The following is a 42,787-nucleotide window of genomic DNA, read 5'->3' as shown; positions in this document are numbered from 1 at the left end:
CAATGTGCCCCAGATTTCATCAAAAATAGTTCGCTTGCCAATGCGGCTGGATGGGTTGACGTTAATCACGAAACACTTTGTCATAACAAATATGATAATATATTTAGTTTGGGGGATATTGCATCCACCCCCAATGCAAAAACGGCAGCAGCTGTACGTAAACAAGCCCCCATAGTTGCAGAAAATATTATATGTGCCATGAATAATAAACCTCTCCATGCTTTATATGATGGGTACGGGGCCTGTCCTCTTACGGTTGAATATGGTAAAATCATTTTGGCTGAATTTGGGTATAATGGAAAATTATTGCCAACTTTTCCGCTTGATGGGACAAAACCACGCAGGCTTGCTTGGATGCTTAAAACAAAAATTCTTCCTAAAGTTTATTGGGATTATATGTTACGTGGAAAAGAATATTTGGCTAAACCTTTCATTCACACAAATATTCCAGAACTAGATCAACACCAGTTAAAGTAAAGTATTCCTAATGGATTTTGTTACATATGTAACAACGTTTTTTTCAGGAAGCTTGGTTGGGTTTTCTCTAGGCTTAGTTGGGGGTGGGGGATCTATTTTAGCAACCCCTTTATTACTTTATTTTGTTGGAATTAAAAATCCTCATTTCGCTATTGGAACCAGTGCCCTTGTAGTTGCCGCAGGTGCTGCTAACAATTTAATTGGATATATTAAACATAATCATATTTATTGGCGGCCTGCCCTTATCTTTGCTTTATTTGGAATAGTTGGTACGTTTTTTGGATCAACTATTGGAAAAAAAATTCCAGGGGATTATCTTTTATTTTATTTTGCTTTATTTATGATAGGTGTTTCATTTTATATGTTTTATAAATCTCAGCCTATTGAAAATAAAGAAAAAGCAATTTGTTATCCTTTACTTATGGGTCTTGCTTTTATTGTTGGGGGGGTCTCTGGCTTTTTTGGTATTGGGGGTGGATTTTTGATTGTCCCTAGTCTTATTTTCGTAACAGGTATGCCTATTATTTCTGCGATTGGGTCGTCCTTGGTTTCAGTCACATCATTTGGCTTAACAACAGCTATAAATTATGCTTATTCTGACCTGATAATTTGGGATGTAGCTTTTATATTTATTTTGGGTAGTTTTGTAGGTGGTTATGGGGGAAGGCGGTTAGCCCGGCATCTTGCACTTAATAAAAATATACTTCACAAAGTGTTTGCTTTTATTCTTCTTCTGGTAGCTATTTATATGTTAATAAGGCAAATCAATTTTTCTTTTTTATAAAGAAAATTATTTATTTTTGTTTATTCATCATCAATTCTTGATAGATAATGCATTAGACAAGTTTTTACATAATTCCATATATATATTTAATGTAAATATATACAAATAATTAATATTATTAAGTAAATAAACATATGATTTTTAGTTTGATAAATTTAATAATCTATCAACTAAAAAATATGAAGAATTTATAGATAAAAATACAGAGAGAAATTATGGTACAAGAAACAATATTTGAAAAACCCTCTTTTGTTTCACGTTTGTGGAAAAATGCTACATCACGTATACCAAATTTAAAAAATAAAAATGATGAAATAAAATTTCAAACAAATGGCGTGTTAACTTTGGGAGTTGAAATCGAATTACAGCTTATTGATAAAGTAACCTTTAACCTTGCATCCCGTGCAGAAGAATTATTAAAAGCTACCCAACATTTAAAAAAGATTAAGCCCGAATTTTATTTAAGTACAATTGAAATCAATACCGATAAATGTACAACGGTTCAAGAAATTGACCAAGATTTACGAACAACACTTACGGCTCTCAACCCCATTGCCGATAATCTTGGGATTACTTTTTCAACGACAGGATCCCATCCTTTTGCTAAATATTCGGATTGCATTATTTCCCCATCGGAACGTTATCTTGATCTTATAGATCGTAATCAATGGCTCACCCGTCGTATGACAGTTTATGGATTACATGTCCATTTAGGTATGGCAAATGGTGATGATTGCATAAGATATAATAATTTTTTGATGTATTTTTTACCCCATTTATTGGCCCTATCATCAAGTTCTCCTTTTTGGCAAGGTGTGGATACAGGTCTTTCTTCTTATCGACCCACAACGTATGAAGCATTGCCAACGGCAGGGCAACCTTATCATGTCCATAACTGGCAGGATTTTGAACGTCTTTATAATTCACTTAAAAAATGTGGATCGATTAAAGTTTTAAAGGATCTTTGGTGGGATTTGCGACCAAGTCCATCTTATGGAACTTTGGAAATCAGGGTTTGTGATGGGTGTGCAACCCTTTATGAAACGGTTGCTATTACAGCTTTTATTCATACATTGACCCATTGGTTCGCCGATAATGGGAGTTGGTTGGAATCGGTAAATTATCCACCACGCTGGTTGTCACGTGAAAATAAATGGCGTGTGATGCGTTATGGTTTGGATGCTGAATTGGTTATGAATACGGATGGTAAAACAAAACCCTTACGTGAAGATATCAATGAATGGTTGGATAAATTAAAACCCTATAGTCAAAAAATGGGATATGAAACGTATCTATCGAATATTCAACTATTGCTTGAACGTAATATAAGTTCAGATCGTCAAAGAAAAATCTTTCAAAAAAATGGGTTTTTAGAAGACATTGTCGCCTTTAATATTCAGGAATTTTTAGCTCAAAAGCCTTTATGGGATTTATTATAAACCATTTATCATAAAAGCGATCTTAGTTACTTGGTTCCAGGCGTAAAATACGTCCATCATCATTATCTGTAATCAAATAAATTAACCCATCTGGGCCTTGTTGGATATCACGAATGCGTTCTTCTAAATCTTGAAGTAATCGTTCCTCTTTAACTATTTTATTTTCTTTTATTTCAAGTCTGATTAAACATTCACCTGAAAGGGCACCTAAAAATAAATTATTTTTCCATTGGGGAAAACGATCACCAGTATAAAACATCATGCCGGAAGGTGATATCGAGGGGGTCCAATGATAAATTGGTTCAATAAATCCATGAGATGCATGCTCATCTGGAATGGGAACGCCCGTATAATGGGACCCATAACTTGCTTGGGGCCAGCCATAATTTTTACCAGCTTCAATGATATTAATTTCATCTCCACCTCTGGGCCCATGTTCTGCTGCCCATAAAATCCCTGTGTCAGGATTTAATATGGCGCCTTGAACATTGCGATGCCCATAGGACCAGATTTCTGGTAATACATTTTTTTGATGAAGAAAAGGATTATTTGATGCAGGTGTCCCATCCTTATTGATATGGACAATTTTACCAAGATCAGTTGATAAATCTTGGGCTTTATCGCGGTAATCAAAACGTTCACCCAGTGTTATAAATAATGTCCCATCTTTGGCAAAAACAAGACGTGATCCCCAATGATTATCACCAATTACTTTAGGGTATTGGCGAAAAATTACCTTAACATTTTCTAAAACCCTATCATTTAATGTGGCTTGAGCCACGGCTGTACCGGCTTTCCCATCAATTTCTTCTGCATAAGAAAAGTAAATAAAATGATTTTGGGTAAAATTAGGATCCAGAGCGATATCTAATAAACCACCTTGCCCCTCATTATAGACTTTCGGAAGATTTTGGATGGGATCAGACAGATCACCATTTTTTGAAATAATTCTTAATCTTCCAGGTCGTTCTGTGACCAATATACGGTCATCAGGGAGAAAAACAAAACCCCAGGGATGTTCTAATCCTTTGGCTATGGTGATAACCTTAATCAAACCGGAACTTGAAGAAAATTCTTGGGCATAGATTTGTGAAATAAATAACAAAGTAAATAAAACTATCCCAATAAAATATTTCATCCATCCACCTTTAATATAATAATTTTATAATTTATAAAATGTATTGTGATCTTAAAAATAATAAAAATCATTATAAAATGTGATGTGTATTAAATAAAATTTATTTCTGATTGAATTTTTACAAAAAAATAATTTCTTAAATTGATTAATATAAATTTTTTTTATCTGATTCATTCTGATTCATAATCAAAAATAAAATCAAGATTACACATAAAATTTCTTTATGGATTAAAATTAGTTATACGATAATGGTAGGTATTATTATTCCTTCATATTGGCGTGATTATGGTCCTATTAATTTTCTTTGGTTTTCAGATATCGCTTTAATTGTAATGGTCCAGCCTTATAGTTAGAAATGGAGTGTCGGCAAGTATAATGGTTGTTGGTGTTTTGCCGTTGGAAATTATTTGGATGGATGGTTTTTTTTCAGGTGGAGCATTATTTGATAGTGCGGATTATATGTTTGATAAAACCATCTCTTTATATTTACGTTTATTATTCCTTTTTCATTTTCCAATACCAGTTGTTATTATTTTATGATTAAGCGTTTGGGATATAATCCAAGAGCTTTATGTTTTCAAATAGTTTTAGGAATTGTAGTCATTTTTTAACCTAACCTATTTTGCCAATCCGGAAGAAAATATAAATTGGATTTTTAGACCCATCTTTTTACAAAATATTTTATTTACTTTTATATATAAGAGCGTTGATGTTAAGTTTAATTTTTTTTGTGTATATTCCTACGCATTATTTTTTAAATATTGGATCAAAAATAAAATAATTTAAAAATAATTTTTTTGATCCCAATCAAATACAAAAATAAAAATATTCTATATAATAATAAAAGGTGTACCCATAAGGAGTATCCATAATGAACAAAGACCAAAAAGATATAGTTGCTATTCATCAAAGCCCAACAATATGGGTTTTAGTTGCTGATGGTAAACAAGCCCAAATTTATACCCTTACAGTTCAAGAACGACATATTCCCCATAAAGGTGGGGTTAAGAATTCCGAAGAACTTTTAGAACAAAATATTATACCTATCGAAAATATGAAATGGCATGCAGATTCACCAGCAATGTATGATATTGGCCGAAATGCCACGGGAATGGTTCATGAAAGTGTTGGGTCTGCGCGACATATGGGTGAACCCCGTATTGACGTACGCAAAGAAGTTAAACAGAATTTTGCGGTTACTCTTACAACCCATTTAAATCAGGAAATTCTACAACAAAAATTTGATCAACTGATCATTATTGCCCCGCCAGAAATGTTGGGAGAGTTACGTAAAGGATTTAGTGATTTGGTTCAAAAAAATATTATCGCAGAACTACCCAAAGGATTTACCAAATTAGATCATAAAACTCTTTTCGAACATTTAAAAACGTTTCTTGGTAACCAAATGAGCAAAATGACCAATACGAAATAATTTAATGAAAGCTATGTAAATGTTTATAAGCTGTACAATTTTTCGAAATGGGGCATTGATCACAAACAAATCGACGACTTTTATTTATATTGATAAAAGAGACATGGCGTCCAGTCACTTGAATCCCATAACTTTTCAACTTTCGCAAACTACGCGAAAATGCTTCTAAAGTTATATGCAAACGAGATGCCATTAATGTTTTGCTATAAGGTAGCATAAACCCAAAAGGGTTAAGTTTGTGATCTATACACAGTTTTTTTAAATGACATGCAACAATTTGTGATGTCTCCATTGATGAAGATTGTTCAATTTCCAACCGGATTTGCTGCAATTTTTTTAAGATGCTCCCAAATAATTTCGGTGTTAAATTATTAAAATCAGATAAATGATTTTGGATCCATATAGCATCTATTTCTATAAGGGAAGAATTGGTAATTGTTCGTGCTGTATATTGATAAGTTGGATCTATGCTTGTAATTTCATCAAAGGCAAGCACATCACCTTTAATTAAAATTTCTGACATTATTTTTTGACCACTTATGTTTTCACGAGAAATTTCTATTATGCCTTCTAAGATAATATAAAAATTTTTAGCTAGGTCTTCTCTATTATAAACAATTTCTTCTGGCTTAAAATGACGTACATGACTATTTTGAATTACTAATAAATTTTCGTCTTCACTAGTATCAGAAAATAAATTTAAGGTTTTAAGGATATCAGAAGATAAAATCATAAATTTAATTATAGTCATTCAATAAAGATGTAATTAATTTTTTAATTATGCCTTTATTGAATTCAATAGAACTATGTGTTTTGTTTTATTTCAATCTTACGTGTTTTAGATTGAGAACCTAGTTTTTTAGGAATAGTAATTGTTAAAATACCATTTTTACACTGGGCTTCTGTATCATCAAGATTTGCTGTTTCAGGTAACGTAATTGTTCGTTGAAATGAACCATATGAACATTCTTGGTGATAACAATCTTCATGCTCTTCTTTATTTTCTTGTTTTTTTTCACCCTTAATTGTTAAATGACCATCACTTGCTGTAATTTCTATATCTTGTACATTGATGCCAGGAATTTCTGCTACAATTTTAAATTCTTTTTCTTTTTCACTTACATCAATAGATGGGTTTAAAGAATTAAGATTATTATTAAAATGTTCCCATGGAGAAACTGCCCCACCACCAAAAAAATTATTAAATAATCTATTCATTTCATCTTGAAGTGATAAAATAGGATTCGTTCTTTGATGAACAGGTATATTAGTTTTATTGGTGCGTAATAAATCACGAATAGCCATGAATTATCTCCTTGGTTTATGGGGCGATAATAGGGGAATTAAATGTTTGTGATAAAGTAAAACAAGAAGTATAAAAAAAACATTAAGTATTTAGGTTTGTTTTATTAATAATGCATATGTTATGGGATCACTTTTTCAAATTCACCAGTTTCTTTATTAAGAATGGTCAAAATGCCTGAGCGTAAATTAAAATACCATCCATGAATAGCTAATTCGTTTTTATTTATTCTTTCCTTAATCCAAGGAAAGGTTTGTAAATTTTTCAAAGAAATTTTTAATGATTCTTTAGCACATGCATGCATTTTATTTTCAAGTGGCTCTTCTGACATATCATGTTGAATCTTATCTCGTGCGCCTTTGGCAATATTAACCCAAGGACGTATAAAGCTATATTCATCATGATCAATTTCATCATGCATAACAAGGGCTCTAATCCCAGCGCATCTGCTGTGGCCCATAACGACAATGTGACGGATATTTAGATGTTTAACAGCAAATTCAATGGCCGCACTTGTCCCATGATATTCATCTTTAGCAGGCGAATAAGGGGGAACCAAATTTGCGACATTTCTAATAACAAAAATTTCCCCCAATTGCGCCTTAGTAATAATAGATGGGTCAACCCTGGAATCGCTGCACGCAATTACCAAAACTTCTGGGGATTGCCCTTCTTCGGCAAGTTTTTTTAAATAATCTTCCGAATAACTCTGGGTGTGAAATTCTTTATAACCTTCGATGAGTTTATCTATTCTGCGCATGAGCTTTTGTTCAATAAAAGATTGGAATAATGTCCTGTATATTAAAAGAAAAAAAAAATAAGTAAACATAGTTTTAATTAAGAACTTGACAAAAAGTTTTTTACCTATTATTTAACCATATAGTTAATTAACTTAAAGGTTAAATATAAAATTAATGAATGATCATTTAAGTATAGTTTTTGCAGCTCTTGCCGATCCAACCAGACGGGCAATTTTGGCAAAGTTAACATTGGGTGAATTGTCGGTAAATGAATTGGCAAAACCCTTTGCCATATCTGCGCCTGCAATCACAAAACATTTAAAGGTGTTGGAACATGCTGGGCTTATTATCAGGGGGCGGGAAGCCCAATGGCGTCCTTGTAAATTAAAGGCTGAGCCTTTAAAAGATGCAGCTGATTGGATTGATGTCTATAGAGATTTTTGGGAACAAAAATTTGATAATTTAGAAAAATATTTAAAAAAATTAAAAACAAAAGAAAAAAAACATCACTATAAAAAAAGGTAACAAGATGATCCTCGAAGAAAAAAAGGGCGCAGAACTTTGTATCACACGTATTTTTGATGTCCCAAAAGATAAAGTTTTTCAAGCTTGGACAGATGCGTCATATTTAAAACATTGGTGGGCACCAAAAACTTGTACGCTTACCTATTTAAAAATTGATTTTAAAGTGGGAGGTACAATTCATTCTTGTATTAAAACGCCAAATGGAAAAGAATGTTGGATGAAGGGCGTATATCAAGAAATTATTGTGCCTGAAAAAATCGTTTATACCTCAACCATTGTTGATAAAAATGGCAATTCCGTATCACCCGTTGATGTTGGGATGGATAAAGATTGGCCACGAGAGACACTCATAACGGTTCATTTTGATGATATGAAATCTAAAACAAAAATAACATTATCCCAAACCGTTCTAGAATCTTTGGCCAAGAGAACAGGGGCATATCCAAGTTGGGTGGAAATGTTTGATCGTTTATTTGATATTTTAATAAAATTTTAATTATATAAAATGAAAGGACAATAAAATGACTACAAAAGAATTTATGATATCCCATACATTTGATGTGCCACGCGCCACTATGTTTAAAATATGGACAGATCCCCAGCATTTAAAACATTGGTGGGGGCCAAAAGGATTTAAGGTACGTGTGGCCGATATGGATTTTAAGGTAGGGGGCAATTTTCATTATTGTTTACTTGCGCCCGATGGCTCGGATATGTGGGGCAAGTTTGTGTTTCGTGACATTGTGCCCAATGAACGTATTATTTTTATCAGTTCTTTTTCAGACGAAAAAGGGTCAATAACGCGCCATCCTATGAGTATGGATTGGCCATTAAAAATGCTTTCAACAATAACATTTGAAGAAAACCAAGGTAAAACAACCGTTACTGTTAAATGGTTACCTTATGAAGCTACGGATAAAGAAATTCAAACATTTGAAGAAGGCAGATCATCTATGCAGCAAGGTTGGAGTGGTACCTTTGAACAGCTTGAAACTTATATAGATAAAATTTAGTTATTTCTATAATAAATGTAAAGGTTGGGTAATATGTTTCAAAAATAAAATTATTGTTCTAAAAATTTTTGGCAAGATGTTTATAAAGTGTATTTGGATAATCGAACAGAATTTTTATGTCTATTTTGTTATAAGAATTTAATAAACATACTAGGTAATAGAGAGTTTTATGATAAAATCTAACACCCAATCAAACATTGTAATTACGCGCATTTTTGATGCGTCCCCAGATTTGGTTTTTAAAGCTTGGACAAATCCAGATTGTTTAAAACATTGGTGGGGACCTAAAAATTTTACCACCCCATTTTTTACAGTTGATTTTCGGGTTGGGGGTATTTTTCGGTATTGCATGCGATCAGCAGATGGTAAAGATTTTTGGGGACGTGGCCTTTACAAAGAAATTATTGTCCCAGAGAAAATTGTCTATTTAGATGGATTTACCGATGAAGAAGGAAATTTAGTATCCGCAAAACATTATGGGTTAAGTTCAGATTGGCCATTGGAAACGTTGGTGACGTTAACCTTTGTATCTGATCAAGGCAAAACAAAATTTGCTTTGGAACATGCGAATATGATTTTGGGTAAAGAACGTGATATGACCGAAGCTGGTTGGGGCGAAATGTTGGATCGCCTGGAAGACTATCTGGTCGATGGATTAATGGGTAAGAGAATATAATTTATTAATAAAATTAAATTTACAATATTTTGAATTATAAGTATTATTAGTTGTTACTAATAAATAGTAGCTGAGAAATTTAATTTAAAAAAAATGCTATTATGGATGACTTATATAGTATACGTAAAAAATTAACTTTTGCTCAAGCCGAAGGTCGTGAGCCACTGCCTACCCAATTACAACTTAAAGAAATTACATTTCAATTAAAAGCTCGTTTGTATGATGTTATTTATTCATCTCTTGAAAAAGATTTTAAATATCTCACTAATATGGGGTTTTATATATTAAAAAGTAGCCAGTGGTATAAAATATTGCGCGCAAGGTATGTAGATCGTGGTGGAATAGTAGATCAATTTAGTGATAATGCAGATAAAAATACCGCCCATATTAAATTTATAATTTTCCAAGGTGATTATAGTGAAATTTTTGACTTTATTCAATTTATTTTACGTCATTCTGACTGCCCAAAAGATTTTAGTTTATTTATAGATAAAGTTTTATTAGATTGTAAAGCTGCATATCGTGTATTCGATAATGATACGATTATTCCAATTGTTTCAGAGGAAGAATGTAAAGTGTTAAAAAATGCTTTTGTAGATTTAAAAGCAAAAGAATTTGTAGGTATTCGAGAACATTTGCGTGATGCTGGTCAATATTTAACCCAAGGATATTATAATAAAAGTATACGTGAAAGCATTAGTGCTGTTGAGGCTGCTGCCCGTATTATTTCTAAAAATGACAAAGCTATGCTTAGTGATGCTTTGAAAGAATTGGAAAAAAATAAAAAAATTCATCCGGCTTTAAAAGAAGGATTTATTAAATTATATGCTTATACAAGTGATGAGAAAGGTATACGTCACGCTAAAGGAGTTGATGATACAAGTGATGAATATGATGCTTTGTTTATGATAGGTGCATGTGCATCTTTTATATCTTATTTAATAAATAAGATACGTATTTAATTTTATAAATAAGTGTCATTTTTATTATTATAAGTAGTAAAATCTATTTAAATTATTTTAGATTTGGTTAATTTGATAGTATTAGAAATATTTTTAAAAAATAAATTATAAAATAATCATTGCTATGCAAGTCGACAAGATTATACAAAAAATAAAAAAGCTTGGTGATCCTAAGGTTAAAAAGACTAAAGAACGGTTTGCTATTTATGCTGAAAATTCATATGGGATTTTTTTAAAAGATATTCAAGTTTTGGCAAAAGAAATTGGGTCCAATGATAACTTGGCTATAAAACTTTTTGATACCGGTATTTATGAAGCGCGTTTGCTTGTCCCCCATATTTTTAACCCCAACAATCTAACCAGCAAGCTTATGGATAAATGGGTCCAAACCTTTGAAAACTGGGAAATTTGTGATACTTTTTGTATGGGATTTTTTGGGGTTAGTCCCCATGCCTATACTAAGGCTTTGACATGGCCAAGTAATAAAGGTGAATATCAAAAACGGGCCGGGTTCGTGTGCATGGTATCTTATGCTTTTACCAATAAAGATGCATCGAATGATGATGTTCGAAAATTTTTTTCCCTTATCGTCCAGCATGCCCAGGATGAACGAAAATATGTGATGAAGGGAATTAATTGGGCGTTGCGCCAAATAGCCAAGCGTAATTCCGATTTATATCAGGAAGCGATAGATCTTGCCCATCATATTAAAGATTTGGGAGGCAAAGAAGCCAGATGGATTGCCAATGATGCATTGCGTCAATTAAAACGACCAAAAATATCTATGAAAAATTATCCGCGATCTATTTATGGTAAAAAATAACTTAATTAAGTTGATATGTTCATTTGGTTAAAATAAAATTTTATTTTTTGTTATTTTAACAATAATAGCCCATAAAATGGATAGAACTGAACCCGCAAGAACACCTATTTTAACCATATCTTGGGTAGTATGCGCGTCAAAAGCAAGAATGCCAATAAATAAGCTCATGGTAAAACCAATCCCTGCTAAAATAGATACAAAATAAATATCTTTAAAGGTAGCCCTTTCTGGTATACCTACCAGTCTGCATTTAATTAATAAATAACTTATCCCAAAAACACCAACTTGTTTTCCTATAAAAAGACCAAGGGCAATGCCCATGGGCAATGGTTCTATAATTGATGATAGGTTAAGATCGACGATATTTACCCCTGCTGATGTGAAAGCAAAAAGGGGCAAAACAAAAAAACTAACAAAAGGATGAAGCAAAGTTATAAATTTATTAACTGGGGAATAATTTGATTTTGGATTACGCATAGGGATAAGAAGCCCAAGAAGAACGCCCGATAAGGTGGTATGAATACCGGAATAATAAAAACAAAACCATAAAATAATACCCATAAGGATATAAGGAAATAAATTGGTAACAGAAAATTTATTTAGAAGTAATAAAACAATAAGGCTAAAAGCAATAAGGATTATGGGGAATAAAGTAATATCATTATTATAGAATAAAGCGATAAGAGTAATTGCCCCTAAATCATCAAAAATAGCAATCGATAGTAAAAATATTTTGATCGATGGGGGAATTTTTTTAGCAACCATTGAAAAGATAGCAAGCGCAAAAGCAATATCTGTTGCAGATGGAATGGCCCATCCATGAAGTGTTATGGGGGATTTATAGTTGATGAAAATAAAAATTAGAGCAGGAATAATCATACCACCAAGGGCTGCCATCATGGGTAAAATGATTTGATCGCGTTTGGTTAAAAATCCTTCTTTAATTTCGCGTTTTAATTCTAGTCCAATAACCAGAAAGAATAAAACCATTAAAACATCTTGGACCCAATGGCTCAAAGATTCAGAGAACGTAATATTATATATTGAAAACCCTAGGGGAATAATGATGAAGTTCTGGTACCAATTGTTAAAATTACTATTTGCTATCATTAAAGCGATGATGGCAAAGGTAATCATAACAATACCACCTGCCGATTCTGTTGCTATAAATTGGCGCAGAAATTTTGATATAAGAGTATAAGTTTTTATAGAATTATTGTTTTTATTTTTCATAAATATGAACGTTATTTAGATTGGGTTAGAATGGTTTCAAGTGTATGTTGCATAACAATATTAACGAGATAAAGTTCTATTTTATTCATAGCTTCTAGGGCATAAGAACTTCCATCATTTGTTGCTATAACAAGTGCAGAGTTTTGCTGGGGTAAAATAACATGACGTGCATAATGAAACCCATTGCCTCCATCATGTAAGAGCTCTGATCCCATACGAATAAACCCTGCACTTGTATATTCTTGGCCTCGATCATCAGGTACAATAAGATAGGGGGTTTCAACTATATTTTTCTGGCTTAAAAAAAATTGAAGCAATTTTATCCAATCAACAATACTAGCCCGCATTCGTCCAGCAGGGATATGAATATCAGGATTATCCATATTAACAGGCGTTATAATATGGGTATCTGAATGAGTGTGCCCCCATGGATCATTAGGTATTCCATCGATTTCATCTACCCATGGATCACAAATAATTTCTATATTAAAAGGCTGATTAATATAAATATGTATTAATTGTTCAAAGGATTTGTTGGTAACAAAACTTGCAATCTGGCCTAATAAAATATAATTTAAATTACTATAATAAAATTGATTGCTCTTATTGTCATATGGCGTGTTTAAGCCATCTTCTGTAGGTAATCCAGATGTATGTGTAAGAAGTTGGGCAAGGGTTACATCTTGATAGTTTTTATTAATAGATAAATTTGGAAAAAAAGAAAAAAGCTTATCCTCAAAATTTAATTTTCCTCCATCAACTAATTTTTGAATTAAGGTAGCTGTTACGGATTTACTAACTGATCCAAAACGAAATTTGTCGTTAAGAGTAACAGAAGCAGAATGACCAATTTTTCTAACCCCACATACGGCGGAAATAACATGATTATTACAAGTCAATGCTGCAGCGAGAGCAGGCAAATGATATTGGGTCCGAATAGTTTCAAGATAGTTTTCTAAATTCTGCATAGATTTATTTATACAATTTATTAGGAAAAATAAATCCTATTTTATTAAATAAGGTAAAAATAATAAGCCTTGACATTGATATATGTATATATTATAAATGTATATATTAAATTATAGGAGAAAATGATGTGGACGAAGACATATTCAACTATGTGCCGGGATATAAGCAGCAAGCAGATGTGGAAATTATTTTCCAATGTTAATGATTGGCCCACATGGGATAAGAACATCGACTATACAAACATGACAGGCAATTTTGAAAAGGGTAATTCCTTTACCTTAAAACCAAAAGGTGGATTTAAGGTAAAAGTAACGTTGATTGAGGTTGTTCAAAATAAAAAATTTACCGATGTGACCCACTTCCCTTTGGCGAAGATGTATGATGAGCATAAATTTGAAGAGACATCCCAGGGTTTAAAAATAACCAATACCCTTTCTGTTGAGAGAATTTTGGGATTTTTATGGATAAAACTTGTTGCTGAAAATATTGTAAAAGCATGGCCCCAAGAAATTGCTAATCAAATTCTTGTGGCACGCACCCTTTAAGGAAATACTATGGCCCGTAAACCCCCAATTTTTTCTTATAAAAAAGCAGAAGATAGTACTGGCTTTTTATTATGGCAAGTGATGACAATTTGGCAAAGAAATCTTAATGCTTTATTGAAACCATTTGATTTAACCCATGGTCAGTTTGTGGTGATGGCATCAACCTACTGGTTACACCTACATAATCAAACCGTAACACAAATTGATATTGCCTTACATGCTAAAATGGATCCTATGGTTGTATCTAATATTTTAAAAATTCTGGTTCAAAAAAAACTGATAGTACGGACGCATTCATCTATAGATACGCGGGCAAAACTTGTAGAACTAACAGAAAAAGGAATATCACTTTTAAATTCAACTGTTAAAGAAGTAGAAAATTTTGATAAAAAGTTTTTTTCAAAAATTGGCAAAGATATATCTTTTTTTAATAAAAGTTTACAAAATATTATTGAGGGGAAATGAAATGGCACGTCATTTTATAGGGGTAGTATCCAAAAATCATGTTATGCGAGGTATAGATATGGGGATCGCCCAAGTTTGTCACGGCAAAAAATCAAGTTTATTACGTATGAAAAAAGGGGATTGGCTTTGTTATTATTCGCCAAAAATATCTATGGAATCAAATGAACCTTTGCAGTATTTTACAGCGCTTGGCCAAATGGTTGATGATATTGTATATCAAGTTATCGAGTCTGAAAATTTTAAGCCCTTTCGCCGTAAAGTGCATTATGAAAAGATTAATGAAATACCAATTAAACCATTTATTCCTTTATTATCCTTTATTAAGAATAAAAAATCATGGGGGTATATTTTCCGCTATGGATTAATCGAAATACCTGAAAGTGATTTTCATCTTATAAGTCAAGCAATGAAAAATAAAATTGATACAAAAGGTAATCTTGGTTATAATAATAAAACCATTCAATAAATTTTTATTTCAATTATTTTCTGAAAGATTTTTTTTATGATAAAGACAAAAGCCTATGCGGCCTTGGATGCCGGATCACCTTTACAACCTTTTTCATTTGAACGAAGAGATCCAAATCCTTCGGATGTTGTTATTAAAATTGATTATTGTGGAATATGTCATACAGATATTCATCAAGTGCGTAATGAATGGAAAAATTCAACCTATCCTATGGTGCCTGGTCATGAAATTGTAGGAACTGTTGTTAAAATAGGGACAAAAGTTACAAAATATAAAGTGGGCGACAAAGTGGGGGTTGGATGTTTTGTTGATTCATGCCGCGTTTGTTCATCGTGTCAAAATCATTTGGAACAATATTGTTTGAATGGAATGTCAGCCACATATAATTCTGTGGAACGTGATGGTAAAACAAAAACCCAGGGTGGATATTCTGATCACATTGTAGTTGACGAAAACTATGTTCTACGTATCCCACAAAATCTTTCCTTGGACGCTGCTGCACCTTTATTGTGTGCAGGTATTACACTTTATTCACCCTTGATGCATTGGAAGGCAAGTAAAGGGAAAAAAATTGCCATTATTGGATTGGGTGGTCTTGGCCATATGGGGGTTAAACTTGCCCACGCATTAGAGGCAGAAGTTACCGTGTTAAGCCATTCTACCAAAAAAGAAAATGATGCCAAAAAACTAGGGGCTGATTATTTCTATAGCACCCAAAATCCAGAAACATTTAAAAAACTTCAAGGTTATTTTGATCTTATCATTAATACGGTTTCTGCCGTATTGGATTGGAACCAGTATCTGTCTTTAGTTAAAATTGATGGGCATATGGTTGTGGTAGGGGCACCTGATGCGCCGGTACCTATTATGGCATTTTCTCTTGTAGCAGGGCGCAAAACCTTGGCGGGGTCGATGATCGGGGGCATTAAGGAAACCCAAGAAATGTTAGATTTTTGTGGTAAACATAATATCGTATCAGATATCGAATTGATTCCCATTCAACAGGTTAATCAAGCTTATGAAAGAATTCTTAAAAGTGATGTACGTTACCGCTTTGTTATTGATATGGCATCTTTAAAATAATAGAAAAAGATATGAATAGTTTATACGATATCAATGTATATGATGCAGAGGAAAATTTGGTTTCTCTTAAATCATATAGGAATAAAATTGTCATGATTGTGAATGTTGCATCAAAATGTGGATTAACGCCCCAATATGATAAATTACAAAAATTGTACGAACAATATCGGGGTCAAGGATTTATTATCCTTGGGTTTCCTTCGAATGATTTTGCTGGCCAAGAACCTGGAACCAATAAAGAAATACAGGAATTTTGTCGCTTAAATTATGGCGTAACTTTTCCTGTATTCGCAAAAATTCATGTAAAGGGTTCGGATTGTCATCCACTTTATACATGGTTGGTACAAAATTCTCCGCAAAAAAAATCTGAATATATACAATGGAATTTTGAAAAATTTCTTATTGATCACAAGGGCCATGTAAAAGTACGATATGCACCTGATACGGATCCTGAAGATCCTAAAATCATTCAAGATATCAAAAATGAATTAAAAAATATTTCATAATGTTTTATGAAATATTTATTTTTTAATATGTTCTGGTCTGATACCCATTCCTACGATATATCCGCTTAAGCGGCGAAGAAAAGGCCATCTATTTAACAAACGTAAGGGTAATGGTATAGCAAAAGGACGTGCGTTATTTAAAACCGTGAAAATTATTCTTTTTTGCAGAAAAAGTTGTAATAATTGAATGAAAACAACAGGCCAATAACGTCTTTTCTGTATCGCTTTAAGATGCTGTAAGGTCAAATTTTTTTGTTGTAAGGGCTTAATTAAAATATTAGCTGCAGCCACAGCATCTTGGATAGCAAGATTGATTCCAACCCCACCAACCGGCGACATTGCATGGGCTGCATCTCCAATGCAAAGAAGACCAGGGCAATACCAACGCAACAAACGATCAATTTTAACAGTCAAAAGTTTAATTTGATCCCAATCTTTTAATTCGTGAACACGGTCGGTAAGTAAAGGTACAATATCAATAAGGCATTGATGAAAATTTTCTAACCCCATCTTTTGAATTTTTATAGCTTCGTCTTTGGGAATAACATATCCACATTGCCAATAATCCTCACGATTAATCATAACCATAATTTTGCCAGGTATGAAACGACCCGCGGTTTGGATTGGATCGTCTTTTTTTCTTGAAAGGCGAAACCATAAAACATCAATCGGTACCCCATAATTTTTCAAAGGCAATTGTGCTTGATCATGTACTATAGAATGGCGGCCATCTGCACCTATGACAAGGTCACTGTTAATTTCAAAAGGTTGATTATTTATCATACCTTCTACACCCATAATATGGGTATCATTTTTAATAAGCCCAGTAATCTTAGCATTCATCATTAAACGAAAATTGGGATAATTTTCCGCATGTTTTTTTAGGAAATTTAAAAAATCCCATTGGGGCATCATTGCAATAAAAGGGGCATGCACAGAAAGATTGGTAAAATCTGCAATAGCTATATTATGGTCACCCACCCTGCCATTTAAAGTAAATATTTTTTGGTGGGGTAATGTTAGAAAATCGTTTAATAATCCAAGTTCATGAATAATTTCCATTGTAGAAGGGTGTACCGTATCACCACGAAAATCGCGTAAAAAATCATTATGTTTTTCTAAAACAATAATGTCAATTCCAGCTTTGGCAAGTAATAATCCTATCATCATGCCGGCGGGACCACCCCCTGCAATACAGCAAGTTGTTGATAAGGATAAAGTTTTTTCTGATACCATATTATTCTCCCTGATTTTTGTTATTATAACAAAATTATTTGATTTTTATTAATTATACTAACCGATTAATAGAAAAACTATAAATAAAATTATATTATTTAGTATGACCAGACCTTCTTATTTGAATTTTAATCATAAAAAATATAGATGGAAAAGTAATATAGATTATCGCCAACATCCAGAAGCTTATTATGTTGGTAAAGGGGAGCAAGGTGTGCTTATGTGTAATCCATATAAAAAGGAGATTCTACCTTATTGGCGATTTAAAAATCCAGAAATCGCAATAAAAAGTAGCCAAATAATATATAAAATGTTTTTAAAATATTTAACCCGAAATGAATTTGTTGGAGCAGATATGGCAAGAAAATATTTGCAGATGGGTTTTACAAGGGCAAGACGTTATGCGAATTATAAGGGGGGGCGTAAGTATGCTAAAGGAGATTATCATTTATTAGAAAGGGGAACAGGTGACGAGGAAAAAGCGAAAAGTGCAGAGATATTTTTTCAAAAATGGCAGAGAGCCGAAGCACATCCTAAATATAAAAAATTAAAACAACAATGGAAAATGATGTATGGATAAATAATATTAAATTATTTGGCATAACGAAATCATATAGAATATTTATGATTAAAAATGGTCAACTATTTTTATGAGAAATTATTTTAATTTAGATTTTCTCTTTATCGTAGGCCAAGATTTGCTTTTGGTCTTAATAGCTTTTGGTTTAAGTAAAGTTGTTCAATTATTAATTCTTAAAATTTTAAAACGTTCCCAGCGTTTATTTCATTTTGAACTTAATGAAAAAATTATTAAAAATCTTTCAAGACCTTTATATAGTTTACTTGTTATTATATCACTTTTAGCAGTATTGCCTTTAACACATATCGTAGGTGTTTGGGCCATTAGATTAAATCTAGGTTTAAAAATCTTAGCTGTTATATCTTGTGGATGGCTTATCAATCAACTGGCTTATGCTTTTGCCGATTGGTTAGAACAGCGTTATACTTTACTTCAAACTCAAGAAAAAAATATCCGCGATATATTACGTGCTCGCAGACTTAAAACGCAAGTCAGGGTACTTAGACGAATTATTCTTGTAATAATCATTATTATTACATTACTTGGAATAGCTGTGGTTATTCCAGGCCTTAGAGAATTAGGGATGAGCTTGTTTGCATCAGCAGGTGTTGCTGGAATTATTTTAGGTTTTGCGTCAAAATCAACTTTATCAAACATTATTGCTGGTATGCAATTAGCTCTAACCCAACCAATACTTTTAGGTGATGAGGTCGTAGTTCAAAATGAATTTGGTACAGTAGATGAAATTAGTACCAATTATGTTGTTGTTAAATTATGGGACCTACGAAGATTAGTTGTACCTTTAAGTTATTTTATGGAAAATCCATTTGAAAATTGGACATATCGGGAGCCAGATATGTATGGAACAATTATGCTCTATACAAATTATAAGATTGATATCGATAGATTGCGGGATGAAACTAAACGTATTATAAAAGAATCATCATTTTGGGATGGAAAGAGATGCGAATTATTAGTAACAGGAAGTAAAGAAAACATTCTTGAATTACAGGTTACAGTCAGTGCAGCAAATTCTTCAGCTTTATGGAAATTGCGTTGTTTTATGCGGGAACAGTTGGTCAAATATCTTCAGCAAACAGAAAAAAACAAACCTCTTATGCCACCTCAAATATTATCTCAGGCTAAAACTATATCTCATACATAAATAAATTTTTATTTATAAGTATCTTGGTATTCTTAAATAATCAGATTAAAATAAATTGATTTGGTTAATTGCTTAAACAAAGACCTTGACATACTAAATAAAAGAAATAATCCTGATTTTAAAGAAGTCTTTAAAATGGGGATATCATAATGTTAAGAATTGAAAATATTATTGAACGTGGTCTTTTTGCAAGCCGTTGGTTAATGGCCCCTTTTTACATAGGGTTAGCCGGTGCCCTAATTGTTTTACTATGTAGTTTTGTGCAAGAATTGTGGCACTTTATTCTTGCTATTCCTAACATTGACCAAAGTGATGCGGTGCTTGGTGTTTTGTCATTAATCGACTTATCACTTGCTGGTAATCTTGTAATTATTGTTATTTTTTCTGGGTATGAGAATTTTGTTTCAAAAATGAATATTGCAAAGAGCGAGGATGAATTTGAATGGAAAGGAAGCGTAGATTTTACCACATTAAAGTTAAAATTGGTTGCGTCAATTGTTGCAATTTCAGGTATACATTTACTTAAAATATTTATGGATATTGAAAAAGTATCAGAGCATAAAGTTAAATGGATGGTTATTATTCACATAGTTTTTGTTATATCCGGTATGCTTCTTGCGTTAATGGATCGTATTGCTATGGGTGCCAAGATGCTTAAGAAAAAATCAAATTTATAATATATATTTTATAAAAAAGACCCAAGATAAAATAATCTTAAGTCTTTTTTATAATTTAGATAGTATATTTTTTTATTGAGCCCAGCTTTTAAGTTCTTCCCACCATTGGTTTAATTCAGCATCTGCTTTTTCAAGCATGGTTGGATCTTTTTTGCTTACTAAATTTTCCATGGATTGAACGTTTTTACGCATTGTTGTTACAGTTGCCTTACGTGCTTGATATTGATTACTATCCTCAAGTTCATCTAAGGCGTCATCTGCATGACTTAAAGCATATCTTGCTCCATCATAATTGGCTGTTTGAATAAAATGGCGGGCAAGAGCGATATTATCACGTGCCTTATCTAAAGGTAGGGACACTTTGCTATCAACATCAATAATATCATCAGTTAAATCATCCAAATTTTCATCTGCTGCTTTTAAATCATTATTTTTAAGAGCAGTTTCTGCTTGATCTAAATATTTATCTGCTTGGTTATCTGTAAGATCAACAGTTAAATAAACCATTTCCGCATCGCTTACAGCCAAACTATTTTTTGACCCGGTATCTAATTCTTTAAATTTAACCGGGCCAGTTTTCACTGGAAAATAATATGGTCTTTTTTCTGTACCATAATTATACGTAACACTACCAAATCTAACTTGGGATACCCTTCGTTGTTCCGCAGTTAAATTTTTAACTTTGGTTAAAGTCGTTCTTGCTTCAGTAACATGTTGCTTGGCAAGATTGCTATTTTGCATCGCTAAAGCAACTCTAGCAGAATTTATATGATCAAGAAAACTTTCAACATTTTTATCAATGCTTGTTTGATCTTTGACTGCGGCAGGGTTTGTTTTTTTAACAGTATCTGTTACAATATTATTATTATCATTATTAGGATTGGTTTGCGGAGTTTGTCCAAATGATGGTGTTGATACTAATATCATACCACTTAAAATAGTAGATATATAATAATGAATTTTCATCCCCATTTTCCTTTCAATTAACAAATTTATCTAGACAAGAGAAAGCCGGATAAAAAATCCGGCTTTATTTCTTTATACCCTTAATTAAGCGCCGTATTTATTGTTAGGTTCGTTTCTTGGAGTGTTTTGGTTAGGATTTTGTTGTGGATTTTGTGGATTTTGTGGACGCTGATTTGGGTTATTGCTTGGGTTACTTGGATTTTTGTTTGGGTTATTTTGTTGGTTGTTATTCATAATAGAACTCCTTAAAATTTAAATGGATAAAGTTTTTGTGAAGATAATTAAGATATAGGATTTTAATATAATGAATCGATCAGGACTTTTTTTAAAAGAATAATTTTTATATAAAAATTAAAAGTTCAAGACTCATCTGTTATATTAATTTTGATAATCGTTATCTTCTAATTCTTTAAGACGGCTTTCTGCTTCTTCTTTAGCTATGCCGTATTTTTCTTTAAGTTTACCGTAAAATTTATCTTTTTCACCGTTATAAAGTGAAATTTCATCATCAGTGAGATTGCCCCACATTTTTTTGATTTGACCCTTTAATTGATCAAACTTACCTTCAATTTGTTCTTTATTCATAAAAAAACGCTCCTTAAACTATAATTATTAGTAACTTTATGAATGAACAAATATAAGTAAGAAAACAATAATATATTAAAGAGAAAGATATAAAAAACTGATAAAGAATAAAATTTTATTTAATAATCTAATGAATAATCGATTTATTAGAAACTATCCCCACAATAATTCGATAGAACTATGATCGATATGAGATTTTTTAAGATCTGATTCTGTTGCAAAGGTCATATTAAGAATGATACGTTCTTCGCCAGATTTCCTAATAGGATAAACTTGATGTAAATTTGTATCTGTTTTTAACAAATAAACATCTTGGGGAATACAAGGATAAGATTCTATGGGATTTTCAATAATTGTTTTAAAAATATCTACGGGTTTAGATTTAACACAATCTTGTATAATTTGTAAAAAGCCACCGGCTGCTGGATCTTGGGGTGCTTTGACAACCCAAATAACAGCAATCGCATAATCATCTACATGCCATCCTTGCGTATCTCCGGGTTTAGAAAGATGAGTAATAAGAAATTGTTCAGGTAAATAAGGACAAGGGATTACTTGTTCCCCTGCAATTTTGGAAAGTAAATTCAAGAATAAATGATTTTGATAAATTGTATCAATAGTTGGGCTATTTTTTAAAATATCATTTCTTCTTACATTAAACATATGTCTTGGGGAATCACCCGTTTCATTTTCTGTTAAATCTCGCCTGATAGAATAATTTTTTAACGAATCCATACATTCTTGGGCAATTTGATCATAAATATTTTGCGGAATAAAAGAGCGAATACTAACAACACCATATTTTTTAAAATTGTTATAATAATGATATGTTGTTTCTGGAACAGATAAAGAGTCTTTCCAAAAATTACTTAGTGTAAAATTAATATTGTTTGTTAAAGGATGAGTATTTTCATTTTGTAATAAGGAAATAAGAGTCACTTTAAATATCCATAATATGAAATAATGTTAATTTTTAAAAATAAATAAAATATATGATATTGGTTAATTATAGATTAATTTTTTTATTTTTTATATTATAAATTATTTAAACTAAATGTGAATTGTATTTTTCCTAAATATTTCTTTTAAGAATTTTTAAGAAACTGTGATGAAATTTTGGCCTTATTTTATTACAATAAAGGTAGTAACAAGCTTTTTTACCTATGGTGTTGGGCGTTATTTACCAATTCTTAAAACTGGACAAAGACAAAAGGTTTTTAATGTTTCTTTAAAGGATCTCCAAAATATAATTTTAAAGGATTGCCATAAAATTATAGGAATTAAATTAGATCCAGAAAAAATTCATCTTTTTAATCAAATAAATATAAAGCAAAGTTGGGTAGAATATCTAAAAAAAGATCGTTATATTAGTTATAAATTACAAAATGAACCATATTATTGTTGTTATGAAATAGAAGATAATAAAATTTGGTATAGTAAAGGTTATAAAATTAATTTATATGAAAACAAATCTAATAAAAGAACAACATTGATTCTAACTCAATATATCAAAGCACAAAATCCTTTTGTTAGAATTTTGTGTCATTTATTTTATTATCCCCATATTACATTAGATAAATATCTTTCAAATTTATCGTCAAAACTAATAAATTTTTGAAGTTATATAAGTAATTTTTTTAATAGCTTGACAATAGAATGGTATTTTGAGAATAATTCTCATTATCGTTTTAGAGAAATCATTATTTTCTATGAATATTGGATAATATTAAAAATTAAAGAATGAGAAAAAATGACCAGAAAAATTTTAAAATTAAGTGCTATATGCATATCTTATTTAGCTTTAAATAGTTTAGTTTTAGCTGCAGAATATCCAATTGGGGAACCAAAAATCCAAGATGGTATAGAAATAGCAGCTGTTTATCTTCAACCTATTAAAATGGATCCTGAAGGTATTATGCGCAAAGCTGAAGATTCTGATATTCATTTAGAGGCTGATATAAGTGCTGTCCAAGATAATCCTAATGGATTTGCCGAAGGTTCTTGGATGCCCTATTTGGTTGTCCATTATGAATTAATCAAAGAAGGTGAAAAAGAAACAATCAAAGGACATATGATGCCTATGGTTGCAAGTGATGGTCCTCATTATGGTGATAATGTAAAATTGAAGGGTAATGGTCGTTATAAGCTTAAATTAAATGTAGAAGCACCTAATGCTCATGAAAAACATAAATCGGAAAAAAGCAATGACCCCAAACATGATGACCATACGATGATGCATTCGCATGGGGAATTTGGTCGCCATGTTGATAAAGAAACCGGTGTTGGTGCGTGGTTTAAACCTATTAATGTCGAATATGATTTTGTTTTTGCTGGTATTGGTAAAAAAGGTAGTTATTAATGAAAATTTTTATTGCTTTTGTTTTATGTGCAATAATTTTTTTAGGTAACAGAGGACAAGCTGAAGAGCTTAAAACTTTTCGGCTTGAAATTAAAGATGGTGTGCTTAATCCTATAGAAATTAAAGTACCGGCAGGACAAAGATTTAAGATAGAAATCTTTAATATTGGTACGTCACCTATTGAATTTGAAAGTATTGAATTACGTAAGGAAAAAGTATTAGGTCCTGGAGCATCTTCTTTTGTTGTCATTCATGCTTTAAAACCAGGTCAATATAAATTCTTTGATGAATTTCATATGGATATTGGTCAAGGTTTAATTATTGCGGAATAAGAGTAAGATAAAATGATAAATAATCCTTTATTTGGTCAGGCATTTTTTATTGTATGGCGTGAAAGTATTGAAGCCATGTTGGTTATTGGTATTCTTTACAGTTGGATCAAATCTAATCCCCAAGCTTTCAATGCTCAAAAGTATTTATGGTTTGGTGTGGGTGCTGGATTGGTAGCCGCTGTTATATTAGGTACAATTATTATGGGATTTTCTTCTGTTTTAGAAGGAAATGCCCAAGAATATTTTCATTTAATTATTGTTTCAATCGCTGCTATTTTAATTGTTCAGATGGTCTTCTGGATGCGCCAACATGGACGTTATCTTAAATCAGAACTTCATCAAGAATTAAATATAAAACTTCAAGACCAAAGCTGGTGGGGTATCTTTTTCTTATCAGCTATAGCCATAGCCCGTGAGGGAAGTGAAACAGTAATATTTTTATATGGGGTTGGGCAAGGATTAAAAGATTTTTTCAGTATTCAATATTTTACCGGAGGGGCTCTTATAGGTTTTATTTTAGCCGGTTTTACTTTTTATTTACTCCAGCTTGGATATCAATATTTTTCATGGCGTACTTTTTTCCGTATTACAGAAATCATTTTGCTTTTTTTAGCTGCAGCCTTATTTATGACTGCTATCGATAAAATGATATCCCTTGAATGGATTCCAATTACAGATAATTTATGGGATACAAGCTTTATTCTTGATGATCATATGTTGGGTGGATTATTGCCAGCGTTAACAGGTTATAAAGCACAACCAACTTTGATTGAAGGATTATTATATGCCGGCTATTGGATTATTATTATTTATTTCCTTTATCGGACAAGACAAGCTAAAATAAAATAATAATCATTATTATTTTTAGTTTTGGACATGGTATTTCCTTTATCTACTCTATTGCCTGCACCAATTCTGGCTAAAATAGGTCATTGGGCGAAAAATAAATTAACAGTCATTTATTATATACAATGGCTTATTGTCTTCTTTTATCTATTCCTGATTGTGGTTCCTGCTTTTTTACCTTTACCATTAGATGAAATTCATTTCTATAAAAATTTAACTTTATTTTCACAGTTTCTTTTCTGGGGAATATGGTGGCCTTTTGTTTTATTGTCTATGGTTTTTTTAGGACGCGTTTGGTGTGGGGTATTATGCCCTGAAGGTACATTGACAGAATGGGCAAGCCGTTATGGACGTCAAGGTGCAATTCCCCATTGGATACGCTGGCGTGGGTGGCCCTTTGTTGCTTTTGCTTGCACAACAATTTATGGCCAATTGGTAAGTGTTTATCAATATCCCAAACCTACCTTGCTTATTTTAGGTGGCTCAACATTGGCAGCTATTGTCATTGGTTTCTTATATGGGCGCGAAAAACGTATTTGGTGCCGGTATTTGTGTCCAGTTAATGGTGTTTTTAATCTTATGGCGCGCTTATCACCTTTACATTTTAAGGTTGATCATCATGCATGGGAAAAATTCACGTATGACCACAAAATTACAAAGAAAGATACACCAAACTGCGCACCTTTAATTCCTTTACGTCAGATGGAGGGTGCGTCAGAATGTCATATGTGTACAAGATGTAGTGGCCATCGTGATGCTATTAATCTTTCTTGGCGTTCTTCTGCCCAAGAAATTGTTAATTTTATTAATCATAAAGACGGCATTTGGGAAACAATTTTAATTTGTTTTGGTCTTATTGGGCTTGCTATGGGTGCATTTCATTGGACCCGCAGCCCTTGGTTTATTGATCTTAAACAATATGTGGCAGTTTGGTTAGTTAACCATAATATTTTATGGCCACTTGATATCCAGACACCATGGTGGATATTAACATCATATTCTGAAAATAATGATGTTTTTAATTTATTGGATGGGGCATTAATTATTTTTTATATTCTTGGGACAGCATGCAGTGTTGGGTTTGTGCTTCTATTTTTAATAATAAATGCTATTTTTATGATAGACAATTTCGAATGGAAAAAAGTTTATCATTTATCTCAAAGTCTAATTCCTTTGGCCGGTTGTGGTGTATTTTTGGGTTTATCAGCTCTCACCATAACATTTCTTAAACTTGAAGAAATTCCCTTATTTTGGGTAAGTTATTTAAGACTATTTTTTCTAGTCACAAGTAGTTTATATAGTTTAAAATTAGGGTGGGATATTTTACGTTTCTATAAAATTTCATTAACTAGACAATTTTTTGCGATGACATGGATTGGTAGTGCCATTGTTTATATCAACATCGGGTGGTGGCTCCTTTTTTGGGGATGGTAATATCAATCAGTTTGAGCTAAAGATCCTTGCATAATATTTCCTAATCTTTGGCTAAATTTTTTTAGATCTTTTGGAATTTCGCCTTCAGCAAGTTGGGCTTGATCAAATAATAACCAAGCCATTTCTTCAATCTTGCTTCCTTGGTTATTTTGACCTAATCCATGAGCAAGGGCTAAAATAAGAGGGTGATTTGGATTAATTTCTAAAATACGTTTGCTTATATGCTGAAGTTGTTGGTGTTGCTTTAAAATTTTTTCTAAATGAATATCAAGATCATTATCATCAGCAATTAAACAAACTGGGCTATCGGTCAATCTTTCAGAAAGTCGTACATCTTTAACATTATCATTTAAAGTTAAACGAAATAAAGCCACAAGATTGTTAAGTTGACTTGTTGAATTAGTATCATTTTTTTTAGATATATCTTCTTTTGATAAAGGGGCAATTTTATTTAGATCAATGCTACCTTTAGTAATAGATTGAAATTCTTTACCTTTATAATTCTTTATTTTGTTGATCCAAAATTCATCAATAGGATCTGAAAGCAATAAAACATCAATTTTACGTGCGGCGAACCCTTCTAAATGGGGACTGCGTTTTATGTTGTCTATATTTTCACCTGTTATGAAATAAATAGCTTCTTGATTAGGCTTCATATTTTGAACATAGGTTGATAACGAAGTTAATTTTTCTTGTTCTGAAGTTGCAAATCGTCCTAATTCTAAAAGTTGGTCATGATATTCATTATCTTCATATAATCCTTCTTTAAGAACAGCACCAAAATTATTCCAAAATTCAATATAATTTTCTTCGGATAGATCAGATTTTTTTTGAAGCTCATTTATAATTCTTTTAACTAAACCTGCACGAATTTTACTTAAAATAGGATTATGTTGAAGCATTTCCCGACTAATATTTAAGGGTAAATCTTCAGAATCGACGACACCTCGGATAAAACGTAACCAAGTTGGTAAAATATCCTTACAATCATCTGTAATAAAAACACGTTTAACATAAAGTTTTACCCATTGACGACGTTCGGGATAAAAAATATCCATGGGCCGTGTCGAAGGCACAAACAAAATCCCGCTATATTCAATTTTTCCTTCCGCTTTAAAATGCATGGTAAGCCAGGGGTCATCAAAAGCATGGGCTGTATGATGATAAAATTCTTTATATTGATCTTCAGATATATCGGATTTTGCTCTGCTCCATAAAGCGGATGCTTTATTAATTCTTTCTTCTTGGTTGTCATGTACAAGAATTATTGGAAGATCAATATGGTCTGAATATTGACGAACAATGTGTTTAATTCTTTCAGGTTCCAAATATTCCTTAGCATCTTTTTTTAGATGTAAAACAATTTTTGTCCCTTGTGTAACATCAGATTGGGGGTTAATTGTAAATTGTCCTTTACCCTCTGAACTCCAAATCCAACCTTCAGTTTCACCTGCTTTACAACTATAAACATCAACTTTGTGGGCAACCATAAAAGCGGAATAAAAACCCACACCAAACTGACCAATAAGGGAAATATTTTTCTGATCATTTTTTTCTATTTCATTAAGAAATTTTGCTGTCCCACTTCGCGCTATAGTTCCAAGATTTGACATTAAATCATCACGATTCATTCCAATGCCATTGTCTTGAATAATAAGTGTTTGATCTGATTTATTCAGAATGATTTTAATTTGATATTCTACCTGTTTCGACCCAGAGCTAGTATTTGTTAAATTTAAATATCGTAATTTATCACAGGCATCTGATGCATTGGAAATAAGTTCACGCAAAAAGACAGATTTATCACTGTAAAGAGAATGGGTAACAATGTCTAAAAGACGGCTTACTTCTGCTTGAAAAGCATAAGATTGATCATTCATTTTTTTAGCTCCGATTATTATGAATCATGCACGAGATATGGGTTAAATTAGACAAAGAATCAAGGGTTATTAACCTATATATTCCAATTTTTATAAAATTATTGGGTAAGTATTTTTTGATTTGGGATGTCTTGGGTTTTGCCTACAATAACAAAACTTAATTTATTAGGCATAAAAATTTCACTGGTAACCCTTTTAATATCCTTTAAGGTAACAGAATTAATCAAATTTTCTCGTTCTTTAATATAATTAATGCCCAGATTATTTAATTGTAATCTTAATAATGTCTGAGCAATATTTATGCTGCTATTAAATTGTAAGGCAAAAGATCCTCTTGTATATTTTTTTGCATTATCAAGCTCTTGTTGGGTTAATCCTTTATCATGAATTTGACCCCATTCTTTTTTAATCTGATCAATAGTTTCTAAAACTTTGTTACTTTGGGTTGCAACATTACCTGTAATAAGACCTGTTTGTGTATAGGTTTCAAGATCTGTGCTAATTCCATATGTTAATCCACGTTTTTCTCTTATTTCATTATTAAGATGTGAATCAAAATTGCTTCCCCCTAAAATATAATTTACCAGTACAGCTGGTATAAAATCTGGATGATTACGTTTAATGCCACCATGGCCAAATAAAATAATACTCTGGGGTATATCATTGGGAATAGACCAAATTTCGCCTTTGCTTTCAGCTGCTATAGAATTTTGTACAATAGGAAGGGCAGACTGTTTAGGTAAGTCCCCAAAAGTTTCATCAAGAAGCGAAGAAAGATGTGTGGCATCAATATCCCCTACAACGGCAACAAACATATTATCTAATGTAAAACGATTATGTAAAAATTCTTTAAAATCATTTTGTTCAATCGATGCAATAGTTTCAGCAGTACCTGTCATATCTTTGCTATAAGGATGACCCGGAAAATTCATAGAAAGCCATGCAAGTCTTCCTATCCGTCCAGGGTTGCCTTGGTTATTTTTTATATTGACCAGAAGTTGGCTTCGAATACGTTCGATGGCGCTTGTATCAAATCTGGGTTCGATTAATGAACTCTTTAGAAGCGCAAGACCTTCTTTTTGATATTTTGTTAGACTACGAAAAGTAATAATAATGGTATCTTTACTACACACATAATCAAGATCGAGAGCTAGATCTTTAGTTTTTTGCTGGAAAGCTGTGGCATCTAATTGACCAGCACCTTCATCCAGAAGGGATGTCGTAAATAAAGCTAGGCCTTGTTTTTTTTCGGGATCAAGGGCGCTACCACCACGAAATCCAATAGCAATAGAAATAAGAGGCAAAGAATGATCTTCAACAAGCCAAGCTTCAATATTATTTTTAGAACTTTTAACAGATTGAATATCAAATGCATACAAAGTTTGATTAAAAAAAGCATTTAAGAAAAAGAAACAAAAAATAAAACGTATCACGGGTTAAAACCTTTAATGAGAAGAGCCCAAAGAAGAATTTGATGGTTGAGATTGAGGAAATAATAATCCGCTGACAGAATTTTCGCGTTTAAGAATAGGTTTTAGTAATTTCTGTATATCAGCTAATTGCACAGCCTCTATAGTTTCAGCCCAGTTTTCAATATCATCGATCGTTTGTCCTGTTGCAAGCGCAACCCCAATAATATTGGATGGGGCATTAAGATCATCACGAATTTTAATTGATTCAGCCAAAAAAAGATTTTTCGCGCTTATTAATTCTGCTTCACTTATTCCTTCATTAAGAAATTGATCAATAGTTGCATCGATTGCTTGAATAACCTCATCAATTGTATGACCATTGCTGGGTTGTCCATAAAATCCCAATTGGGCGTAATCTTTATAACTATAAAAATAACATCCAACCGATGTCGCAATTTTTTGGTCAATAACGATATTTTTGTACAATCTACTTGTTTCTCCACCACCCATGATTTCAGAAAAAAGTTGAAATATAGGTTTTGATTTTTTATCAGAAGAAGATAGAAAAGAAATAAGATATTCACGACGCCATGAAGGAGTTTGAATTTGGGGATCTGTTAAACTAAGTGTTTCAATTCCTTCTCTTGGTGGTTCTTGTAATCTTAATTTAGTTGGCAAATTCTTAGGCTTAATAGGACCATAATATTTATTAATCCATTTTCTTGTTTGTTGTTCATCAAAATCACCTGTAAGGACAAGAATAGCATTATTAGGGGCATACCAACTGTGATAAAAATTGTTGATATCTTTAAGATCAAGATTTTTGATTTCGTGCTCCCAACCAATAATTGGTCTTCCATAAGGATGATTTAAAAACAAAGAGCTTTGCATCATTTGTTTAAGACGGGCTTGGGGTTGGTTTTCAATACGTTGATTGCGTTCCTCTAAAACAACTTGGCGTTCAAATTCTAAATCTTTCGGTAGGAGAGAAAGGTTGGTCATGCGATCAGCTTCAAGGGCAATAATTCTTTCTAAATTGTCCCGTGCAATAGTTTGATAAAAAGATGTGTAATCCTGTGTTGTAAAAGCATTTTCTTGTCCACCGTGAAGTTCAACTTCTTTAGAAAAAAGTCCAGGGGGTGTATTTTTGGTACCTTTAAACATAAGATGTTCAAGAAAATGTGCCAATCCGGATTTACCCAATGGTTCATCTACAGAACCAACTTTATAGACAATCATTTGGGTTACAACTGGGATATTATGATTGATAACCATGACAACTTCCAAACCATTGGGAAGTTTAAAATATATGGGGTTAAAAATCTTAGCATCACAAAGTTTAATATTATTGAAAGCAAAGCCCAAAAATAAAAAACAGAATTGAGTAAAGAAAAATATCTTTTTAATCATAAAGTTATTTCTTTTAAGAAAGGATAAAAGACAAAATTAAAATAATCCTTCAAGTAAAGCTTTACGTTTACGTTTAATGGTTGGAACGTTTCCTTCATTGGCAGCTTTACCTAAAGCAGCGTTTTCATCCAATCTTCTTTGCTCTTCACCAGCATCAACAGCGACCCCTAGGGGTTCATCTTTACGCCAGAAAATTAAAGATTGCATAAAATTTCTTTCATCTTCATTAATTTCTTTGGTTTCTTTATCAACTTTTTCACGAATGGTTGGATCAATATTTTCTGCACCAAAATTATTAAGAAGCGCACTTTCACCAACTGTTTGTCCATTTGTGGCAACAGGTGCTTGACGAGGTCCAAACACAGCCACCGCAGCTTGATCTTTGGTGGTACCTTCTTGGGGACGCGGTGCCCCTGGTGTTGGTTCAGGCAATTGTGTAAAATTGGGTGGTAAGCTTAAAGGTGCACGTCGTACCACTTGAAATTCATCGGGTGGTTTTTTGGCCAGACCCAAACGTTCTTTAGCATTATTGCAGCTTGTTAATGCAAAACTTATGAACAATAATTGTCCAAGAACCAAACATTTTGTTAAAGATATTTTATCCATCTATACCTCGTACAATGATAAAACCAATTATCTTTCTGATACTTTTCTAACAAACCACACGTCAATTAATAATAAAGCAATACCAAAAGTAATAGCCATGTCTGCAACATTGAAAGCTGGCCAATGATAATCACCTAAATGAAAATCTAAAAAATCAACAACAGCTTGAAAGCGTAATCTATCAATAATGTTACCAATTGCCCCACCAATAATAAAACCAAGAGCAAGGGACGATAAACAATGGGTGGTTCTTTTTAACCAATATAATAAAATGACCACAACAATAAGGGCTACAGCCGATAAAATCCAAGGGCTATAAGGATGGGAAGAGCTAAATAAACTAAAACTAACGCCACGATTCCAAACCAATAATATATTAAAAAAACTGGTAACTTCAATTATTCTTGGGGATGTTGAAAATTCAGAAAGAATTACCCATTTTGTGGCTTGGTCACAAAAAATAACCGTAATAATAAGGACAAGAGAATAATAAAAAATCATGTTACTTAACTTTGGCTATAAACAACATCATGACATCTATGGCATACATCATTAGCTTTGGGTTGATGTCCAACTTCATTGGTTATTTTCCAACAACGTTCGCATTTTTTGCCTTCTGCTAATTTTATAACAACACCAATATTTTTGACATCATCTAATTGGAATGCATTTTTTGGGATTTCTTCATCCAAAAGTGTGACATCCGATGCAATCATAATATCAGATATAGGTAAATTTTGTATAGCTTCAATATAAGAAGAATTTGTATAAATAATAGGGTGGGCTTGGAGACTTGATCCAATAAGTTTTTGGTTGCGTGCTTCTTCCATGGCGCCGGTAACCACACGTCTTAAAGTTCTTATATGTTCCCAGCGTTCAATTAATTTCTCATTCTTCCAAGAAGATGGAATATCTGGAAATTGTCTCATATGAACACTTTCTGTTGATTTATTAGAATAACTTAACCATGCTTCTTCTGTGGTAAAGCATAAAATTGGGGCAAGCCACGCTGTTAAACAATTGAAAACGTGGTTAAAGACAGTGCGTACGGATTTTCTGACAAGATTATTAGGATCATCACAATAAAGACTATCTTTACGGATATCAAAATAAAAAGCAGAAAGATCATTACCACAAAAATGATGAAGTGTTGTAAAAAAATGATGAAAGGTAAAGTTTTCACAAACGTACCTTAATTCTTGGTCAATTTGGTAAAGACGATGCAAAACCCATTGTTCAAGTTCTGGCATTTGGTCTTCTTTGACGGATTCCTTTTTAGGATCAAAATTTTCTAAAGCACCTAACAAATAGCGCAAGGTATTTCGTAATTTACGATAAAGTTCCGCCTGCTGTTTTAAAATTTCTGGCCCAATCCGCAAATCTTCGGCATAATCAGAGGCCATAATCCAAAGTCGTAAAATATCGGCACCATATTGTTTAATGACATCATGGGGGGATACAACATTGCCCAGTGATTTTGACATTTTTCTTCCCATTTCGTCCAGAGCAAATCCGTGGGTTAATACAGCTTTATAAGGTGCTTTTCCTCGCGTCCCACAACTTTCCAATAAAGAAGAATTAAACCATCCTCGATGTTGGTCTGATCCTTCAAGATATAAGGATGATGGCCATTCAAGATCTGCGCGTGATTCAAGAACAAAACTGTGGGTTGTTCCACTTTCAAACCACACATCGACAATATCCATTACTTGGTCATAATCATCTATAGAATATTCAGATCCTAAAAACCGTTGGGGATTACCATTAAACCATGAATCTGATCCTTCTTTACCAAAAATATCAACAATTCTATCCATGACTTTTTGATCTTTTAAAATTTCTTGGGTTTTTTTATGAAGAAATAAAGGAATGGGAACACCCCATGCGCGTTGTCTTGAAATACACCAATCAGGACGTTGGTCGATCATTGAATATAAACGTCGTTTACCTTGTTCTGGGATAAAACGGATATCATGTTCAATAGCATGTAAAGCTTTTTCTCTTAATCCATTTTTTTCCATACTAATAAACCATTGGGGGGTGTTACGAAATATTAAGGGAGCTTTTGAGCGCCAGCTATGGGGATAGCTATGTACCAATGGATTATGTGCTAAAAGGGCGTGCTGGTCCATAAGAGCCTCTATAACAGCATTATTTGCATTACCCTCTTTACCATTAGGATATAAAACTTTTTTACCAGCAAAAAGTGGGACGTCATCATAATAGCTACCATCAGCTGCAACAGTTTGGGGAACAGGAATATTATGGGCGCATCCTAATTGATAATCATCTAAACCGTGACCAGGTGCAATATGTACAAATCCAGTTCCCTGATCTGTAGTCACAAAATCACCAGGCAAAAGAGGAACAGGAAAATCATACCCATGCTGGTACAAGGGATGATGGCAGATGGTATCTTTAAAATCTTTGCCAGACTTTTTTTCTAATATTTTATAGTCAATAATACCATTAACTTCGGCAAAAGAATCTAAAAGAGGGACCGCTATCACCAATTTTTCACCAATAATAGCACGGCTATTTTCAGCAATTTTTTTAACGTCAATAACGGCATAGTCGATATCAGCCCCATATCCAATAGCCCGGTTTCCTGGAAGGGTCCAAGGTGTGGTCGTCCATATAACGATAAATGTTTTATTTTTAGATAAAATGGGTGATGTTTGAATTGGAAATTTTACAAAAATGGCTTGGGATGTGTGGTCATGATATTCTAATTCTGCTTCGGCAAGCGCGGTTTTTTCAACAACAGACCAAAGAACGGGAATTGATGTACGGTAAAGTGCACCATTAAATAAAAATTTACTAATTTCTTTGGCAATTTGGGCTTCTGCTTTTAAATCCATTGTGGTATAGGAATTATCCCAATCACCAAGAACACCTAATCTTATAAACTCTTCTTTTTGAATTTTGATCCAATTGGTTGCAGAATCACGGCATTCTTTACGTAATTCCAAAACAGGAACCTTATCTTTATCAATACCTTTTTTCCGATAATTTTGTTCAATTTGCCATTCTATAGGTAAGCCATGGCAATCCCAGCCTGGAATATAATAGACATCTTTTCCCAACATTTGTTGGGATCTATTAACCACATCTTTCAATATTTTATTAAGGGCGTGGCCAATATGAATATGGCCATTAGCATAAGGTGGGCCATCGTGAAGAATAAATTTTTTTCTTCCTTTAGAAAGAGATCTTAATTTTTGAAAAAGATCAATTTTTTGCCAATGACCAAGAATTTCTTGTTCTTTAATTGATAAATTGGCCCGCATGGGGAAATTGGTCTTTGGTAAAAAAACAGTCGAGCGATAATCCATAATAACAAAACCTTATAATTTTTGCTTATTGTGTCTATTTTACATTCATTTGTCAAAAACCTTTCTTAACAAGAAAGATCATTTAAAGGATCTGCCATATCAATAGAATTTATTGAATTTTGAAGAATAGATTGGGCAGTTTGACAATCTTGAATGATTTGGTTTTGCAAATGCTGAAGACTATCGAATTTTTTTTCTGGTCTGATAAAATCAATTAACATAATAGACAATTTTTGATCATAAAGATCACCGCTAAAATCAAAAATATGTGTTTCGACCCTTAAATCCTGACCATGAATAGTTGGTCTATAACCAATATTTGTTATGGCTGGAAACAATTGATGCGATTCTTTTGGGTGTTTTACAAAACATGCATAAACACCAAAAGTGGGAATTAAATAGTTTTTATAAAAAATATTTGCGGTGGGAAAACCAATGGTTCTGCCTCTTTGATCACCTTTGATAACACGTCCTTGGATTTGCCAGGGTCTACCCAACATTTTATTTGCATCCTGAATTTGCCCTTTTTTTAAATAGTCACGAATATGTGTTGATGAATAGATAAGATTATTGGCGTTTTTAATAGGCTTGACAATCGTAACGTTAAATCCCATTTTTTTTCCTAAAATTTTTAGTAAATCTGCATTACCTTGACGATTTTTACCAAAAACAAAATCATGTCCAACAACCACATGATCAACATGAAGAGAATTGATTAAAATATTTTGAATAAATAATTCTGGTGATAATGATGAAAGATCATAATTAAATTTTAATACGACAACATAATCAATATTTAATTTATTTAGAAGTTTCAATTTGATGGCACAAGGTGTTAAACGAAAAGGTAATGAATCATGAAAAAAAAATTCTTTAGGATGAGGCTCAAAAGTTAAAACAGCATGAGGTATTGAATTTTTTTTGGCTATATTTTTTCCTTCTTTTAAAACCATTTGGTGTCCTTGATGGACACCATCAAAGTTACCTAGCGAAATAACATTTTTTTGGATAAAAGATAAAGGATTATTAAGATAGCGTATTAATTTCATCTTAATGTCTTAATGATCCTAATTGTTTTATAAAACTTGAATAATCAATTTATTATTTTGATTTTCTTGGAACCATAAGTTGAGCGTCGCCCGCTATAACTACTGTTTGACCTACTGTACAGATGGTTTCAAAACTGACACGTGCCTTCTCTTGATCAATTCCAGTTACGGTTACAGTTGCTGTTACTGTATCTCCAATATAAACGGGTGCTTTAAATTTAAGATTTTGCATAATGTAAATGGCACCTGGCCCTGGAAGTTTTGTACCAAAAACAGCTGAAATCAATCCCGCACTTAAAAGACCATGAGCAATAGGTTTTTTAAAAATTGTGTTTTTAGCAAAATTTTCATCAAGATGTACAGGATTTGTGTCCGATGATACATCCGCATATAAAGCTATATCTGTGGCGGTAATTGTTTTACTTAAATTAGCTGTCATACCAATTGTTAAATCTTCAAGGTAATAAGATGGGGTCATTTTGATTTTCTTTCTTAAAGTTAAAATGATTTTATATGATTGGCCTTCGTGCTTTGAGTGCAGCAGCTAACGTATTGTCATCCATATAATCTAATTCACCCCCTACAGGGACGCCGTGGGCAAGATGACTAATAACTAAGGGAAAGGGGGATAAAAATTCTTGTAAATAATAAGTGGTTGCTTGTCCATCCATTGTGGTTGGCAATGCTAAAATAATTTCTTTAATATCAGAATTTTTCTGCACTCTAGTTTTTAATTTTTCAATATTAAGCTGATCAGGTCCAATACCATCAAGTGCGGATAAAACCCCACCTAATACATGATAATGTCCTTGGAATATATGAGCTCTTTCCAACGCCCAAAGATCAACAACATCTTCAACAACACATAAAGTTGTTATATCTCTTTTACGGTCCATACATAGAGTGCAGATATCTGAATTATCTAAATTACCACATTCCACACATGATTTTACATTGTTGAGAATAGCATGAAAAGCTTCAATCAATGGAATAATAGCTTCGTCCCGTTTTTTTAATAGATGTAAAGTCACACGTCTAGCTGATCTTGGCCCCAGCCCAGGTAATCTACTTAATAAACTGACAAGATGATTAATATCAGAACCACCAATTAACATAAATCAACCTATTTTTAAAAAGGTAATTTAAATCCAGGTGGTAAGGGAAGACCGCCTGTAATTTTAGCCATTTCCGCTGAAGCTAATGCTTCAACTTTGGTTTTGGCATCTTGGAAGGCCGCAACAATTAAATCTTCAAGAATTTCTTTTTCTTCACTTTTTAAAAGTTGGGGATCAATTTGGATAGAACGTACATTGTTTTTTCCAGAAATAACAATTTGGACCATACCACCGCCTGCTGATCCAGTTACCTCCATTTTATCCAATTCATTTTGCATTTCAGACATTTTATTCTGAATTTGTTGGGCTTGCTTAAGCATAGAGCCTAAATTTTTCATCAAGGTGTATCTCCTTTTGTATAAGTATCAATTACAGCATCAGAATTTTGATTAAGGGGAATAATTTTATCAACTTTAGCATTTGGAAAATTTTCTAATATAGTTTTGGCAATAGGATGTTGCATAGCCTCATTAATCTTTCTTTCTTCTTCCATAGCTTTTTTTTCAGCCAATGTGGGGCCACCAGATTCTTGGGTTAAATTAATGGTCCACCTTTCATTTGTCCATTCATTAAGACAGGTGGCTAGTCTGTTAATAAAGTTTTTTGGTGTTTGGTCGGTTACATTAATTTCAATGTTACCTTTTTGATATCTAACCAATCTAGTATTGTAAACAAGGTTAGTGTGAAGAATAGCTTCCCTTTTTTGGGCAAATAAATCAACCATATCTTCAAAGGTTGTAAGAGATGAAGAAGATATTTTGTCCGATGTCAAAGAAGATGAAGGTATAGGGTTTTGAGGTAGATGGAACGACGTAAAATCAACAATTTCTGGTGTAGATAATTCTGATGTTGGTATATTTTTTATAAAATTTTTATTGTTAGAAACTATTGCCGCAGAAGAGGAAGGCACAGGTGATGGTGAGGATATTAATTTAGAATCCTTACTATTTTGCCACAAGTCAATTAATTCTGCAGGTGTTGGAAGAGAAGCTGTATGTGTCAATCTAATAATAAGCATTTCAGCGGCTTGATAAGGATTGGGGGCAGTTTGAATTTCTGCAAGCCCTTTAAGAAGAAGTTGCCACAATTTAGCTAAAATAGATACGGATAATTGGGTTGATAACTTTTGTACAAGAATTTGGTTGGTTTCACCGAAAAATAATTTTTTATAAAGATCAGGAGAAATTTGTAAGCGGCTTAATTCAGCAGTTAATTCAAGCAAATCTTTAATAATTAAAATAGGATCACTTCCAAGCACATAAAGGGATTTAAGTTTCTCTAGCGCATGAGACGTAAGACCGGTTACTAAATGTTCATAAAGCTCTAAAAGTTCTTTTTGATCTGTACTTCCTAACATATGGCGTACAGCGTCAGCTTTAATTGTTGAATTTTCTGACAGGATTAAGGCTTGGTCGAGCAATGATAACCCGTCTCTCACAGAACCTTCGGCAGCGCGGGCAATTAATCCAACGGCTTCGGGATCAATAGAAAATCCTTCAAGCTTTGCTATATCACCAAAATATTTTTGTAACACAATCTCATCAACCCGTTTCAGGTCAAAACGTTGACAACGGGATAGTATGGTGACAGGTACCTTACGAATTTCAGTTGTAGCAAAAATAAATTTCACATGAGGCGGAGGTTCTTCCAAAGTTTTCAATAAAGCATTAAAAGCATTATTGGAAAGCATATGGACTTCATCAATAATGTATATTTTATATCGTCCCGATACAGGGGCATAAAGTACACCTTCGATGAGATCACGGATGTCTGCAACACCTGTGTGACTTGCAGCATCCATTTCAATAATATCTAAATGACGTTCATTCAGTGCCAGGTCGCATTGGCTGCAAATTCCACAAGGATTAATAGTAGGTCCGCTATTTCCGTCTTGACCCAGGCAATTTAACCCACGTGCAATAATTCTAGCTGTTGTTGTTTTTCCAACACCTCGTACCCCTGTTAACATGAAAGCATGGGCAATACGCCCTGTGACAAGGGCATTGGTTAAAATACGTACCATCACATCTTGACCAATAAGTTCGGTCAATTTGCCAGGTCTATATTTACGGGCTAATACCCGATAAGGTGATGTGGTCATCATAAGTAACTGTATCTTGTTAAGAATTTATATATTTATATCTTAATTAAGGATAAAGTAGAAATATACATTAAAACATAAGGAGACTAGATTACGACCCATGAAGAACTTGTTACGGCTGCTTCCTTCCGGATCTGGCCGGGTTAGCAAGGAGCATGTCCGAATCTAATCTCCAACTTACTATAATATTAATTTTTTAAAGATGTAAAATATATCTTTTAATCTTAGAATAATTATATAGAAAATCCATATTTAAAAATGAAAGAAATTTTATGGCGTATCCTATTAAAAAAATTGTTTTAGCTTATTCTGGTGGGCTTGATACCAGCGTTATTTTAAAGTGGTTGCAACAGACCTATGGGTGTGAAGTGATTACTTTTACAGCAGATATAGGACAAGGTGAAGAATTAGAACCTGCCCGAAAAAAAGCAGAAATGTTTGGGGTCCAACATATTTTTATTGAAAATTTACAAGAAGAATTTGTCCGCGATTATGTTTTCCCCATGTTTCGCAGTAATGCTATGTATGAAGGGCATTATCTTTTAGGGACATCAATTGCTCGTCCTTTAATCGCCAAAAGACAAATCGAAATTGCTAAAGAAATGGGTGCAGATGCTGTAGCCCATGGGGCAACAGGGAAGGGAAACGATCAAGTACGTTTTGAATTGACCTATTATGCATTAAATCCAGATATTAAAGTTGTGGCCCCTTGGCGGGAATGGCAATTAAATTCACGCGCAGCTCTTATAGAATTTGCGGAAAAAAATCAAATTCCTATTGCCAAAGATAAAAGAGGGGAAGCGCCGTTTTCAACAGATGCCAATCTTTTACATATTTCAGCCGAAGGAAAAATTTTAGAAGATCCATGGATTGAAGCCCCAGATTATGTATATAGTAGAACGGTTGCGCCGGAAGCAGCCCCGAATGAACCACAGATAATTGAAATAGAATTTCTCAAAGGTGATCCAATTGCGGTTAATGGTCAGAAATTATCCCCTGCCTTCCTGTTAAAGGAATTAAATCGTTTGGGTGGAATGCACGGTATTGGCCGACTTGATCTTGTAGAAAATAGATTTGTGGGTATGAAATCACGTGGTATCTATGAGACACCGGGGGGTACAATTTTGCATGTGGCTCATCGGGCCATTGAAAGTATTACCCTTGACCGGGGGGCAGCCCATCTTAAAGATGAATTGATGCCACGTTATGCAGAATTAATTTATAATGGTTTCTGGTACAGTCCAGAACGTCTTATGTTACAAGCCTTAATTGATAAAAGCCAAGAACATGTTGAAGGTGTCGTAAAATTAAAACTTTATAAAGGCAATGTTTATGTGACGGGCAGGCGTTCTCCGAAAAGTCTTTATAGTATTGATCATGTCACTTTTGAACAAGATCAGGTTTATAATCAAAAAGATGCAGAAGGATTTATTCATCTTCAAGCTTTACGTCTTCGTCTTCTAGGTAAAAATAAAAATGAAAAGTAATTATCATAATAAGTAGAAAGGTTACAAATAAAAATTTTTTTTATATAAAAAATAAAGTTTTGATTAATTTGATAGTTTATTTGCCATTTTTCAATGCCAATATCTTTAAGTATATGATGATTAAAATGAAGAAAATGCATAAGAAAAATCCTTAGAATTACTGTTATGCATTTATTTTAATCTAATAAATATAAAAAACTTGCCGTATACGGACAAGAATATTATTTATTTTAAAGAAGATAAAGGGCTAAATAGATAATTGTTTTTTATATGCTTGTAACGTGTTATGCATAAGGCACGCAATGGTCATGGGCCCAACCCCACCTGGTACAGGGGTTATGGCTTGCACTTTGTCAACAACATTTGAAAAATCAACATCACCAACAATGATAGATTTGTTGTTTTCATTTGATATGCGATTAATACCAACATCAATAATAACGCTATTTTCTTTAACCCATTCAGCTTTAACAAAATTTGGTTTTCCGATGGCTGCAATAATGATGTCAGCTTGTTGGCATTCTTGGGCAAGATTTTGTGTATAAGAATGGGTTATGGTGACCGTACAATTTTCCTGTAATAATAATAAAGCCATTGGTTTCCCAACAATGTTAGACCGCCCAATAATAACAGATTTTTTGCCTGATAAATTTCCAAGAAAATGCTTTAATAACTTCAAACAGCCAAGGGGTGTACACGGGACCAATTCTTTTTTTCCCAGGGCTAAAAGCCCCATATTTCTGCTATGAAATCCATCTACATCTTTATCGGGGTGAATATGTTCAATTATTTTATGGGGATCAATATGATCTGGTAAGGGTAATTGAACTAAAATCCCATGCACATTTGGGTCATGATTTAATTGGTCAAGAAGATGTAATAATTCCATTTCACTTGTTGTCATCGCTAATGGATAATGAAAAGAATTAATGCCCAATTCTTTAGCTTTTTTTTGTTTGTTTTGAACATATATATGGCTTGCTGGATTATCACCTACCATGATCACTGCAAGGCCAGGTACAATTTTTTGATGGTTAGTTAATTGATTAATTTCTGTGCTAACTGACGTACATAATTGATTAGCCAGTTTTTTCCCATCAATAATTTTATGTAAGATATGATCGGAATAGTGTGTCATCAGTGTTTTTAATTAGATAAATATTTCATACATTAAATTACGGGCAAAATAAAGAAGAAGAATAAGAATAACTGGCGAAATATCAATGCCACCTATATATGGGATAATTTTTCGGATAGGTTGTAATGCAGGTTCGGTAATTTGGGTTAAAAAACGATAGATACGTTGCACAGCATAAATGCTTGTATTAATAATATTAAGATTAATTAACCAATTCATAATGACATAAGCTATAATAAGCCACATATAAAGATTAATGATTGTACCTATTAAATCAATCAACGAATGCATAGCATTTATTCCTTTGTGACATGAGTACCATTTTTGATTAATTTAACGAGATTAATATAAAATCGCAAGTATGCTTTAAGAAATGAAGGTTGACAGATTTTTTCAGGATTTCTAATAGTAAATTTATGGGGCCGTAGCTCAGTTGGGAGAGCGCTTCGTTCGCAATGAAGAGGCCGTCGGTTCGATCCCGATCGGCTCCACCAT

49 protein-coding genes, 1 tRNA gene and 1 other RNA gene are annotated in these 42,787 nt (G+C 32.8%); 26 read left to right on the top strand and 25 right to left on the bottom strand.

Features of this window, described 5'->3' with window-relative positions:
- The 3 genes from K1X44_03465 to K1X44_03455 form a co-directional block, all read left to right on the top strand.
- A partial coding sequence (locus K1X44_03465) for a TIGR01244 family phosphatase (GenBank protein MBX7146350.1) occupies nucleotides 1–477 on the top strand: 477 nt, incomplete at its 5' end.
- Between the two features lie 10 nt (nucleotides 478–487).
- Complete coding sequence (locus tag K1X44_03460; GenBank protein ID MBX7146349.1) at nucleotides 488–1,261, top strand: sulfite exporter TauE/SafE family protein; 774 nt, start codon at nucleotides 488–490, stop codon at nucleotides 1,259–1,261.
- Between the two features lie 215 nt (nucleotides 1,262–1,476).
- Nucleotides 1,477–2,700, top strand: coding sequence for a YbdK family carboxylate-amine ligase (locus K1X44_03455; protein ID MBX7146348.1), 1,224 nt, complete (start codon nucleotides 1,477–1,479; stop codon nucleotides 2,698–2,700).
- A 22-nt stretch (nucleotides 2,701–2,722) separates the two neighbouring features.
- Here the strand turns inward: K1X44_03455 and K1X44_03450 are convergent, their stop codons facing one another.
- Entirely contained in the window at nucleotides 2,723–3,838 is a 1,116-nt protein-coding gene (locus K1X44_03450) for a PQQ-dependent sugar dehydrogenase (GenBank protein ID MBX7146347.1), read from the bottom strand.
- A gap of 360 nt (nucleotides 3,839–4,198) precedes the next feature.
- Between K1X44_03450 and K1X44_03445 the strand changes: the two genes are divergently transcribed.
- Nucleotides 4,199–4,378: a hypothetical protein gene (locus K1X44_03445; GenBank protein MBX7146346.1), complete on the top strand. Its 180-nt coding sequence runs from the start codon at nucleotides 4,199–4,201 to the stop codon at nucleotides 4,376–4,378.
- A gap of 331 nt (nucleotides 4,379–4,709) precedes the next feature.
- Nucleotides 4,710–5,270, top strand: a complete 561-nt coding sequence (locus tag K1X44_03440; protein MBX7146345.1) for a host attachment protein — start codon at nucleotides 4,710–4,712, stop codon at nucleotides 5,268–5,270.
- A 1-nt stretch (nucleotide 5,271) separates the two neighbouring features.
- On the opposite strand, the gene K1X44_03435 is transcribed toward K1X44_03440, so the two are convergent.
- From K1X44_03435 to K1X44_03425, 3 genes are all read right to left on the bottom strand, one after another.
- Nucleotides 5,272–6,003, bottom strand: a complete 732-nt coding sequence (locus K1X44_03435; protein MBX7146344.1) for a Crp/Fnr family transcriptional regulator — start codon at nucleotides 6,001–6,003, stop codon at nucleotides 5,272–5,274.
- Nucleotides 6,004–6,074: 71 nt separating this feature from the next.
- Nucleotides 6,075–6,575, bottom strand: coding sequence for an Hsp20/alpha crystallin family protein (locus K1X44_03430; protein ID MBX7146343.1), 501 nt, complete (start codon nucleotides 6,573–6,575; stop codon nucleotides 6,075–6,077).
- A gap of 119 nt (nucleotides 6,576–6,694) precedes the next feature.
- Complete coding sequence (locus tag K1X44_03425) at nucleotides 6,695–7,333, bottom strand: carbonic anhydrase (protein ID MBX7146342.1); 639 nt, start codon at nucleotides 7,331–7,333, stop codon at nucleotides 6,695–6,697.
- A gap of 154 nt (nucleotides 7,334–7,487) precedes the next feature.
- On the opposite strand from K1X44_03425, the gene K1X44_03420 reads away from it, so the two are divergent.
- From K1X44_03420 to K1X44_03395, 6 genes are all read left to right on the top strand, one after another.
- Nucleotides 7,488–7,838 carry a metalloregulator ArsR/SmtB family transcription factor gene (locus tag K1X44_03420; protein ID MBX7146341.1) on the top strand — a complete coding sequence of 117 codons (351 nt, stop codon included), beginning with the start codon at nucleotides 7,488–7,490 and terminating at the stop codon, nucleotides 7,836–7,838.
- Nucleotides 7,839–7,842: 4 nt separating this feature from the next.
- On the top strand, nucleotides 7,843–8,334 hold the full coding sequence (locus K1X44_03415; GenBank protein MBX7146340.1) for an SRPBCC domain-containing protein: 492 nt from the start codon (nucleotides 7,843–7,845) through the stop codon (nucleotides 8,332–8,334).
- Nucleotides 8,335–8,359: 25 nt separating this feature from the next.
- Complete coding sequence (locus K1X44_03410) at nucleotides 8,360–8,851, top strand: SRPBCC domain-containing protein (GenBank protein MBX7146339.1); 492 nt, start codon at nucleotides 8,360–8,362, stop codon at nucleotides 8,849–8,851.
- A 169-nt stretch (nucleotides 8,852–9,020) separates the two neighbouring features.
- Nucleotides 9,021–9,527, top strand: coding sequence for an SRPBCC domain-containing protein (locus K1X44_03405; GenBank protein ID MBX7146338.1), 507 nt, complete (start codon nucleotides 9,021–9,023; stop codon nucleotides 9,525–9,527).
- 101 nt (nucleotides 9,528–9,628) lie between these two features.
- Nucleotides 9,629–10,489 (top strand): hypothetical protein, encoded by an 861-nt coding sequence (locus K1X44_03400; GenBank protein MBX7146337.1) that lies wholly within the window; start codon nucleotides 9,629–9,631, stop codon nucleotides 10,487–10,489.
- A 124-nt stretch (nucleotides 10,490–10,613) separates the two neighbouring features.
- Nucleotides 10,614–11,312, top strand: a complete 699-nt coding sequence (locus K1X44_03395; GenBank protein MBX7146336.1) for a DNA alkylation repair protein — start codon at nucleotides 10,614–10,616, stop codon at nucleotides 11,310–11,312.
- Between the two features lie 27 nt (nucleotides 11,313–11,339).
- Here the strand turns inward: K1X44_03395 and nhaA are convergent, their stop codons facing one another.
- Together nhaA and K1X44_03385 are read right to left on the bottom strand one after the other, a co-directional pair.
- Nucleotides 11,340–12,545: a Na+/H+ antiporter NhaA gene (gene nhaA / locus K1X44_03390; protein ID MBX7146335.1), complete on the bottom strand. Its 1,206-nt coding sequence runs from the start codon at nucleotides 12,543–12,545 to the stop codon at nucleotides 11,340–11,342.
- A gap of 11 nt (nucleotides 12,546–12,556) precedes the next feature.
- On the bottom strand, nucleotides 12,557–13,513 hold the full coding sequence (locus K1X44_03385) for a beta-lactamase family protein (GenBank protein ID MBX7146334.1): 957 nt from the start codon (nucleotides 13,511–13,513) through the stop codon (nucleotides 12,557–12,559).
- 123 nt (nucleotides 13,514–13,636) lie between these two features.
- Between K1X44_03385 and K1X44_03380 the strand changes: the two genes are divergently transcribed.
- The 5 genes from K1X44_03380 to K1X44_03360 are packed head-to-tail and all read left to right on the top strand — an operon-like array spanning nucleotide 13,637 to nucleotide 16,579.
- Nucleotides 13,637–14,059, top strand: coding sequence for a polyketide cyclase (locus tag K1X44_03380; protein MBX7146333.1), 423 nt, complete (start codon nucleotides 13,637–13,639; stop codon nucleotides 14,057–14,059).
- Nucleotides 14,060–14,068: 9 nt separating this feature from the next.
- Nucleotides 14,069–14,524, top strand: coding sequence for a MarR family winged helix-turn-helix transcriptional regulator (locus K1X44_03375; protein ID MBX7146332.1), 456 nt, complete (start codon nucleotides 14,069–14,071; stop codon nucleotides 14,522–14,524).
- A 1-nt stretch (nucleotide 14,525) separates the two neighbouring features.
- Complete coding sequence (locus tag K1X44_03370; GenBank protein ID MBX7146331.1) at nucleotides 14,526–14,990, top strand: EVE domain-containing protein; 465 nt, start codon at nucleotides 14,526–14,528, stop codon at nucleotides 14,988–14,990.
- Between the two features lie 36 nt (nucleotides 14,991–15,026).
- Nucleotides 15,027–16,073 (top strand): NAD(P)-dependent alcohol dehydrogenase, encoded by a 1,047-nt coding sequence (locus tag K1X44_03365; GenBank protein ID MBX7146330.1) that lies wholly within the window; start codon nucleotides 15,027–15,029, stop codon nucleotides 16,071–16,073.
- Between the two features lie 11 nt (nucleotides 16,074–16,084).
- Nucleotides 16,085–16,579 (top strand): glutathione peroxidase, encoded by a 495-nt coding sequence (locus K1X44_03360; GenBank protein MBX7146329.1) that lies wholly within the window; start codon nucleotides 16,085–16,087, stop codon nucleotides 16,577–16,579.
- Nucleotides 16,580–16,594: 15 nt separating this feature from the next.
- On the opposite strand, the gene K1X44_03355 is transcribed toward K1X44_03360, so the two are convergent.
- Entirely contained in the window at nucleotides 16,595–17,815 is a 1,221-nt protein-coding gene (locus K1X44_03355) for an FAD-dependent oxidoreductase (protein ID MBX7146328.1), read from the bottom strand.
- Between the two features lie 103 nt (nucleotides 17,816–17,918).
- Between K1X44_03355 and K1X44_03350 the strand changes: the two genes are divergently transcribed.
- The 3 genes from K1X44_03350 to K1X44_03340 all read left to right on the top strand — a co-directional run bounded on the left by K1X44_03350 (nucleotide 17,919) and on the right by K1X44_03340 (nucleotide 20,237).
- Nucleotides 17,919–18,395: a DUF4385 domain-containing protein gene (locus K1X44_03350; protein ID MBX7146327.1), complete on the top strand. Its 477-nt coding sequence runs from the start codon at nucleotides 17,919–17,921 to the stop codon at nucleotides 18,393–18,395.
- 70 nt (nucleotides 18,396–18,465) lie between these two features.
- Complete coding sequence (locus K1X44_03345; GenBank protein ID MBX7146326.1) at nucleotides 18,466–19,560, top strand: mechanosensitive ion channel family protein; 1,095 nt, start codon at nucleotides 18,466–18,468, stop codon at nucleotides 19,558–19,560.
- A 158-nt stretch (nucleotides 19,561–19,718) separates the two neighbouring features.
- Entirely contained in the window at nucleotides 19,719–20,237 is a 519-nt protein-coding gene (locus tag K1X44_03340; protein ID MBX7146325.1) for a TIGR00645 family protein, read from the top strand.
- A gap of 72 nt (nucleotides 20,238–20,309) precedes the next feature.
- Here K1X44_03340 and K1X44_03335 read toward each other — a convergent pair whose 3' ends face one another.
- The 4 genes from K1X44_03335 to K1X44_03320 form a co-directional block, all read right to left on the bottom strand.
- Nucleotides 20,310–21,203, bottom strand: a complete 894-nt coding sequence (locus tag K1X44_03335) for a YfdX family protein (protein ID MBX7146324.1) — start codon at nucleotides 21,201–21,203, stop codon at nucleotides 20,310–20,312.
- An 84-nt stretch (nucleotides 21,204–21,287) separates the two neighbouring features.
- On the bottom strand, nucleotides 21,288–21,437 hold the full coding sequence (locus K1X44_03330; protein MBX7146323.1) for a hypothetical protein: 150 nt from the start codon (nucleotides 21,435–21,437) through the stop codon (nucleotides 21,288–21,290).
- 144 nt (nucleotides 21,438–21,581) lie between these two features.
- Nucleotides 21,582–21,788, bottom strand: coding sequence for a CsbD family protein (locus tag K1X44_03325; GenBank protein MBX7146322.1), 207 nt, complete (start codon nucleotides 21,786–21,788; stop codon nucleotides 21,582–21,584).
- Nucleotides 21,789–21,941: 153 nt separating this feature from the next.
- Complete coding sequence (locus tag K1X44_03320; protein ID MBX7146321.1) at nucleotides 21,942–22,727, bottom strand: hypothetical protein; 786 nt, start codon at nucleotides 22,725–22,727, stop codon at nucleotides 21,942–21,944.
- 169 nt (nucleotides 22,728–22,896) lie between these two features.
- Here K1X44_03320 and K1X44_03315 point away from each other — a divergent pair, with 169 nt between their 5' ends.
- The 5 genes from K1X44_03315 (at nucleotide 22,897) to K1X44_03295 (ending at nucleotide 26,759) form a co-directional block, all read left to right on the top strand.
- Nucleotides 22,897–23,406 carry a hypothetical protein gene (locus K1X44_03315; GenBank protein MBX7146320.1) on the top strand — a complete coding sequence of 170 codons (510 nt, stop codon included), beginning with the start codon at nucleotides 22,897–22,899 and terminating at the stop codon, nucleotides 23,404–23,406.
- Nucleotides 23,407–23,538: 132 nt separating this feature from the next.
- On the top strand, nucleotides 23,539–24,147 hold the full coding sequence (locus tag K1X44_03310) for an iron transporter (protein ID MBX7146319.1): 609 nt from the start codon (nucleotides 23,539–23,541) through the stop codon (nucleotides 24,145–24,147).
- Nucleotides 24,147–24,479: a cupredoxin domain-containing protein gene (locus K1X44_03305; protein ID MBX7146318.1), complete on the top strand. Its 333-nt coding sequence runs from the start codon at nucleotides 24,147–24,149 to the stop codon at nucleotides 24,477–24,479. The genes K1X44_03310 and K1X44_03305 overlap by 1 nt, the downstream gene beginning before the upstream one ends.
- A gap of 12 nt (nucleotides 24,480–24,491) precedes the next feature.
- Nucleotides 24,492–25,328: an FTR1 family protein gene (locus K1X44_03300; protein ID MBX7146317.1), complete on the top strand. Its 837-nt coding sequence runs from the start codon at nucleotides 24,492–24,494 to the stop codon at nucleotides 25,326–25,328.
- 27 nt (nucleotides 25,329–25,355) lie between these two features.
- Nucleotides 25,356–26,759 carry a 4Fe-4S binding protein gene (locus K1X44_03295; protein ID MBX7146316.1) on the top strand — a complete coding sequence of 468 codons (1,404 nt, stop codon included), beginning with the start codon at nucleotides 25,356–25,358 and terminating at the stop codon, nucleotides 26,757–26,759.
- A 2-nt stretch (nucleotides 26,760–26,761) separates the two neighbouring features.
- On the opposite strand, the gene htpG is transcribed toward K1X44_03295, so the two are convergent.
- From htpG to ffs, 12 genes are all read right to left on the bottom strand, one after another.
- Nucleotides 26,762–28,639 carry a molecular chaperone HtpG gene (gene htpG, locus K1X44_03290; protein ID MBX7146315.1) on the bottom strand — a complete coding sequence of 626 codons (1,878 nt, stop codon included), beginning with the start codon at nucleotides 28,637–28,639 and terminating at the stop codon, nucleotides 26,762–26,764.
- Between the two features lie 98 nt (nucleotides 28,640–28,737).
- Entirely contained in the window at nucleotides 28,738–30,072 is a 1,335-nt protein-coding gene (locus K1X44_03285; protein ID MBX7146314.1) for an insulinase family protein, read from the bottom strand.
- Nucleotides 30,073–30,084: 12 nt separating this feature from the next.
- The gene (locus K1X44_03280) at nucleotides 30,085–31,326 is read right to left on the bottom strand and encodes an insulinase family protein (GenBank protein MBX7146313.1); all 1,242 of its coding nucleotides are present in this window, start codon (nucleotides 31,324–31,326) and stop codon (nucleotides 30,085–30,087) included.
- 171 nt (nucleotides 31,327–31,497) lie between these two features.
- Nucleotides 31,498–32,067 (bottom strand): DUF3035 domain-containing protein, encoded by a 570-nt coding sequence (locus K1X44_03275; protein ID MBX7146312.1) that lies wholly within the window; start codon nucleotides 32,065–32,067, stop codon nucleotides 31,498–31,500.
- Nucleotides 32,068–32,094: 27 nt separating this feature from the next.
- On the bottom strand, nucleotides 32,095–32,568 hold the full coding sequence (gene lspA, locus K1X44_03270) for a signal peptidase II (protein ID MBX7146311.1): 474 nt from the start codon (nucleotides 32,566–32,568) through the stop codon (nucleotides 32,095–32,097).
- A gap of 5 nt (nucleotides 32,569–32,573) precedes the next feature.
- The gene (ileS, locus tag K1X44_03265; protein ID MBX7146310.1) at nucleotides 32,574–35,402 is read right to left on the bottom strand and encodes an isoleucine--tRNA ligase; all 2,829 of its coding nucleotides are present in this window, start codon (nucleotides 35,400–35,402) and stop codon (nucleotides 32,574–32,576) included.
- 65 nt (nucleotides 35,403–35,467) lie between these two features.
- Nucleotides 35,468–36,451 carry a bifunctional riboflavin kinase/FAD synthetase gene (locus tag K1X44_03260; protein ID MBX7146309.1) on the bottom strand — a complete coding sequence of 328 codons (984 nt, stop codon included), beginning with the start codon at nucleotides 36,449–36,451 and terminating at the stop codon, nucleotides 35,468–35,470.
- 52 nt (nucleotides 36,452–36,503) lie between these two features.
- Complete coding sequence (locus K1X44_03255; GenBank protein ID MBX7146308.1) at nucleotides 36,504–36,929, bottom strand: MaoC family dehydratase; 426 nt, start codon at nucleotides 36,927–36,929, stop codon at nucleotides 36,504–36,506.
- Nucleotides 36,930–36,960: 31 nt separating this feature from the next.
- Nucleotides 36,961–37,560: a recombination mediator RecR gene (recR, locus tag K1X44_03250; protein MBX7146307.1), complete on the bottom strand. Its 600-nt coding sequence runs from the start codon at nucleotides 37,558–37,560 to the stop codon at nucleotides 36,961–36,963.
- Nucleotides 37,561–37,580: 20 nt separating this feature from the next.
- Nucleotides 37,581–37,904, bottom strand: coding sequence for a YbaB/EbfC family nucleoid-associated protein (locus tag K1X44_03245; protein MBX7146306.1), 324 nt, complete (start codon nucleotides 37,902–37,904; stop codon nucleotides 37,581–37,583).
- Nucleotides 37,904–39,670, bottom strand: coding sequence for a DNA polymerase III subunit gamma/tau (locus tag K1X44_03240; protein ID MBX7146305.1), 1,767 nt, complete (start codon nucleotides 39,668–39,670; stop codon nucleotides 37,904–37,906). Before K1X44_03240 ends, K1X44_03245 begins: the two co-directional genes overlap by 1 nt.
- Nucleotides 39,671–39,745: 75 nt before the next feature.
- Nucleotides 39,746–39,841, bottom strand: an RNA gene (gene ffs / locus K1X44_03235) — signal recognition particle sRNA small type.
- A gap of 98 nt (nucleotides 39,842–39,939) precedes the next feature.
- Here ffs and K1X44_03230 point away from each other — a divergent pair.
- Complete coding sequence (locus K1X44_03230; GenBank protein ID MBX7146304.1) at nucleotides 39,940–41,154, top strand: argininosuccinate synthase; 1,215 nt, start codon at nucleotides 39,940–39,942, stop codon at nucleotides 41,152–41,154.
- A gap of 247 nt (nucleotides 41,155–41,401) precedes the next feature.
- Here the strand turns inward: K1X44_03230 and folD are convergent, their stop codons facing one another.
- Nucleotides 41,402–42,292: a bifunctional methylenetetrahydrofolate dehydrogenase/methenyltetrahydrofolate cyclohydrolase FolD gene (gene folD / locus K1X44_03225; protein MBX7146303.1), complete on the bottom strand. Its 891-nt coding sequence runs from the start codon at nucleotides 42,290–42,292 to the stop codon at nucleotides 41,402–41,404.
- A gap of 12 nt (nucleotides 42,293–42,304) precedes the next feature.
- A complete protein-coding gene (locus K1X44_03220) occupies nucleotides 42,305–42,583 on the bottom strand; it encodes a YggT family protein (GenBank protein MBX7146302.1) in 279 nt (92 codons plus the stop codon).
- A gap of 127 nt (nucleotides 42,584–42,710) precedes the next feature.
- Between K1X44_03220 and K1X44_03215 the strand changes: the two genes are divergently transcribed.
- A tRNA-Ala gene (locus K1X44_03215) sits at nucleotides 42,711–42,786 on the top strand.
- Nucleotide 42,787: the final 1 nt, after the last annotated feature.

It is taken from the genome of Alphaproteobacteria bacterium (genome assembly GCA_019695395.1).
GTDB lineage: Bacteria > Pseudomonadota > Alphaproteobacteria > JAEUKQ01 > JAIBAD01 > JAIBAD01.
Note: the sequence above shows the minus strand (reverse complement) of the source record. Positions and strands in the feature narration are given on the sequence as shown.

Coding starts and splice junctions, on each gene's coding strand:
- K1X44_03460 (MBX7146349.1), top strand. CDS start 488: ATGGATTTTGTTACATATGTAACAACGTTTTTTTCAGGAAGCTTGGTT.
- K1X44_03455 (MBX7146348.1), top strand. CDS start 1,477: ATGGTACAAGAAACAATATTTGAAAAACCCTCTTTTGTTTCACGTTTG.
- K1X44_03450 (MBX7146347.1), bottom strand. CDS start 3,838: ATGAAATATTTTATTGGGATAGTTTTATTTACTTTGTTATTTATTTCA.
- K1X44_03440 (MBX7146345.1), top strand. CDS start 4,710: ATGAACAAAGACCAAAAAGATATAGTTGCTATTCATCAAAGCCCAACA.
- K1X44_03435 (MBX7146344.1), bottom strand. CDS start 6,003: ATGATTTTATCTTCTGATATCCTTAAAACCTTAAATTTATTTTCTGAT.
- K1X44_03430 (MBX7146343.1), bottom strand. CDS start 6,575: ATGGCTATTCGTGATTTATTACGCACCAATAAAACTAATATACCTGTT.
- K1X44_03425 (MBX7146342.1), bottom strand. CDS start 7,333: ATGCGCAGAATAGATAAACTCATCGAAGGTTATAAAGAATTTCACACC.
- K1X44_03420 (MBX7146341.1), top strand. CDS start 7,488: ATGAATGATCATTTAAGTATAGTTTTTGCAGCTCTTGCCGATCCAACC.
- K1X44_03415 (MBX7146340.1), top strand. CDS start 7,843: ATGATCCTCGAAGAAAAAAAGGGCGCAGAACTTTGTATCACACGTATT.
- K1X44_03410 (MBX7146339.1), top strand. CDS start 8,360: ATGACTACAAAAGAATTTATGATATCCCATACATTTGATGTGCCACGC.
- K1X44_03405 (MBX7146338.1), top strand. CDS start 9,021: ATGATAAAATCTAACACCCAATCAAACATTGTAATTACGCGCATTTTT.
- K1X44_03400 (MBX7146337.1), top strand. CDS start 9,629: ATGGATGACTTATATAGTATACGTAAAAAATTAACTTTTGCTCAAGCC.
- K1X44_03395 (MBX7146336.1), top strand. CDS start 10,614: ATGCAAGTCGACAAGATTATACAAAAAATAAAAAAGCTTGGTGATCCT.
- nhaA (MBX7146335.1), bottom strand. CDS start 12,545: ATGAAAAATAAAAACAATAATTCTATAAAAACTTATACTCTTATATCA.
- K1X44_03385 (MBX7146334.1), bottom strand. CDS start 13,513: ATGCAGAATTTAGAAAACTATCTTGAAACTATTCGGACCCAATATCAT.
- K1X44_03380 (MBX7146333.1), top strand. CDS start 13,637: ATGATGTGGACGAAGACATATTCAACTATGTGCCGGGATATAAGCAGC.
- K1X44_03375 (MBX7146332.1), top strand. CDS start 14,069: ATGGCCCGTAAACCCCCAATTTTTTCTTATAAAAAAGCAGAAGATAGT.
- K1X44_03370 (MBX7146331.1), top strand. CDS start 14,526: ATGGCACGTCATTTTATAGGGGTAGTATCCAAAAATCATGTTATGCGA.
- K1X44_03365 (MBX7146330.1), top strand. CDS start 15,027: ATGATAAAGACAAAAGCCTATGCGGCCTTGGATGCCGGATCACCTTTA.
- K1X44_03360 (MBX7146329.1), top strand. CDS start 16,085: ATGAATAGTTTATACGATATCAATGTATATGATGCAGAGGAAAATTTG.
- K1X44_03355 (MBX7146328.1), bottom strand. CDS start 17,815: ATGGTATCAGAAAAAACTTTATCCTTATCAACAACTTGCTGTATTGCA.
- K1X44_03350 (MBX7146327.1), top strand. CDS start 17,919: ATGACCAGACCTTCTTATTTGAATTTTAATCATAAAAAATATAGATGG.
- K1X44_03345 (MBX7146326.1), top strand. CDS start 18,466: ATGAGAAATTATTTTAATTTAGATTTTCTCTTTATCGTAGGCCAAGAT.
- K1X44_03335 (MBX7146324.1), bottom strand. CDS start 21,203: ATGAAAATTCATTATTATATATCTACTATTTTAAGTGGTATGATATTA.
- K1X44_03330 (MBX7146323.1), bottom strand. CDS start 21,437: ATGAATAACAACCAACAAAATAACCCAAACAAAAATCCAAGTAACCCA.
- K1X44_03325 (MBX7146322.1), bottom strand. CDS start 21,788: ATGAATAAAGAACAAATTGAAGGTAAGTTTGATCAATTAAAGGGTCAA.
- K1X44_03315 (MBX7146320.1), top strand. CDS start 22,897: ATGAAATTTTGGCCTTATTTTATTACAATAAAGGTAGTAACAAGCTTT.
- K1X44_03310 (MBX7146319.1), top strand. CDS start 23,539: ATGACCAGAAAAATTTTAAAATTAAGTGCTATATGCATATCTTATTTA.
- K1X44_03305 (MBX7146318.1), top strand. CDS start 24,147: ATGAAAATTTTTATTGCTTTTGTTTTATGTGCAATAATTTTTTTAGGT.
- K1X44_03300 (MBX7146317.1), top strand. CDS start 24,492: ATGATAAATAATCCTTTATTTGGTCAGGCATTTTTTATTGTATGGCGT.
- K1X44_03295 (MBX7146316.1), top strand. CDS start 25,356: ATGGTATTTCCTTTATCTACTCTATTGCCTGCACCAATTCTGGCTAAA.
- htpG (MBX7146315.1), bottom strand. CDS start 28,639: ATGAATGATCAATCTTATGCTTTTCAAGCAGAAGTAAGCCGTCTTTTA.
- K1X44_03280 (MBX7146313.1), bottom strand. CDS start 31,326: ATGGTTATCAATCATAATATCCCAGTTGTAACCCAAATGATTGTCTAT.
- K1X44_03275 (MBX7146312.1), bottom strand. CDS start 32,067: ATGGATAAAATATCTTTAACAAAATGTTTGGTTCTTGGACAATTATTG.
- lspA (MBX7146311.1), bottom strand. CDS start 32,568: ATGATTTTTTATTATTCTCTTGTCCTTATTATTACGGTTATTTTTTGT.
- ileS (MBX7146310.1), bottom strand. CDS start 35,402: ATGGATTATCGCTCGACTGTTTTTTTACCAAAGACCAATTTCCCCATG.
- K1X44_03260 (MBX7146309.1), bottom strand. CDS start 36,451: ATGAAATTAATACGCTATCTTAATAATCCTTTATCTTTTATCCAAAAA.
- K1X44_03255 (MBX7146308.1), bottom strand. CDS start 36,929: ATGACCCCATCTTATTACCTTGAAGATTTAACAATTGGTATGACAGCT.
- K1X44_03245 (MBX7146306.1), bottom strand. CDS start 37,904: ATGAAAAATTTAGGCTCTATGCTTAAGCAAGCCCAACAAATTCAGAAT.
- K1X44_03240 (MBX7146305.1), bottom strand. CDS start 39,670: ATGATGACCACATCACCTTATCGGGTATTAGCCCGTAAATATAGACCT.
- K1X44_03230 (MBX7146304.1), top strand. CDS start 39,940: ATGGCGTATCCTATTAAAAAAATTGTTTTAGCTTATTCTGGTGGGCTT.
- folD (MBX7146303.1), bottom strand. CDS start 42,292: ATGACACACTATTCCGATCATATCTTACATAAAATTATTGATGGGAAA.
- K1X44_03220 (MBX7146302.1), bottom strand. CDS start 42,583: ATGCATTCGTTGATTGATTTAATAGGTACAATCATTAATCTTTATATG.